This window comes from Paraburkholderia sp. J94, assembly GCF_905220285.1.
Classification (GTDB): Bacteria; Pseudomonadota; Gammaproteobacteria; order Burkholderiales; family Burkholderiaceae; genus Paraburkholderia; species Paraburkholderia tropica_A.
The window spans coordinates 286828-343270 of sequence record NZ_CAJMZH010000007.1 but is presented as its reverse complement, the minus strand read 5'-3'; the positions used below and the strand labels follow the sequence as shown (position 1 = coordinate 343270).

Sequence of the window (56443 nt, the reverse complement as noted above, 5' to 3'; positions counted from 1 at the left end):
GGCGTCGATGCCGAAGCGTGGGCCGCCGAAGCGGCGCGCTGATCGAACGCAGATCGCACGTGATTCACGCCCGATTCACGCGTAAATCACTCACGCGGCGGCATCAACGCCAGCAGCAGACGGCGCAGCTCCATGCTTTCGCCCGGCGTGAGCCGCGCCGTGAGCACGCGCTCGACCTCCTCCACGCGCGGGCGCAGCGTGGTCAGCTGCTGCTTGCCCGCCGACGTGAGAAATAGCACATAGCTGCGCTTGTCGGCGGGATCGTCGGAGCGCTCGATCAGATCGTTGCGCACCATGCGCGCCACGAGGTCCGCGATGGTCGAGCGATCGACGTCGAGCTCGTCGCCGAGTTGCCGTTGATTGAGGCCAGGCGTCTGCTGGAGGATTTCGAGCGCCGCATACTGCACGCTCGTGATCTCCGCCGAGACTTCGCTCAGCCACACCGCCGCGTGGCGCTGCTGCGCGCGGCGCACGAGGCTGCCCGTGAATCGGGAAAGCGCGGGATCGTCGGGTTGTTTCGGCAATTTCGCTATCGATGGGTTTAGCGCGTGCGGAAGACCGGCGCGAAAAAGGCGTCGAGCTCCGCGTACGCGTCTAGTGGAAGAACATGGGCGACGTATTGATCCGGGCGGACCACGACGAGCGCGCCGCGTGCGCGGTCGATGCCGCGCTCGTCGAAGATATCAGTCGCGGCGTCGCTCGTAAATGCCTTCTCGTAATCGATCAGGCCATGGCGGCCCTTGCGCGGCAGCAGCAGCGCGGGCAGATCGTCGACGCGCGTCTCGCGATGCGGCTGCTGCAGAATCGCACGCAGATCGAGCACGCTGTCGATGTCGGCGTGGTCGGGCGTAGCACGGCGCAGCACCGACTCCGGCGCGTGGGCCAGATGCTCGCAGAGCGCACGCAGCGCGTGGCCTTGCGCATCGGCGAACGCATAGAGACGCCAGCGGCCGTCCGCGCGCGCGGCGTGGCCGAGATGCACGGGCTTCGCATCGGCGAGCCGCACGACCGGCGACGAATGAAAGCGCGCGCCAATCGGAAAGCCCGTGGCCAGCGCCTGATGCGTGGCCGCGCCCGTGAGCGCGCCCGGCCGGTAACGCGTGGCGACGCCCGCCGTGTAGCGGCCCGCGCGCACGAAATACGCCTGCAATTCCGCGGGATCGACGCCGCCCGCTTCGGGACGCTGCGGATCTTTCGGCGGCGCGGCCATCATCGCGGACCATTCCTTGTCGAAGTCGATCAGTTCCTGCGCGACCGGCTGGCGTTCGTCCGAATAGCTGCGCAGCAGGCTCGCGTCGCTGCGCCCTTCGAGCACCGCGCCGAGCTTCCAGCCCAGATTGAAACCGTCCTGCATCGACACGTTCATGCCCTGCCCCGCCTTCGCGCTATGCGTGTGGCAGGCGTCGCCCGCGATGAACACACGCGGCTCGCGCGCGCTGCCGTCGGCGGCGATGGCATCGTCGAAACGCTCGGTCAGGCGCTGGCCCACTTCGTACACCGAGAACCACGCGACCTCTTTCACGTCGAGCGTATACGGCTGCAGAATGCGCTGCGCCGTTTCGATCAGACGCTCGACCGTGGTCTGCTTGATGCTGTCGCGATTCTCGGGCGTGACGTCGCCGAGATCGACGTAGAAGCGCACCAGATATCCGCCTTCGCGCGGAATCAGCAGCAGATTGCCCTTGCTCGCCGACTGGATCGCCGCCTTCAGGCGAATGTCGGGGAAGTCGGTGACCGCGAGCGCATCCATCACGCCCCACGCGTGATTGGCGGCGTCGCCGCGCAGCGTCTGTCCGATCGACGCACGCACGCGGCTGCGCGCGCCATCGCAGCCCACCACGTAACGCGCGCGCACCGTGACCGTTTCGCCTTCACGCGCCGCGTCGGTGCGGCGCAGCGTGACGAGCACGGGATAGTCGGCGTCGGTGCCATCGCGCTGCACGTCGACCACTTCGAGACTGTAATCGGGCTCGACACGTTGCGCGGAACGGCGCATCACGTCGAGCAGATAGTCCTGCACGCGCGCCTGATTGACGATCACGTGCGGAAACTCGGACAAACCTGTTTCGGTATCCTGAACACGTCCGGTACGCCGAATCGCGCCGCGATCCTGTGCATCGGGCCGCCAGAACACGGTCTCGTTGACCCAATACGCTTCGCGCAGCAGACGGTCGCTCAGACCGAACGCCTCGAACATTTCGACCGTGCGGCAGGCCACGCCGTCCGCCTGCCCCATCTGCAACGGTCCCTCGCGGCGCTCGACGACGCAGGTCTTGACCGAAGGAAATTGCGAAAGCTGCGCGGCCAGCACGAGCCCGGCGGGACCGCTGCCGGCGATCAGCACATCGACTTTCTCGGGCAAACCAGCGCGCGGCGCGTCTGCGGCGGCGGGTTCGATGGTCGGGTCGCCAACGCGAAAACCGTTGAGATGGAACTGCATGGTGTCTGCCTCCATGGCTATATGTATCGTGATGGAGGAAATATACTCCGTACACCAACTATTTTAAAGTTTTTCCGACAGGACTGATGTTTACCCTGGGATGAGGAGAGGCGGCACGCGCGCCGTGAAGATTAGGGGCGGACCTGCCCTGCCGGTTCCGGCCGATGCGAGGCATCGGTCGAGTCAGCGGGTCCGCCCGTTTTGCGCATTCTGGTTTGCTAACAAATAGTCAGCATCCCGAATCAATCCAGCTCAATACGCTAGGCTGCCTTGCGCGCTTCGGCGATACGCTGCGGCGCTTCGGGGCGCGCATACAGCCGCTCCAGATACGACTGCAAACGCGGAAAGCCGTCGAGCAATTGCACTTCGCCGGCCCAGTCGATCAGATAAGCCGTCACGCAATCGGCAACAGTTAGCCGGTCGCCGACGATAAACTCCCGCCCTTCCAGATGTTTCTCCAGAATCGCCGCCATCGTCGTGAAGTCGCCGCGCGCGAGTTCGATATCGGCGGGCGAACGTTTATCGGGCGGATAGATAAAGCTGTGCCGCGTGATGCGCCAGAGCGGTTGTTCGAGTTCGGTCACCGCGAACATCGTCCAGCGATACACCTGGGCGCGCGCGTCGAGATCGTCCGGCAGCAGCCCTTTCTCGGGATATTTGTCGGCCAGATACAGCACGATCGCGGCGGACTCGGGAATCACGCGGTCGCCGTCCACGAGCACGGGCACCTTGCCCGCCGGATTCAGGCGCAGATAGTCGGGCCGTTTGTGCTCGCCGTCGAGCAGATTGACCGAAATGAATTCGAAGTCGGCGTCGACTTCCTTGAGACCCCACAACGCGCGCTGCGAGCGGGTTCCCGCAAATCCATAGAGTTTCATGGCGATCCTCACTCAACCGGCCGGAATAGGCAGCACCGGCATCACCTCGACGGTTTCGCCCGGAAAAATCGTGAAATGCGGATGGGCTTCGAACATTTTGGCCGCGTCCGCGTGCGAGGCGCTGCGTACCACCGTGAAGCCCGTCAGCCGATTGGAGGCATCCGCCACGCCCTCCACGCCGATGGTCTTGGTCTTGCCGAGCGGGCCGCCAATATCGACGATCGACGCCTTGTGTTTTTCCACCCACGCCTTCCACGCCGCGATGCCCTCGTGCTCTTTGGCGTGCCGTTCGGCTTCGGGCATCGCCATCCAGGCTTTCATGCGCGGCGTGTCCTTGCCGCCGAGAAAAACCGCGAGAAACAGTTGATGATCGCTCATGCTTCCTCCAGCTATCGTCCAGCTATTGAAAGGAACAACGGGACTGCTCAACCGGCCTTGACAATATAGGTTGATATCAACACAATTGCAACATGGCCCACCCGAAAAAACTTCCCTTCGACGCCACGCTCATGGTGCGCGATTGCTGCCTGTGTCTGCATATGCAGCGCGCGGCGCGCAATCTCGCGCGCATTTTCGACGAAGCCCTGCGTCCGCTCGATCTCACGAACGGGCAATTCTCGCTGCTGATGTCGCTGAATCGGCCGCATCCGCCCACGATGAAAGAGGTGTCGTCGCTGCTGGCGATGGACCGCACCACGCTCACGGCCGCGCTCAAGCCGCTCGAGCGGCGCGAACTGGTGGTGATCGAACAGGACGAAGACGACAAGCGCAGCCGCCGACTGAGCCTCACGCCCGCCGGCGATCGTTTGCTTGCGCAAGCCTTTCCAATCTGGCAGCGCACGCACGAAGCAATCGAAGCGCCGTTTCCGGCGGGCGAGATGGATCGCTTGCGCACCCATTTACGCGCGCTTTCGTAGACAATGTGGCGATGCAACGTAGCAGGAGTTCATCGCCATGAGGCGTCTTTATTTCGCCGCAGTTTTTTCCGTTTTGTTCAGCGCGCTAGTTTCAGGCTGCGCGTCGAACTCGCCGCCTGCCAGCGGCCCGGCAGGCTCGCAACCGCCGAGGCTCACGGTCGGCACGAGCTATCCCGACACGCAATTGATCCTGCCGTGGTTTCTCAACGACGTGATCAATTTCGTGAATTACCGGTAATAAAAAACCGGTCGGTTCACACGTTGAATTGTTTGCCCACGTAATCGATGTGCACGAACATCGCCTGCTGCGCCGCATCGGGATTGCGGTCGCGAATCGCGTGATAAATCGATTCGTGCTGATCGAGACGATTGCGCGCCTGCGTCGCCGCGTTGGCGTTATTGACCGTCGCATCGTAGGTATTGCTCGCGATGTGATCGCGCAACATCGTAATCACGCTCGCGTAAAACTGATCGAGCAGACGATTATGCGAGGCGGCGGTGAGCGCCGTGTGGAATTCACCGTCCGTAGCCGCTTCGGCGTCCACGTCGGCGTGCGTGACGGCGTCGCGCATGCGTTCGAGTATGGTTTCGAAGCGTTCGAGTTCATGCGTCGACGAACGCAGCGCCGCGAAACGCGCCGCCGCACATTCGAATACCAGCCGGAATTCGAGCGTTTCCGAGCGTAACGGCGGCGTATCCGCGATCAATTGCAGCCAGGGCGCCGCGAGGCCCGCGGGTTTCGCGCGCAGCAGATACACGCCGCTGCCGCGCCGCGTTTCGAGCACGCCCTTGCTCGCCAGCCGGCCAATCGCCTCGCGCACCGTCGCGCGCGACACGCCATACGATTCGGCGAGCGCGCGCTCGGACGGCAGACGCTCGTCCGCTTGCCAGCGTCCCTCCTGAATTCCTGTCTCGATGCGCCGGACTGTCTGGGCCAGCGCGCCCGTGTTTTTCGAACGACTTTCCACCTTCGACTCTCTGTTCGCTATGCCTGTCTGGCGCGGAAAAATGCCGCGTCACCCAGTGGACCACCAGGTGGACCACCCAGCGGTCCACCAAGTGGCCTGACCAATTTGCGCCTGTCTCCTGGCCGCCCGATCATGTGCTCACGCCGGACATCAACGCTCGCACGCCACTACGACGAGCCGTGCCCGGCACCCCGACCCCACAATCAGGAGGCACCATGAGCCAGGCTACGCTCGCCATCAAACTGCACGACCTCGACGACGTGCTGATCGCACGCGGCGCACTCGCCGCCGGTACGATTCTCGCCGATTTCGACGATATTGTTTGCGCCGCCGACATTCCCGCCGCCCACAAGGTCGCCTGCCGCGACGTCGAGCAGGGCGCGCCGGTGCGCCGCTACGGCCAGATCATCGGCTTCGCCACGCAGCCGATCCGCGTGGGCGATCACGTGCACGTGCACAATCTTTCGATCGGCGAATTCGACCGCGATTATGCCTTCGGCGAAGACCTCAAGACCGTCGAGCCCGCGAGCGCACCGCTGACTTTCAAGGGCTTTCGCCGCGCCGACGGCCGCGTGGCCACGCGCAACTATATCGGCGTGATCAGCACGGTCAACTGCTCGGCGACCGTGACGAAACTCGTTTCGCAGCACTTCAGCGCACCGGGCGCGCTCGATGCCTACCCGAACGTCGACGGCATCGTGCCGATCACGCACAGCTTCGGCTGCTGCATCGACCATCACGGCGAAGGCATCGCGCAACTGCGCCGCACGATCGGCGGCTATGTGAAGCATCCGAATTTCGCGGGCGTGGTCATCATCGGCCTCGGTTGCGAGGCGAACCAGATGGGCGCGATGTTTATCGCCGAGGGCGTCGAGCCCGGCCCGCTGCTCGTGCCGCTCGTGATGCAGGAAGAAGGCGGCACGCAGAAGACCGTGGACGCCGCCATCGCCGCCGTGAACACCATGCTGCCGATCGCGAATCAATCGGTGCGCGAGCCGCTGCCGGTTTCGCACATCAATATCGCGCTGCAATGCGGCGGCTCCGATGGCTATTCGGGCATCACCGCCAATCCCGCGCTCGGCGCGGCCGTCGATCTGCTTGTGCGTCATGGCGGCACCGCGATTCTTTCGGAAACGCCCGAGATTTACGGCGCCGAACATCTGTTGACGCGCCGCGCGATCAGCCAGGAAGTCGGCGAAAAAATCGTCGAGCGCATTCACTGGTGGGAAGCCTACGCGGAGCGCGAGAAAGGCAGCATCGACAATAATCCGACGCCCGGCAACAAGGCCGGCGGCCTCACGACGATCCTCGAAAAGTCGCTGGGCGCCGTGGCGAAAAGCGGTTCCTCGCCGCTGATGGGCGTGTATCGCTACGCCGAACCGGTCGATACGCACGGCCTCGTATTCATGGACGCGCCGGGCTACGACCCGATGGGCGCAACCGGTCAGATCGCCAGCGGCGCGAACCTCGTGGTGTTCACGACGGGACGCGGCTCGTGCTTCGGCGCCAAGCCCGCGCCGTCGATCAAGCTCGCGACCAATTCGTCGATGTATCGCCGCATGGCCGACGACATGGACATCAATTGCGGCGACATCATGGATGGCACCGCGAGCGTCGAACAAAAGGGCGAGGAGATTTTCCGCATGATCGTCGAGGTGGCGTCGGGCGGCAAGAGCAAGAGCGAAGCGCTCGGCGTCGGCAACGAGGAATTCGTGCCGTGGATGATCGGCGCGCAGATGTAACGCCGGGCGCGGCCTGTACATGCCGATTCACGTCGATTCACGTCGATTCAGGCCGCGCCCTCGCCTCGCATGAACTTTGAAGAATGAAAACCGGCCGGACGCCCGCGTACATGCGTGCGTCCGCGCCAGAATAAAGCAGGAGACTCAAGGTGAAAATCAAACAGGCCATCGAACGCTTTCCTGGAGGGATGATGGTCATCCCTCTGCTCTGGGGCAGCGTGCTCAATACGTTCGCGCCGCGCGTGCTCGGCATCGGCAGTTTCTCGACGCAGCTCGCGCATGGCGCATTGCCGATTCTCGCGGTGTTCTTCGTCTGCATGGGCGCCGAAATTCAAATTCGCACCGCGCCGCGCGCCTTGCGCAACGGCGCGGCGATCACGATTGCGAAACTCGTGAGCGGCGTGCTGATCGGACTCGTGGTCAGCAAGCTTTTCGGCGCGCAAGGCTTTCTCGGTTTGTCCGGCATGGCGATCATCGCGGCCGTCACCAATGCGAACATGGGACTTTACGCGGCGCTGACGCGGCAATTCGGCGATGAAATGGATCGCGGCGCGCTTGCGGTGCTATCGATTCTCGAAGGCCCGTTCGTGACGATGGTCGCGCTCGGTCTCTCGGGTCTCGCGAAGATTCCCGTGCTCGATCTCGTGGCGACCATCTTGCCGATCGTGATCGGCATGGTGCTCGGCAATCTCGACGCCGATATGCGCAAATTCCTCAAATCGGGCGGCGATCTGCTGATTCCGTTTTTCGCTTTCGGACTCGGCGCGCAAATCAATCTGCACGCGATTCTCGGCGCAGGTCTTTCGGGCATCGTGCTCGGCCTGATTACGCTCGCGGCAGGCGCGGTATTCAACGTGCTGGCTTCGCGGCTGATGGGCGGCTCGGGCGTGGGCGGCATGGCCGCCGCGACGACGGCGGGCAACGCGGTCGCCACGCCGACGGCGATTGCAGCGATCGATCCGCGTCTGGGCGCGCTCGTTTCGGTGGCGACGCCGCAAATCGCGGCCTCGACGATCGTCACGTCGCTACTCGCGCCGTTGATGACCGCCGCTTATGCGCGCTGGCGCGCGAAGCGTGCGCCGCGTGTGGATGCGAATGCGAACGCCAACGCGGTGCCGACTGCGAATGTGCACGCACACGCGGATAGCACGCATTGAATCCAGCCTTGAATTGAAATGAAATGAAGCACGCGCGGCGAACGCGCGTGCCATTCCCTTGCTGACGCATTCGGCCAATTCGAATTAGCCACTCAATTAGCAAGTTAATGTAAGGTGCGCGCGCACCGAGTGCTGATAAACTCCCGTTCACACCGGTTCACAGAACGCAATAAAGCGCACAGCCGGTTGTCGATTACCACGCGGGGTTTATATGTACATTCGCATTCTGGCGATTCTTCTGGTCGCCGCCACGACGCTGGGCCTCTCGGCCTGCAACACGATCGCCGGCTTCGGCCAGGACATCACCGACTCGGCGCGCACGGTCCAGCGCGCACTTTAATACCGGTTTCAGCAATTCCACCACGCAAGCCGCGCGGCGAACGTTCCAGACGTTGCCGCCGGCTTTGTTTTTTGGCGCGCGCGAAAATCGCACGGCCGCTCCGCGACGGCTGAGTTTGTTCGACTCGCTGCGCGCAAGACTTTCACCCGATACCCGAAGATCGACACGCAAAAAAAGCCGGCCCGAAGGCCGGCACGGATCGGTTCCGAGGCTTTGTCGTCGGCACCCGGAACCAGAGAGAAACGTTGTTATGTGCTTATGTGCTACAGGGGGTTCTTTGTCGCGCGCAACTGATCCACGCTGCGCGCTTTCATGACGTTCACGCTGTTCACACCATTCACGCTGCCAGCGCCTTGCGAATCGCCGCCGACAACTCAGCCGGCGCGAACTTCGTGATGTAACCATTCGCGCCCGCGTTGCGCGCGTGCGCTTCGTTCGCGGCGCCCGTGAGCGACGAATGAATGATCACGGGAATATGTTTGAGGCGATCGTCGGCCTTGATCTTGCGCGTGAGCATGAAGCCGTCCATCTCGGGCATTTCCAGATCGGTAATCACGAGCGACACCTTCTCGCGCACCGGCACCTTCTCCTGCGCCGCTTCGTCCGCGATCTTCAGCAGCATTTGCCACGCCATTTCGCCATTCGACGCGATCACGTGCGGCGCTTCGAGCGCCGTGAGCGCCTGACCGATCAGCGCGCGCGCGAAGCCCGAATCGTCGGCGGCAAGAATGCGTCCGCCTGCCGTGCGCAGCGCGTCGCCGACCGCTTCGGGCTTGACGTCCTCGTGCTGTTCCGGGAACACGTCGCGCATCACCTGCTCGACGTCGAGCACCTGCGCGAGACGCGTCTGGCCTCCGCCCGCGTCGATACGCGCGATCCCCGTCACATAGCCCGAGGTGCCGCTCGATTCGGCGCTCAGCACTTCCTTCCATTCGAGGCGGATGATGTCCTCGACCTCCTCCACCGCGAACGCCTGGGTGCCGCGCGAGAATTCGGTGATCAGCAGGATCGCAGGCGGCTTGTCCGACGCCGAACCGATCAGCGAGGCCACGTCGATCACCGGAATGATCTGCCCGCGAATATCCACCGCGCCCACCAGATGCGCGGGCGCACCGGCGATCGGCGTGACTTCCGGCATCGTCACGATCTCGCGGATCTTGAACACGTTGATGCCGTAGAGTCCGCGTCCGGCGCCCGGACGCGCCTCGCCCAGACGGAAAAGCAGGAGTTCTAAACGGTTGTTGCTGGTGAGCGTGGTGCGTTCGTCGACGCCTGGCTGGATCGTCTTCATGGAGTTTGTCTAAGGATTTGCGTCGTATCGGCTGGCGCTCGCCGGGTTGCCCTGCTCATCTGTCCCTGCTCTGCACGACCCTCTATCCGGGATATCGGCAGCGCACGGCGAAGCTTGAATGCGACAAGCTTTCTAGCCACTAACCACGGCTTTCAAAACAAAAACGCCACTCTGTCGAGTGGCGTTTTCCTTCAAACGGCGATCAGGCGATATTCAGCCGAACTTCAGCCCAAATTCACGCGAGTTTCGCGCGCCCCGCTTCCACGAGACGGCGATAACGCGCGAGCGCCCAGAGCGGGAAATACGCGGTATAGCCGTGATACTTCAGGTAGTAAATGCGCGGGAAACCCGGCGCGTTATGCGAGCGATGCCACCAGAAACCGTCGCCGTCCTGCACCGAAAGCAGATACGCAATGCCGCGCTGCACCGACTCCGATTCGTAATCGCCGAACGCCATTTGCGCGAGCAAGGCCCACGCCGTGAAATTCGAGGCGCTTTCGCCGCCGTTGGTACCCGCGAGTTGCGGATCGATATAGCTGTCGTTGGTTTCGCCCCAGCCGCCGTCCGCGTGCTGACGCGCCTTGAGCCACGCAAGCGCGCGCGCGATATACGGCTGCGTCGGATCTTCGCCCGCGAGCGCGAGGCCCGCGAGCACGCTCCACGTGCCGTAGATGTAGTTCGTGCCCCAGCGGCCCCACCAGCTGCCGTCCTCACGCTGCGTCGTCTTGATGTAGTCGATGCAGCGCGCAAGCGACCCACGTTCCTGTTCGCGGCCCGTCACGCCGAAGCACAGCAGCACGCGGCCCGAGACGTCTTCGGTCGGCGGATCGAGCAGCGCGCCGTGATCGGCGAACGGAATCGCGTTCAGATAGAGGCGGTCGCAATCGGCGTCGAAGGCCGCGAAGCCGCCGTTGCGCGATTGCAGCCCGCGCATCCAGTCGAGCGCCAGCGAGACGCGCGCCGCGTAAGGATCGTGGCCCGTCTTGCGCGCTTCGGCGCGGCCCCGGCGATGCAGCATGGCCGCCACCACCGCGCTGTCATCGATGTCGGGGTAGTACGGATTCGCGTACTGAAACGCCCAGCCGCCCGGCGGCACATCGGGCTGCACGTTCTCGATCCAGTCGCCCTTGAGGTCGTCGACCTGACGCGTGGCGAGCCAGTCGTAGGCGCGCGCGATCTGCTCGTCGAGTTGCGCGACCGGCGTGGACGCCCCACGCACTTCACCTGCCATGCCACCCGCGACTTCGCCCGCTTCTTCGGCAGGCACCGCGAGCGCCTGCTCCAGCGCCATCGTGCTCCACGCGGTGTCCCACACCGGCGAGAGGCACGGCTGGCAATACAGGCTGCCGTCCGCGCGCTCGACCAGCAATTTCTCCAGCGCGTTTTCGCAGTCGCGGCGCAGCGCGTGGTCCTCGGGATAGCCGAGCACGTCCATCATCTGGTAGCTGTAGACGATGGGCGGAAAGATGCCGCCCATGCCGTCCTCGCCGTTCATGCGCTCGGCGCACCAGGCTTCGGCGTGACGGATCGCGCGCTTGCGCAGCGCGCCCGGAATCAGCGGCTCGATATGGCGGATCGTGCGGTCGAGCGCGAGAAAGAGCTTGCGCACGCCCTTGCCGCGCGGGAAGTATTCGCGCTCCTGCTCGGGCGGCGTGACGAACAGTTCGGCGATCGAGACCTCGTGCGGATTGCGCGCGCGCGCCTTGAGCGAACAGAGCACGAGCAGCGGCACCATGGTCGTGCGCGCCCAGTACGCGACCTTGTACAGCGAAATGGGCACCCACTTCGGGAACAGCACGAATTCGATCGGCATGAACGGCGTGGCGCGCCACGGCACCTGGCCGAACGTGGCGAGCAGGATGCGCGTGAAGACGTTCGATTTCGCCGCGCCGCCGAGCTTGAGAATGGCTTCGCGCGCGCGCTTCATGTGCGGCGCGTCGGGCGCGTCGCCCGCGGCTTTCAATGCGAAATAGGCCTTCACGCTGGCCGACACATCGGGCGCGCCGTCGACGTAAAGATCCCATGCGCCGTGCGTTTCGAGACGCTGGATCGCGCGCAGATAGCGCGCCATTTTCTCCTGGCGCACGGTGTCGATCTTGCCCATGAAATGCATCATGAGGATGTATTCGGCGGTGATCGTGGCGTCGGATTCCAGCTCGAAGCACCAGCTTCCGTCGGGTGCCTGGCGGCGCGCGAGCGCGTCGCGTCCGCGCACGATGGCGGCGTCGAGCAGCGCCGCGAATGGCAGGTCGGATTTTTTCATGGCGCGAATAATACCATCCGTACGGAATGTTTTGCGCCGACGCCCGCAATGGTAAGATCGGACCATGAAGAATCTCAACGTCAACGCACCGGCGCGCGCTGCCGGACGCGCCGAAGGCGCCACGAAGCCGCGCGCGACCCGCAAGACGCCGGCGCGGAAATCTCCCGAAAACGCCACCGTTATCCCCGCTGCGAAATCCGCTGCGAAAGCTGTTTTGAAGCCCGCCCCGAAATCCGCTTCGAAACCGGCTTCGAAACCGGATTCAAAACCAGCTTCAAAACCCGCGCCCAGGTCCGACGCCCCCGCTTCCGGCACGCGCCGTAAAAAAGCCCCGGCGCAAGTGCGCGCGCAATTGCTGCAAGCGGCCTCCGATATCGCCACCGATCACGGCGTGCAGGCCGTCACGCTCGAAGCCGTCGCCGATCGCGCGGGCGTGACCAAGGGCGCGTTGCAATATCACTTCGTCAACAAGCAAGGACTCCTTGACGCCTTGTTCGAGCAGACGCTCGAACGTTTCGAGGATCAGATGGAAACGCGCCTCGCCGCCGACCGCAAGGACGCGCGCGGTGCCGCTTCGCGCGCCTATCTGCACACCACCATCGACGAAACGAGCCCCGCCGCGAGCACCAACGTGCTGCGCGTGCTGGTCGCGGCGATGATGACGGACCCCGAGATTCGCGAGCGCTATTCCACGCCGATGCGCAAGTGGACGCGCCCCGACCCGCTGCCGCTCGATCAGGCCGCGCGGCTCATGATCTGCCGTCTCGCGGCGGACGGCCTGTGGATCTCCGATCTGCTCGGCTATCAGGACATGTCGCCCGAACTGCGCGACGAAGTCGTGCGCCAGATCGAGCGGATGACGCTGCTCAAGCCGTAGGCGCGCGCGCCGTCGAGGCGCGCGGCACGAGCCTCGGCGCGGACGTCACGCACACCTTCGCCGCGCCCGCCGCCTTCGTGTCCTTCGCATCCTTCGCCACTCTCCCCGCCTGCGCGATCAACTCGCGCAACAGCTTCACCGCCAGCCCCGCCGCTTCCTCCGTCGGCACCGCCACGGTGCTCAGCGCGGGACGCGTTTCGCGCGCCAGTTGAATGTCGGTGATGCCGACCACCGACAACTGGCGCGGCACGTCGAAGCCGAGATCGGCTGCGGCCTGCATCGCGCCCAGCGCGGGCAGATCGTTGGTCGTGAACAGCGCCGTGAGATCGGGATGACGTCCGAGCAACTCGCGCGCGGCCGCGTAGCCGCCCTGCGTGGTGTCGGGCGTGAAAACGGTGGGCGCGGCCGCGCCGTCGAGCCCGGCCGCGCGCATCGCGTCGAGAAAGCCTTCGTAGCGCGCCGCATGAATGCCGGTCGCCTTGCTGCCGACGATCGCGCCCACGCGCCGGTGCCCGAGATCGAGCAGATGGCGCGCCGCCAGCTCGCCCGCAAGCCGGAAATCGACGGCCACGCACGGCAAACCCGGCGGATCGAGCGGCCGCTCCCACATGCAGAGCACAACCGGCGCGCCGCGCGATTCGGTGCGGCGCAGATCGTCGATATCGAGGTTCGCGTTGGCCACGAGCACGCCGCCCGAGAGCGTGCCCGCGATCTGCTCCAGATACGCGCGGCCCGTGTGCGGATCGCCGTCGGTATTGCAGATGATGAGGAATTGCCCGCTGTTGCGCAGCGCGTTTTCGACCGCGAGCGCGAACTCGGGATAGAACGGATTGGCGATGCTCGGCACCATCAGCGCCATGGTGGGCGCGCGGCCCTCCGCCAGCGCACGCGCGGGCAGATGCGGCCGGTAGCCGAGCGCCGCGATCGCCGCCAGCACGCGCTCGCGCGTGGCCTCGCCCACGCGGCCGCGTCCGCGCAGCACGTTGGACACGGTCGCGGGCGTGACGCCGGCATGGCGCGCGACTTCGGCAAGAGTGGGCGTGGGCATGAAAGCTCAATATATGGGAATGCGTTTCAACATTTGCCTGATCGCATCCTGCGACGGCACCATAGACCTCGCATTCAAAACGAATCGGAGACAAGCAACCCGCGATCGCGCCCACGATCGATTTTTTTCGGTTGCCTGATTAAGCGCTTAATCTCCGCTTCGTGTCGATTAAAACATGGAGACGGGACGCATGGCGAGCATTTCCTTGAGAGGTGTGCAGAAGGCGTACGGCGACAACGCGCCAGTGATCCGCGATGTCGATCTGGAGATCGGCAAGAACGAATTCTGCGTGTTTCTCGGACCTTCGGGCTGCGGTAAATCCACCTTGCTGCGCATGATCGCGGGACTCGAAGACGTCACCGACGGCGACGTCTCGATCGGCGGCAAGCTCGTGAACGACGTGCCCGCCGCGCAGCGCGGCGTGGCGATGGTGTTCCAGAGCTACGCCCTCTTTCCGCACATGACGGTCTACGAGAACATGGCCTTCGGCCTGAAGCTCGCGAAAACCCCCAAAACCGATATCGACCGCAAGGTGCGTGAAGCCGCGCGCATTCTGCAGCTCGAAGCGCTGCTCGAACGCCATCCGAAGGCGCTTTCGGGCGGCCAGCGCCAGCGCGTCGCCATCGGCCGCGCGATCGTGCGCGAGCCGGGCGTGTTCCTGTTCGACGAACCGCTCTCGAATCTCGACGCCACCTTGCGCGGACAGACCCGCATCGAAATCGCGCGCCTGCACAAGCAGTTCGCCGAAGCGAGCGTGGTCTACGTCACGCACGACCAGATCGAGGCGATGACGCTCGCCGACAAGATCGTTCTGCTGCACAGCGGTAAGGATACCGAACGATATGGCAGCATCGCCCAGGTCGGCGCGCCGCTCGATCTGTATCACCGCCCTGCAAGCCGCTTCGTGGCGGGCTTTATCGGCTCGCCGCGCATGAATTTCCTGCCCGCGACGGTGACCGGCATCGACACGAACGGCGTGAGCATCCAGCTTGACGGCAGCGGCGAAACACTCACGCTGCCGCGTCAGGGCGCGGCGCTTGCGGTAGGCGCGCCGGTCACGCTCGGCGTGCGGCCCGAGCATCTCGAACCCGTGCAAGAAGGCGCGGCACAGAGCGCGCCTGGCACGCTCGCGCTCACGCGCAAGGTCACGCTCGTGGAAGCGCTCGGCGAGCACAGCTACGTGCATCTGGACCAGCCCGGCGGCACGGTGCTGATCGCCAAGGCGCCGGGCGACGCGCTGCTCGGCTCCGGCGACAGCGCGCATTTCCGTGCGAACGCCGCGCTCTGCCATCTGTTCGCGGAGGACGGCTTCGCCGTCGCGCCGCTCGACACCGTCGAAACCCACGCCTGAATCCCCGCGCGCGTCCACGTTCGCGCGCGCGAACCCAACGAAAGAGGACACCGCAATGCGTCTTGGAGTTTGCTACTACCCCGAGCACTGGCAGGAAGCGATGTGGAAGGACGACGCCGCGCGCATGAAGGCGCTCGGCATCGAGCAGGTGCGCATCGCCGAATTCGCGTGGAGCCGCATGGAGCCGTCGCCCGGCGAATACGACTGGGCCTGGCTCGATCGCGCCGTCGATACGCTCGGCAACGCGGGCCTGAAAGTGGTGATGTGCACGCCCACGGCCACGCCGCCGAAGTGGCTGATCGACCGCCATCCCGAGATTCTGCCCGTGGGCGCGGATGGCCGCGTGCGCGCGTTCGGCTCGCGCCGTCACTATGATTTTTCGTCGCCCGAGTATTACGAAGCGTCGAAGCGCATCTGCGAAGTGCTCGCGCAACGCTACGGCCAGCACCCCGCCGTTGCGTACTGGCAGACCGATAACGAATACGGCTGCCACAACACCGTCGTCAGCTATTCGCCCGCCGCCGTGAAGCGCTTCCGCGAATGGCTCAAGGCGCGTTACGGCAGCATCGGCGCGCTCAATACCGCGTGGGGCGCGGTGTTCTGGAGCATGGAGTACCGCAGCTTCGACGAAATCGACGCGCCCATCGGCACCGTCACGGAAGCGCATCCCTCGCACCGGCTCGACTATCGCCGCTTCGCCTCCGACGAAGTGCAGCGCTACAACCGCATGCAGGTCGATATCATCCGCGCGCATTCGCCGGGCCGTCCGATCGCGCACAACTTCATGCAGCTGTTCACGGAGTTCGATCACTACAAGGTCGCCGCCGATCTCGACGTGGCCGCGTGGGACAGCTATCCGCTCGGCGCGCTCGAAGAACAGTGGTACGCACCTGAAGTGAAGGCGCGTTATCTGCGCACGGGCCATCCCGACTTCGCGTCGTTCAATCACGATGTGTATCGCGGCATGTCGAAGCTGCCGTTCTGGGTCATGGAGCAGCAGCCCGGCCCCGTCAACTGGGCGCAATGGAATCCCGCGCCGCTGCCGGGCATGGTGCGTCTGTGGAGCTGGGAAGCGTTCGCGCATGGCGCGGGCTGCGTATCGTATTTCCGCTGGCGTCAGGCGCCGTTCGCGCAGGAACAGATGCACGCAGGCCTGAACACGCCGGACAATCGCCTCGATATCGGCGGCAGCGAAGCCGCGCAAGTGGCCGAGGAAATCCGCAAGGTGCTCGCCGATTCAGCAAGCGATGCGAATGCGCAGGTCAAAACGCCCGTCGCGCTCGTGTTCGACTACGAGGCGAAGTGGCTGTTCGAAGTGCATCCGCAAGGCGCGGACTTTCACTATCCGCGCTTCGCCGTGGAGTATTACTCGGCGCTGCGCTCGCTCGGTTTCGACGTCGATATCGTCTCCGTCCATGCGCCGCTCGACGGCTACAAACTCGTGGTCGTGCCGCCCTTGCCCGTCGTGCCCGACGACTTCGCGCAGCGGCTCGCGCAATCGGGCGCGCAGGCGATCATCGGTCCGCGCACCGGTTCGAAGACCGTCGATCTGCAGATTCCCGCCAACCTGCCGCCGGGCCCGCTCGCGTCGCTCTTGCCGGTGCGCGTCTGGCGCGTGGAATCGCTGCGTCCCAACGTGACCGAGCCGGTCGAATTCGGCACGCAGACCGGCCACGCGCGTCATTGGCGCGATCTGATCGAACTGAACGACGCCAGCAAGGACAGCGCGAGCGAAGTCCGCGCGCGTTTCGCCGACGGCCATCCCGCTTACGTGAAGCACGGCGCGGTGCACTATCTCGCGAGCCTGTTCGACGAAGCGGCCACGCAGGCGCTGTTCGCGCGCATCGCAGCGGAGGCGGGGCTCGATGCCGCACCGCTCGGCGACGCCGTGCGCGTGAGCCGTCGCGGCGGCCTCGCCTGGGTCTTCAACTACGGTCCCGGCACGCATACGATCGACGCATCGGTGCCCGACAATGCTTTCGTGATCGGCACGCGCGCGGTCGGCCCGCAAGGCGTATCCGCGTATCGCATCGCATCCTGAACGCAATATCAGTGCAACATAATCGACCTATAACCGGCAACACTGACAACGACGTAAAACCAAGGAGACAGGCCATGACCATGCAACCCCGCACCCTGTTCGTCGCCGTCGCGCTCGCGGCAGCGGCGTTCACGGGCGCGCTCGCGACCCCGGCGCACGCCGGCACGCTCGAAGTGAATATCGCGTTCAAGGGCGCGAGCCAGCGCGCCGTGTGGACCCAGGTGATCGACGCGTTCAAGAAGACGCACCCCGGCACGGACGTGAAGGTGTCGTTCGTCGACGAGGAAGCGTACAAGGTGCAGTTGCCGAACTGGCTCACGACCGCGCCGCCCGACATCGTGAACTGGCACAACGGCGAGCGCATGGCCTTCTACGCCAAGCGCGGCCTGTTCGAAGACCTGAGCGGCGACTGGCAGAAGAACGGCTGGGACACGATGTACGCATCGACGAAGGAATCGTCGACGTACAACGGCAAGCAGTACGCCGCGCCGACGGTCTATTACTCGTGGGGCATGTTCTATCGTAAGGACCTGTTCCAGAAGGTCGGCATCGCGAACGAGCCGAAGACCTGGAACGAGTTTCTCGACGACTGCAAGAAGCTCAAGGCCGCCGGCATCACGCCGATCGCCGTGGGCGGACGCGATGCCTGGACGCTCGCGGGCTGGTTCGATTATCTCGACCTGCGCCTGAACGGCAACAAGTTCCACCAGCAGCTCATGGCCGGCGAAGTGCCGTACACCGATCCGCGCGTGAAGAAGGTCTACACGACGTGGAAGCAGCTGATCGACGCGGGCTATTTCATCGATAATTCGCTGTCCTACGATCTCGACGCCGCGCAGCCGTTCCTGTTCCAGGGCAAGGCCGCGATGATGCTGATGGGCACCTTCATCACGGGCGGTTTCAGCCCGGCGGTGAAGCAGCAGATGGGCTATTTCCAGTTCCCGATCATCGACTCGAACGTGCCGACGGCCGAAGACGGTCCGGTCGAATCGCTGCATATTCCGGCCAAGGCGAAGAACAAGGCCGACGCGCACGCGTTCCTCGCCTTCGCGGAAACGCCTGAAGTGGGCGCGCAACTCGCCAAGGGTCTCGGTTCGTTGTCGGCCAACAGCAAGTCGCCGGAACCGGAAGACGCGATCTCGAAGATCGGCTTCCAGATTCTCGCGAACACGAAGGGCGGCATCGCGCAGTTCTACGACCGCGACATGACCAAGGAAATGGCCGACGAAGGCATGAAGGGCATGCAGCAGTTCATGGCCGATCCCACGAAGATCGATTCGGTCCTGGCGCAGCTCGAAGACGCGCGCAAGCGTATCTACAAGAAGTAAGCTTCAATGGCGGCGGCGCGCGCGACGGACATGCGATGGACGCATGACGCGCGCGCCGCCTCATGATTCGCTCTGGAGGTTTGAGGTGGTTCGCCCCGTGACTTCAACGATCCGTGCCTCGCACGACACGCCCAACGCGTCCGGCCCATCGGGCGCATCGAGCAACGGCCACGCGAACGCGCCGCGCGCCGCGCTGGCCAGCCGCCCGCCCCGCCGCATCTCGCCGACCGCGCGCCGCCAGCGCCGCGCCGCGTGCCTCTTTCTCGCGCCCGCCTGCATCATGGTCGCGATCTACGTGGTCTGGCCGATTCTCTCGACGATCCGCCTCTCGTTCTACAACTGGGACGGCATGAGCGACGCGAGTTTCGTCGGCCTCGCCAATTACATCGAACTCTTTCATGCGCCCACGTTTTATACCGCGCTGAGAAACAACGTCATCTGGCTCGCGTTCTTTCTGCTTGCGCCGCCGATGGGTCTCGCCATCGCGCTCTATCTGAACCAGGCGGTGCCCGGCATCCGCCTCGTCAAGTCGCTGTTCTTCGCGCCGTTCGTGCTCTCGGGCGTGGTGGTCGGCCTCGTGTATTCGTGGTTCTACGATCCCACCTTCGGCCTGCTCGCGCTGCTGCTCGGCCACGGCGTTCCCGTGCTGGGCGATCCGCATTACGCCACGCCGGGCATCATCTTCGCGGCGCTGTGGCCGCAGACGGCCTACTGCATGATTCTTTACCTCACGGGCCTCACGACGCTCAACAGCGAGCAGATCGAAGCCGCGCGCATGGAAGGCGCGAAGGGCTGGTCGCTGCTGTGGCACGTGATCCTGCCGCAACTGCGGCCGACGACCTTCATGGCCGTGGTGGTGACGATCATCGGCGCGCTGCGCAGCTTCGACCTGATCTCCGTGATGACGGGCGGTGGCCCGTTCGAAAGCTCCACGGTGCTCGCGTACTACATGTACGACCAGGCCATCAAGTATTACCGGCTCGGCTATTCCGCCGCGATCGCCGTCGTGCTGTTCGCGATCATGCTGCTCTATATCGTCTATCACCTGCGCCGTCTGCTGCGCAACGAGCACTGATCGAGCCAAACCGAGGACACGCTCATGTTTCCGATTCCCGTCGACAAATGGAAGCCCGCGCCGCGCCGGCTCTACAAGCTCTCGCTGCCGATCGCGCTCGTCATCTGGCTGCTGCCGATGCTCGCCGTGCTGATGACCTCCGTGCGTTCCACCGACGAACTCAACGAAGGCAATTACTGGGGCTGGCCCAGGCACTTCGCGATGTTCGACAACTATCGCGAGGCGCTCACCGCCTCGCCGATGCTGCATTACTTCTGGAACAGCGTGCTGATCACCGTGCCTTCGGTGGTCTGCGCGATCGCGCTCGCGGCGATGGCCGGTTTCGCGCTCGCGATCTATCGCTTTCCCGGCAATTCGGCGCTGTTCGCGACCTTCGTCGCGGGCAATTTCGTGCCGATTCAGGTGCTGATGATTCCGGTGCGCGACCTCACGCTCAAGCTCGGGCTCTATAACAGTGTGGGCGGGCTGATCCTGTTCCATCTGTCGTTTCAGACCGGCTTTTGCGCGCTATTTCTGCGCAACTTCATCAAGCAGTTGCCGTTCGAACTGGTGGAGGCGGCGCGCATCGAAGGCGCGAACGAATGGACCGTGTTCTTCCGCATCATCCTGCCGCTGATCCGCCCCGCGCTCGCCGCGCTCGGCATTCTGGTGTTCACGTTCGTCTGGAACGACTACTTCTGGGCGCTGTGCCTCACGCAAGGCGACGACGCCGCGCCGATCACCGTCGGCGTGGCCGCGCTCAAGGGGCAATGGACGACGGCGTGGAATCTGGTGTCGGCGGGCTCGATCCTCGCGGCGCTGCCTTCGGTGGCGATGTTCTTCGCGATGCAGAAGCACTTCGTGGCCGGGCTGACGTTTGGGGCGACGAAGGGGTGAGGGAGTGAGGGAGTGAAACGCGCGCGCGGCGCTCCTACTTCGCCGCGATCGTCACCGCCGCGCCCGCCATCGCAAGCGCGCTGCCGCGATTGGCGGCGCGCACCATGCGGCGGCTCGTGAGCAGGCCGCGTGCGCGCGTGGCGAACAGCGCCCAGCTCAGGTCGATGGCGATCAGCACCGCGAGCATCGTGAGCACCAGTTCCGACCAGGCGAGCACGCCGACGCGCGAGAGATCGACCATGGTCGGCAGCAGCGCCATATAGAAAATCATGATTTTCGGATTGCCCAGCGTGACCGCCATGCCCGCGAGGAACATGCGCAGCGGCGAACGCCTTTCCGGCAAGCTCTCAGCCTGAAGCTCGGCGGGCGCGCGCCACATCTTCACGGCGAGAAACAGCAGATAGCCCACGCCCGCGATCTTGAGCGCCAGAAAGCCCAGCGCGAAGGTCTGCGCGAGCGCCGCGAGCCCGGCCACCGCGCAGGTCAGCCAGATCGCCTCGCCGATCCACATCGCCGCCAGAAACGGCAGCACGTCGCGAAAACCGCTCGTCAGCACGCGCGCGACGAGCGCCGCCACGCTCGGCCCCGGCATGCCCGCGATCAAGGCCAGAGCCAGCGCAAACGCGCTCAGACTGGAAAACGCCACGAAAGTCTCCTGTTCGATGCCGCCCGACAGGGACGGATGCGCGTTGAATGGGGGGCCGAATGCGGGTCCACCGCGGCCCGCGCAAACCGGCCCAACCCGCGCTACGGACTTTACGGACTTGACAGCGCCGAAAGCCCGCAAAAACAGCAGTTTAGCGCGCAGAGGCGAAGCGCTCGCCACGCGCGCGCACGCAAAACCGCGAAGCCCGGCGCGCCGCCGTGTAAACTGCTGCCTTTTTTGCCTGTTGTGGTATGGTCCCTCCCCCGCAAGGACCGGCTAAGCGCACGTCGCTGAGCGGTCCGGCCCTCGTTCGCATTCTGGCGCGTCTCGGTGAAACCGAGGTGCTCGCGTCGGAGCAGCCGCTCGCGGACCGGCTGAGCCAATGGCTCGGCTGGACCGACGCGATCGCGCTCTCGACGGTGCTGTCCGCGCCCGCCGCCACAACGGCGGCGGCGGCGGCCGCGGGCGCTCGCACGAACGGCGCCGACGAGGCGCAGCGCGGTCTCGAACTGCGTTCCGCGCTCTCGAAGGCGATTGCCTGCGACGCCCTGCTCGCGCCCGCGAAGCGCGCGCTGCGCGGCGCCGCGCTCGCGCATTCGCGCACGCAGATCGCGCAAGCGCCGGACACGCCCGAAATGGACGCCGATTTCACGCTCTATCGCCAGTGCTACCTCACGCTGCAGCAGAAGATGGAGAGCGATATCGGCGACCTGCGCGCGCGGCTGCGCAGCCGCCTCGCCGCGCAATCGGCACCGATGGCGAAGCTCGCGACGCTCGACGCCGCCATGGAGCGCTCGCTCGCCGCGCGCGAACGCAGCCTGCTCGGCACGGTGCCGGGCCTGCTGGGCGCGCATTTCGAGCGTCTGCGCAAGGCCGCGAAGGCGGCACAGGCCGAAGCCGAGGCCGCGCAAGCCGCAGAAGCCGCAGAAGCCGCAGCAGTGAAGACTGCACCAGAAGCACAGGACGCCAAGGAAGCACAGGAAACCCAGGCGGCGCCGCAAACCGTGGCCCAGCCAGCACAATCAGCATCATCAGCGCAAGCCGCAGAAAACGCGGCGACCCCGGCGAAAGCCGCCGCTGAATCGCCCGCCAGGCCACCCGCCGCGCGCGCCGCGCCCGGCCCGCAAGCCTGGCTCGACGCGTTCCGCAAGGATATGCAGAGCGTATTGCTCGCCGAACTGGATGTTCGGTTTCAACCGGTCGAAGGACTCATCGCGGCCCTTCGCGCCCGCTAACCCAACCACTATGTCCAGACTTCGAATCGATCTCGTTGTTTTCCTCGCCGGTCTCGCCGCAGTGTGCTGGATCGCCGCCGGCTACGCCGCCACGAACACGCCCGCGCTCGCCGTCACCGTGCTGATCGGCGCCTTCTACGTGGGCGGCGCGCTCGAACTGCATCGCTACCGCAAGGCCACCGCGACGCTCGCCCAGGCCGTCAGCGGTCTCGCGAAGCCGCCCGCCTCGCTCGGCGGCTGGCTCGACACGCTGCATCCGAGCCTGCGCAGCGCCGTGCGCGCGCGCGTCGAAGGCGAGCGCGCCGCGCTGCCCGGCCCGTCGCTCACGCCCTATCTGGTCGGCATGCTGGTGCTGCTCGGCATGCTCGGCACGCTGCTCGGCATGGTGAACACGCTGCGCGGCACCGGTGCGGCGCTCGACGGCGCCACCGATCTCGACGCCATCCGCGCCGCGCTGTCCGCGCCGATCCGCGGCCTCGGCTTCGCGTTCGGCACCTCGATCGCGGGCGTGGCCAGTTCGGCGATGCTCGGCCTGCTCTCCGCATTGTGCCGACGCGAGCGCATCGAAACCGCCCAGCGCCTCGACGCGCAGGTCGCCACCGCGCTGCGCCCCTTCTCGCACGCGCATCAGCGCGAGGCCAATTTCGCGCTGATGCAGCGCCAGGCCGAAGCGATGCCCGCACTCGTCGAACGCCTCGACGCGATGATGCAGGCCATCGAACGCCAGGGCAGCGCGCAGGGCGAGCGTCAGCTCGCGAGCCAGCAGGCCTTCCTCGGCAGCGCCGAAGCGACCTACACGCGTCTCGCGGCGTCGGTTGGCGAAGCGCTGAAGTCGAGCGCGGCCGAAAGCGCGCGCGCCGCGGGCCAGGCGTTCGCGCCGGTCGTGGAAGCGACGATGGCCGGTCTCGCGCGCGAAAGCGCCGCGCTGCACGGCACGCTCACGCAAGCGGTCGAGCGCCAGCTCGACGGCCTCACGGCGGGCTTCGAAGCCAACACGGCGCGCGTCGCCGGCATCTGGACCGACGCGCTCGCGGATCAGCGACGCTCGGGCGAAACGCTCGCGCGCGATCTGCACGACGCGCTGGAGCGCTTCAACGCGAGCTTCGAGACGCGTTCGGCGAGCCTGCTGCAAGACGTGACGACGCGTCACGCGAGCGCGAACGCTGAAGTCTCGCAAGCCTGGCACGACGCGCTCGCGCGTCAGGAACGCGCGGGCGAAAAGCTCGCGGGCGACAACCAGCAGGCGCTCACGCAGGCGGCGGCGACCTTCGAACAGCACGCGGCGGCGCTGCTGCGCGCCGTCAACGACGCGCACGCCGAACTGCAAACCCAACTGGTCGCGCGCGACGAGACGCGTCTCGCGGCGTGGACCGACACGCTCGGCGCGATGGGCGCGACGCTGCGCGACGAATGGCAGACGGCCAGCGCGCAGGCGACGCAGCATCAGCAAGCGATCTGCGCGACGCTCGAACAGACCGCGAACGCCATCGCCGCGCAAACGGGCACGCACGCGAACAGCGCCATCGCCGAAATCGCGCGCGCGGCCGAGTCGGCTTCCGCTGCGTGGCAAGCGGCGAGCACGCAGGCGGCGGACAAGCAGCAGGCCGTGTACGACGCGCTCGCGAAGACCGCGGGCGACATCGCCGCGCACGCCGAGGCGCATACCAACAGCACGATCGCCGAAATCACGCGCACGGCGCAGGCCGCTTCGCAGGCGTGGCAGACGGCGAGCACGCAGGCGGCTGAGCGTCAGCAGTTCATTTGCGATGCGCTCGCGAAAACCGCGAACGATATCGCCACGCAAACCGAAGCGCATGCGAGCGGCACGATTGCCGAAATCGCGCGTGCCGCTGAAGCGAATGCGAACGCATGGCAAGCGGCGAGCACGCAAGCCGCTGAGCGTCAGCAATTCATTTGCGACGCTTTGGCGAAAACCGCGAACGAAATCGCTACGCAAACCGAAGCGCACGCAAGCGGAACGATTGCCGAAATCGCACGCGCCGCTGAAGCGAATGCGAACGCATGGCAAGCGGCGAGCACGCAAGCCGCTGAACGTCAGCAATTCATTTGCGACGCTTTGGCGAAAACCGCGAACGATATCGCCACGCAAACCGAATCGCACGCAAGCGGCACGATTGCCGAGATCGCACGCGCCGCTGAAGCGAACGCGAACGCGTGGCAAGCGGCGAGCACGCAAGCCGCCGAACGTCAGCAGTTCATTTGCGACGCACTCGCGAAAACTGCGAACGATATCGCTACGCAAACCGAATCGCACGCAAGCGGCACGATTGCCGAAATCGCACGCGCCGCTGAAGCGAACGCGAACGCATGGCAAGCGGCGAGCACGCAAGCCGCCGAACGCCAGCAGTTCATTTGCGACGCTTTGGCCAAAACCGCGAACGACATCGCCACGCAAACCGAATCGCACGCAAGCGGAACGATTGCCGAAATCGCACGTGCCGCTGAAGCGAACGCGAACGCGTGGCAAGCGGCGAGCACGCAAGCCGCCGAACGTCAGCAGTTCATTTGCGACGCGCTCGCGAAAACCGCGAACGATATCGCCACGCAAACCGAATCGCACGCCAACGGCACGCTCGCCGAAATCGCGCGTCTCGTCGATGCGAACGCCGCCGCCTGGGAGCGCGCGAGCACGCACGCCACGGAACGCCAGCAGGCGATCTGCGACGCGCTCGCGCAGACCGCCACCGACATCGCCACGCAAACCGAAGCGCATGCGAACGGCACCATCGCCGAAATCGCGCGCCTCGTCGCAGCCGCGTCGGAAGCGCCGCGCGTGGCCGCCGAAGTCGTCGCCGAACTGCGCCAGAAGCTCTCCGAGAGCATGGTGCAGGACACCGCGATGCTCGAGGAGCGCGGCCGCCTGCTCGCCACCGTCACCACGCTGCTCGACGCCGTGAACCACGCGAGCACCGAGCAGCGCACCGCCATCGACGCGCTCGTGCAAACCTCGTCGGGCCTCATGGAACGCGTGGGCGCGCGCTTCGACCAGCAGGTCGAAACCGGCGCGCAGACGCTCGAAGGCGCGGCGGCCCAGGTCACGGGCAGCGCCGTCGAAATGGCGAGCCTCGGCGACGCGTTCGGCCAGGCCGTGCAGCACTTCGGCGAATCGAACGACAAGCTGACGACGCAACTCCAGCGCATCGAAACCGCGCTCGACAAGTCGCTCGCGCGCAGCGACGACCAGCTCGCCTACTACGTCGCGCAGGCGAAGGAAGTGATCGATCTGAGCCTGCTCTCGCAGAAGCAGATCGTCGAGAACCTGCAGCGCCTGAGCCTTCAGGCAGGAGCTGAAGCCGCATGAACGACGAGATCGACGGCGGCGCGGAGCCGACCGCGCCGGTCTGGGCCGCGTTCGGCGACTTGATGGCGGCGCTGCTGGGCGCCTTCGTGCTGATCCTCGTGGGCGTGATCGGCATGCAGCTCGAAGCGTCGTCGAAGCTCGCCAGCGAGGTCAAGCAGCGGCAGATCGAAACGCAGCGCCGCAAGACGCTCGAACAGGCGCTCGCCGGGCCGCTCGCGGCCGGACGCGTGACGCTCGTGAACGGGCGCATCGGCATCAGCGGCAATGTGCTGTTCGCGCTGAACTCCGATCAATTGCAGCCCGAGGGCCGCGAACTGCTCAAGAGTCTCGCGGGGCCGCTCGCCGCGTATCTGCGCGACCGCGACCAGATCCTGATGGTCAGCGGTTTCGCCGACGACCAGCAGGTGCATGCGGGCAATCACCGCTTCGCCGATAACTGGGAACTGTCCGCCGAACGCGCCTTGACGGTGACGCGTGCGTTCATCGACGCGGGCGTGCCCGCGCGTTCGGTGTTCGCGGCGGCGTTCGGCTCCGAGCAGCCCGTCAGCTCGAACGCCGACGAAGCGGGCCGCGCGAAGAACCGGCGCGTGGAAATCGCCGCCGTGCCGCGTCCGGCCAGCTCGGCCGCGCCCGCGGCGAAAGCTCATGAGTGACGGCACGCCCATCGTCGCGTCCGCGCGCTCGACGCTCGACGTGTGGCGCGAGCAAGGCGCGGACCGGCTCGACACCGTGCGCTATGCGCTGATCGACGCGCTCGAAAAACGCGCGAGCGCCCATGAAGGCGCGGCTCGCACCGTGCTCGACGCGCGCATCGATACGCTGATCGCCGACTACGCGGCCAAGGTCGAACAGGCTGCCTCGCAGCACGCGCGCGCCGACGATGTGGCCACGCAGGATCCGCAGCGCGCGTTGGCGTCGCTCGCGGCCGACGCGTCTCGCGACGCGCGCAACGGCCCGCCCGCCGACCTGCTCGATTATTTCCGCGACGTCTGGTCGAAACTCAGCGCGGACCAGCAGGTGCAGCAGTCGCTCGACCAGGTGCCGAAGAACGCGGGCCCGCTGAATTCGAGCAGCCTCGTGCATCGCGCGCTGCTGCTGATGCGCGAACTGTCGCCCGGCTATCTGCGCCAGTTCCTCGCGTATGCCGACGCGCTGTCGTGGATCGAAGACCTCAACGGCGGCGCGGCGCCGGCCGCGAAGGAAGCGCCGCGCGCGAGCGCCGCGAAGAAAACCACGCGCAGCCGCGCGAAATAAGCACAAGAAAACACGAGGCGGGGCGTGTCTCACAACACGCCCCGCCTCGCTCATGCTTCATCAATCATCCGCGAAAATTAGTTCGGACTCTGAACCGAATGCCGCAAGGATTCCGCGCGCGCCTTACGTCCGAGCAGCAGCGTGACCGCTGCCGACACCGCCAGCGTGCCCGCCACCACGTAGAGCCCCGCGCCGTAACTGCCCGTGCTCTGCTTGAGCCAGCCAATCACCGAAGGCCCGACGAAACCGCCCAGATTGCCGAGTGAATTGATCATCGCGATACCCGCCGCCGCGCCCGCGCCGGAGAGGAACGCGCTCGGCATCGCCCAGAGCGGCGCCTTGGCCGCGCTGATGCCCACGTTCGCCAGCACCAGCGCCGCCACGATCGCGACCGTGCCGTTCGCGCCCGCCGCCAGCACGAAGCCCACGCAGGCGAGCAGACACGGCAGCACCACATGCCACGTGCGCTCCTGCTTGCGATCCGAATGGCGCGCCCACCACACCATCGCCACCACGGCGGCCACGCTCGGAATGCCCGTGAGCAGACCGGTTTCGAGCGGGCTGTAGCCGAACTGGCGCACGATCAGCGGCGCCCAGATGCCGAGCGTATAGAGCCCCGCCGAGGTGCCGAAGTAAATCAGCGCCAGCGCGAGCACGCGCGGATTCGCGAGCGCCGCCAGCGCGCCGGTGTGGCCGTGCTGCGCGTGGCGCGCGCTCGCCTCGTCGTCGAGCTTGCGGATGAGCCAGGCCTTTTCGTCGGCGTCGAGCCACGCGGCCTTCGCGGGCGCATCGGTCAGGAAACGCAGCACCGCGAAGCCGAGCACGACCGCCGGCAGCGCTTCGAGCACGTAGAGCATCTGCCAGTCCGCGAGACCGAACATCGGCTTGAGCTGCATGATCGCGCCCGAGAGCGGCGAACCGATCGCCGTCGAAATAGGCGCGGCGGCCATGAACCATGCGGCGGCCACGGCGCGCTGACGCGTCGGGAACCACTGGCTCAGATACAGGATGATGCCGGGAAAGAAGCCCGCTTCCGCCACGCCGAGCAGGAAGCGCAGCGTGTAAAAACTCGCAGGACCGCTAACGAGTGCCGAGGCGGCGCTCACGATGCCCCACGTCACCATCACGCGCGCGATCCAGATGCGCGCGCCCACGCGGTGCAGGATGAGATTGGACGGCACCTCGAACAGAAAGTAGCCGACGAAGAACAGACCGCCGCCCAGACCGAACGCCGCCGACGACAGGCCGATGGCCTTGTTCATCGACATCGCGGCAAAACCCACGTTGACGCGATCGAGAAAGCTCACGAAATACAGCAGCATCACGAACGGAATGATGCGCCACATGAGTTTGCTCGACACGCGTGCTTCGAGATCGCGTTGCATGTGTCTCCTCCTTGGAGGCGCGGCGCGTGTGATGCACCGCGTTTTTTGAATCGGCGCGCGCGTGTGATCTGTTTAATGGGCGCGCGCCGTCAGGCGCTGAATTTGAGCGCTGAATTCAAGCGCTGAATGGGCGTTATTTCACGCCGCCACCGCCACCTTTTCGATCAGTGCGCATACGGCGTCGGTCACCTGCTTCGTGGTGGCCTTGCCGCCCAAATCGCCGGTATGCAGCGCGGGATCGGCGGTCACCTGTTCGATCGCATGCATGACCTGTTGCGCGGCCGCCTGCTCGCCCAGATGTTCGAGCAGCATCACGACCGACCAGAATGTGCCGACCGGATTCGCGAGGCCCTTGCCCATGATGTCGAAGGCCGAACCGTGAATCGGCTCGAACATCGACGGATAGCGCCGCTCGGGATCGATATTGCCGGTCGGCGCGATGCCGAGGCTGCCCGCGAGCGCGGCGGCGAGGTCGCTCAGAATATCGGCGTGCAGATTGGTGGCGACGATGGTGTCGAGCGTCGCCGGGCGATTGACCATGCGCGCCGTGGCGGCATCGACGAGTTCCTTGTCCCACTTCACGTCCGGGAATTCGGCGGCGATCTGATGCGCGATCTCGTCCCACATCACCATCGCGTGGCGCTGCGCGTTGCTCTTGGTGATCACCGTGAGCAGCTTGCGCGGACGCGACTGCGCGAGCCGGAACGCGAAGCGCATGATGCGCTCGACGCCCGCGCGCGTGAGGATCGACACGTCGGTGGCCGCCTCGATCGGATGGCCCTGATGCACGCGTCCGCCCACGCCCGCGTATTCGCCCTCGGAGTTTTCGCGCACGATCACCCAGTTCAGATCGTCGGGGCCGCAGCGCTTGAGCGGCGCGTCGATGCCGGGCAGGATGCGCGTCGGGCGCACGTTCGCGTACTGGTCGAAGCCCTGGCAGATCTTCAGGCGCAGCCCCCAGAGCGTGATGTGATCGGGCACGTCGGGGTCGCCCGCCGAGCCGAACAGAATGGCGTCCTTGTCGCGGATGTGGTCGAGGCCGTCGGCGGGCATCATCACGCCGTGGGCGCGGTAATAATCGGCGCCCCAGTCGAAATCCTCGAACTCGAAGGCGAAGGCGCCTTCGCCTGCGTGGCCGCGATGCGTGCGCGCGAGCGCCTCCAGCACCTGCTTGCCCGCGGGCACGACCTCCTTGCCAATGCCGTCGCCGGGAATGGTTGCGATGCGATACGTCTTCATGGTGTGCGTCTCCGCGTGATTCGAATAGTGTGGAAACGACTCTACACACGCTGGCGCTTTGCAACCGCCTCCAAACTCAAAGCATCTTTAACTTCGATTCACAGATGCGGATCGGGTCGCGAATCGCGCTGCGGATCGGGCCGCGATGCGCGATCAATGCGCGATCAACGCGTAATCAATGCGCGATCGACGCCGATCAGCCGGGCAACGGTGCTCGCGCAACGGCATGACGCGCCTCGCGCCTGCGCACGCACGACGCGCGCGATGTCCTTTGCGTGGCATGATCCAGGCGTTTTCCCCAGCATCCGTACGGCTTTCGTGCTGCTTTCGTTCTGCTTCTGCCCGGGTACGTCACGCTTCTGGAGCGCGCCATCATGTCCCGTTTCACTTCACGCCTTATCGCTTCGCCTTCGTCCAGCGCCAGGCCGCGCCTCAAGCCTCGCGCCCTGCATCCCGTCGCCGCGCTCGCTGCCGCCGCCGCGCTCGCCTGCACGGCCTTCGCGCTCTCGCCGCTCGCCGAAGCCTGCACGCGCGCGCTCTACGTCGGCGACAGCGGGCTCGTCATCACGGGCCGCTCGATGGACTGGTCGGAGGACATGCGCTCGAATCTCTGGGTGTTTCCGGCGGGCATCGAGCGCACCGGCGAGGCAGGCCCGAAGTCGCCGCGCTGGCGTTCGAAATACGGCAGCGTGGTGGTATCGGGCTACGACATCGGCAGCGTGGACGGCATGAACGAGCGCGGCCTCGTCGCCAACGCGCTCTATCTCGCGGAAACCGATTACGGCAAGCCGGACTCGGGCCGCCCGCCGATGGCGATCAGCCTGTGGGCGCAATACGTGCTCGACCGCTACGCGAGCGTGAACGAAGCCGTCGAGGCGCTCGCCAAGGAGCCGTTCCAGATCATCGCGCCGCCGCTGCCCAACGGCAAACCGATCTCGATCCACCTCTCGCTCTCCGACGCAGGCGGCGACTCGGCGATCCTCGAATATCTCGACGGCAAGCTCGTGATCCATCACGGCAAGGCCTACAAGATCATGACGAATTCGCCGATCTACAGCGAACAGCTCGCGCTCGACACGTACTGGAAAGGCATTGGCGGACTGAGTTTCCTGCCGGGCACGAACCGCGCCGCCGACCGCTTCGTGCGCGCCTCGTTCCTGCTCGACGCGATTCCCAAGAGCCCCGATCCAAACTACATGGCGGGCGTGCCGCAGCAGAACGGCGCGTACCAGCAGGTCGCGAGCGTGATGAGCGTGATGCGTTCGGTGAGCGTGCCGCTCGGCATCCGCACGCCCGAAACGCCCAATCTTTCCTCGACGATCTGGCGCACGGTGGCCGATCAGACCGATCTCGTCTATTACTTCGATTCGGCCACGCGCCCCGACACGTTCTGGGTTTCGCTGCGCAAGCTCGACCTGAAACCCGGCGCGCCGGTGATGAAGCTCACGATCGATTCCGGGCAGATGTTCTCGGGCGAGACCGCCGATAAATTCGTCGCCACGCCGTCGTTCACGTTCATGCCTGCGCCCGCGCCTTAAGCTTGATTCAGGCGCACACGTGTGCGCCTTCGCTCGCGGCCTCGCGCGTTTTCGCGGCCTCGATGCGTATCGTCTCCGGCACGCGCACGCCGTTGTTCGCGGCGGTCACGGCGCTGCGCGCGTCGAGCACCATCGCCTCCACGGTATCGTCGGGCATGGTGCGCACGTGCGCGACGCCGTCACGAGCCACACCGCGCGGCCCGTTTCGAGTCAGCGCGCGCTCGCGCGCAATACTTCGTTATCCAGATTATCTATGCGAGCCGCCGTATCAGGTTCGCGACGCGACCGCCACAGCCGCCGCGTCCGCCGCATCGCGTTGATTGCGCTGATTGCGCGCGTACTGTTTGGGCGCCATTCCCGACCAGCGCCGGAACGCGCGGATAAAGGCCTTTTCCGACGCATAGCCCACGCTGGTCGCGATCTCGATGAGCCGCCGCCGCGAGTCGCGCAGCGCGCCGCTCGCCACGTACATGCGATACGCGGTCAGATGACCGATGGGCGTCTCCTCGACCAGTTCGACGAAGCGCGCGCTAAAGCGCGAGCGCGACATGCCCGCCGTCGCCGCGAGCGATTCGACGGTCCAGTCGCGCTCCGGGTGCCGATGCAATTGCGCAATCGCGCGGCCGATCTGCGGGTCCATCAGCCCGCGCAGCCAGCCGGTATGACTGATCGCCGACGCCAGATGCGCGCGCAGCAACTGCACGAACAGCACGTCCGCGAGACGCGCGGCCGCGACCGCCCAGCCGGGCTGGCACGCCATCGATTCGCGGATGAACGCCATCAGCGTGTCGGCGAGCCAGGAGCCGAGCGCCGCGTCGTGCTTGCGCACGTGTATCAGCGGCGGCAGCACCGAAATGAGCGGATTGCGCAGGGCCTCGCGATAAAACACGATGCCCGTGTAGAGATCGCAGACCGTGCCGCCGCCGCCCGCGTTCAGGCGCAACGGCGTGTCGAAGCTCGGCCGGATGCCGGCGCGCGCGACGAGATCGTCGAACGCCTCGGGCGCGACGCCGGGCGCCGACGCCAGCACGTGCTCGTGACCATGCGGCAGCAGCACGAAATCGCCGGGCTCCACGCGCAGCGGCTCCATGCCTTCCACGCTGATGGTGTACGGCTCGCCGAACCCGGTGCGGAACACCGCGCCCTCGACCGCGGGCTTGACGAACGCCCACGGCGCGGTGAGCGAGAAATGGCCCGTCACCACGGCGTCGGCGCGCAGATCCGCCAGCGCGGCGCTCAACAGGTCTGTCGCCATCTGTCTCTCCGATTTGATTATTTCCTTCGCGCGGCGCGGCCGCATTCTCGCCGCGCCGCGCGCCGCCTCGCCGCCTCGTCACCCCGAGCGGCGAATTAGAAGCGCTGCTGCACGCCCATCATCGCGCCGAACTGATTCGCGCCGGTCGTCACCGTGCCGGCGGCGGCCACTGCGTTCGCCGCGAGCGCGCTGTTCAGCATGTACCCCAGAGAAGCATAAAGCGTCGTGCGCTTCGAGATGAAATAATTCGCGCGCGCGACCAGCAGCGTCGAACTCGATTGCTCGCGCAGAATGTAGCGCAACGCCTGGGCGTCGAACGCGAGCGTGGGCCGCACGTAGTAAGTCGCGCCGAGGAAAAACAGGTCCGACTGCGCGTGCGCCGCCGCTGCCGTGTTGCGCCGGATCCAGCCGCCGCCGATCTTGCCCGAACCGAACTTCACGTAGCCGTCGACGATCACGCGCTTGTCGGTATCGTCGCTGCTCACGAGCGGCGACGTCGCGCCGGGGCCGCCGTACATCACGTCATACGAAGCCGCCGCGCCGCCCCACGCGTTGTCGTAGGCGAGCATCATCGTGTATTGGCGGCACGCCACGGCGTCGCCGGCCAGCTGCCCGCCGCAGTTCGTTGCCGACGGTCCCGCCGGACCCGCCGCGTCGCGCCCGAAGCTATAGGTGCCGCCCACCGTCACGCCGTGAAATTTGCCGAGGTAACCCACGGCGTTGTCGCTGCGTGCGTTCGGCAGATAGCTGTCGAAGCTCGCCATCGAATGGATCGACGGGCCGATCACGTCGGCGTTGAGCAGCACGTACATCGACATGTTCATCTGGCGGCCCAGCGTGATCGCGCCGTAGTCGCTGCTGATGCCGAGATTCGCCTGACGCCCGAACAGACGTCCGCCGTAATTGAGCGCGCCGCTATTGGCCGCGAAGCCGTTTTCGAGCACGAAGAACGCCTTGTAGCCGCCGCCGAGCTCTTCCTGCCCTCGCAGACCGAAGCGCGACGGCACCTCGCCCGTGAGCGTGGGCATGCCGACGAACGACCCGCCTTTCGCCGCGTTGTTATAAAACTCGATGCCCGTATCGACGATCCCGTACAGCGAGACGCTGCTTTGCCCCCACGCGAGCGCCGAGGCGCCCGCGAGACACACTGCCGCCACCACTTTTTTCATGACACTCTCCGAACCGTTTAATTAGCCATACTTATTTATTGCGGGGAACTCCGGGCCGCGTGAACGACCCGGCTTGCTGCGTGCGGGAAAATCAGTTCGACTTGCTGCCCGCCAGAATCCATTGCGCGACGATCTGCGCGTCGCCCGCGCTGATCGCATTGGGCGGCATCGGCACTGCACCCCAGTTGCCGGTGCTGCCGTTCTGGATATGCGCGACCAGCGTCGCCGCCGCGCCGGGCTTGCCCGAATAGCGCGCGGCCACGTCGCGATACGCGGGACCGACGAGCTTCTTGTCGACGGCATGGCAGCCGAAGCACGCGTGCTGCGTGGCGATCTGGCGTGCGTGCGCGACGTCGATGGCGGGATCGGCGTGAGCGGCCGTTACGACCAGCGCCGCCACGGCGGCAGCCATACATTCAGGAATACGGATCATTGTTTTTCGGGTTTGTGGGGAAATAAAAAGGGGATCAGACCAATTCCTGTTCGAGCGGCATCGTGCGCAAACGCGTGCCCGTCGCCTCGAACAGCGCGGCGGCCACGGCGGGCGCAACGGGCGGCAAGGCCACCTCGCCGCAGCCTTGCGGCGTGCGATCGCTATCGACGATCTCGACTTCGATCTTTGGCATCTGCGAGAGATAGAGCAGCGGGTAATCGGCGAAATTCTGCTGCACCACCGCGCCGTCCTTGAAGGTGATTTCGCTCTTGAACGTGTTGGTCAGCGCGAAGCCGATACCGCCTTCGACCATCTCGCGAATCAGCATCGGATTGATCGGCTGGCCGCAGTCGATGCCGCACACCATGCGTTCGAGCTTCGCCTTGCCGTCGACCATGCGCAATTCGGCCACGAGCGCCACGTAGGTCGTGAACGCGCCGCCGCGCCCCGTGTAGAGGCTATAGGCGAGCCCGCGATAGAGACCCGGCGCGGGCTTGCGCGACCAGTTCGCGCGCGCAGCCGTGCGATCGAGCACGCGCAGCGCAAGCGGATCGCCGCGCAACAGCGTGCGCCGATAAACGAGCGGATCGATGCGCGCCGCGTGCGCGAGTTCGTTCACGAAACTTTCGAGGAAGAAAATGCTCGACGTGCTGCCCACGCTGCGCATGAAGCTCACGGGAATCGCCTGATCGACGTTCACCGAATCGACGAGCAGATCCGGCACCGCATAGCCGAGATCGTAGAGACCGTCGAGCATGGTCTCGTCCCAGCCGCCGGCCTTTTCGAAGTAATCGCGCTTGATCGACCAGTAAAGCGATTGCCCCACCACGCGCAGATGCAGCGCGCGCGGATAGCCCTGCGCGTCGAGCACGGCACGCATGCGCGCCGACACGCCGGGGCGATAGAAACCGTGGCGGATATCGTCCTCGCGCGAGCGGATCACCTTGACCGGACGCCCCACGGCCTTCGACGCCACCGCCGCATGAATCACGAAATCGGGCACGTATTTGCGGCCGAAACTGCCGCCGAGAAACGTGGTGTTCACGATCACTTTTTCGGGCAGCAGCTTGAAGAGTCCGCCGAGCGCCCAGCGCACCTTGTCCTGCCCCTGGATCGGCCCCCACACTTCGATCTCGTGCTCGCGCACGTGCACGGTGGCGTTCACCGGCTCCATCGTCGCGTGGACGATATAGGGCGTGTGATAGTCGGCTTCGACGATACGTGACGCGCCGTGCATCTCGCCAGCGGCCGCGAATTGCGCGGGCGCGTCGCCGATGCGCGTGGCCGCCACCGCTTGCGTCGACATCAACGCGGCCTTGCGCTGCGCGAGTATCGTCGCGCTGTCTGCGGGCGCGAGGCTGCTTTTACCGCTGTTTTTACCGCTGTTTTCCGCGCTTTCATCCCATTGCACGTCGAGAGCATCGCTTGCCGTTTTGGCCTGCCAGTACGTGTCGGCGACCACGATCACCGCGTCCTTCGCCTGCACGATCTCGACCACGCCCGCCATCGCGCGCACCGCCTCGCGATTGCGCACGGCCAGCGGCTTGCCGTTCAGCGTGGGCGCCATTTTCACGGCGCCCGCGAGCATGCCGGGCACCTTCACGTCGATGCCGAACACCGCCGCGCCGCTCACTTTCGCGGGCACGTCGAGCTTGTGCAGCGACTGGCCGATCAGCGTGCGCGCCGACTCGGCCTTCAGGCGCGGCTGCGGATTCAGCGGCAATTTCGCGGCGTCCGCGAGCAGGTCGCCATAAGCGATCGAGCGCCCCGTCTGCGGATGAATCACGCGGCCCGTCTTCGTCACGCATTGCGTGGGCCGCACGTTCAGCCGCCGCGCGCCCGCCGCGAGAAACGCCTCGCGCGCCTGCGCGCCCGCGATGCGCAGACGCTGCTGGAACATCGTCACCGACATCGATGCGCCCACGAACTGCTGCGGATGTTCATTCGCCGCCGCGATGCGATAGGCGTCGCGGCCCGTGACGAACTCGACGCTGACTTGCCGCCAGTCGGCGTCCATTTCGTCGGCGAGCAGTTGCGGCAGGCCCGTATAGACGCCCTGCCCGACTTCCGCCTGCGAGAGCCCGATGATCGTGCGGCCGTCGGGATCGACGCGCACCCAGTCGTTGATCTCGCGAAAACGCGCGCCGTCTTCAGCGGCCTGCACCTGCTCGCCGAACGCGAGCGGCAGCACCAGCGAGCCCGCGATGGCGAGACCGGTCTTGAGAAACGCGCGGCGGCTGTCGCGTTGCGGCGCGCGTGCGTCGAGAGGCTCAGAGGTTGGCGGCAACATGCACGGCCTCGCGGATACGGTGATAGGTCGCGCAGCGGCACAGGTTGGTCACGCCCTGATCGATCTGCGCATCGCTCGGATGCGGATGCTGCTTGAGCAGCGCGGCCACGGCCATCACCATGCCCGACTGGCAGTAGCCGCATTGCGGCACGTCCTGCTTGATCCACGCCTGCTGCACGGGATGCGAGACGCCCGGCGCGAGTCCTTCGATGGTGGTGATGCTTCGGCCTTCGACGGCGGAAACGGGCAGCACGCACGAGCGCGTCGCCTCGCCTTCGAGATGCACCGTGCACGCACCGCACGCGCCGATGCCGCAACCGTATTTGGTGCCCGTGAGCGCCGCGTTTTCGCGGATCACCCAGAGCAAGGGCGTTTGCGGATCGCCGTCGAAATCGAAGGGCTGTCCGTTCAAGATGAATTGCATGCGCTGTCTCCCCAGAAGTCGCCTGTGATCCGGCTTTCAAAAGCCTTCGGCGACGTGTGAAATTCTTGGGGTGGACAAAATCACCGGCAATGGCGCGACGGCTCAAAAAAGTTGCCGATCGTCTCTTTTGATTGGGTGTGATTTCTATCGGCGGCGATCTACAGGTTTTCCCGTAAAGCCTTTATCGGTGCGGAATTCCGCCTTTCAGTGCAGACCCGTGCACTCGAATTGTGATTCACATTCGATTGTGCGTTTCATATATGGAATGCGATTGGGATTTTTGAATCCCGAACACGCTTTCCGACCGGCAATCGAACGCGCAAAAAAAAGCCCGCCGGCTCCTTGCGAAAGCGGCGGGTAAATCGGAAAGGCGGGGGACCTTCCCGGGACCAATCGTGCTGAACGCACGCTTCAGCTCAAACGTTCATCACGAAACTTCAATGCGCGTGGCGCAGCGCCGCGCGCAATTGCAAGCCAAAGGTGCGCATCAGCCGTTCATGCGCGATGCGATCGAGTTCGCTGCGCATCACCGCCATGCCGACACCGGAAATCGATAACAGGTCGTCGACGCTGTCGACGAGCCAACGCATCACGTCGCGGTCAAACGCGGCGCCCAGCGACTCGGCGCGCACACGCCGCGCGATGCTCGCATGCGCGATGTTGGTTGCGCCGTTGCTTGAATCGTTGCTTGAATCGTTGCTTGAATCGTTGCTTGAATCGTTGCGTGCATCGATACGCGAGCGGTTGCGCCCATCGCGCCGCCGGCTCAGCAGCAAATCCGTCGCGGCGATGAGCTTCGCGTTATGCTCCGCGTCGCGCACCATGCCCGCATAGACGAGCCGATCGCCGAGCCGCGCGATCAATTCGCGCAGCGGCGAATTGCGCAGCGCCCACACGTTGCCCTGCAAGGCGAAACGCACGCCCGGCAACTCCATCAGCCGCGCGACGAGCGGCGCCCACGACAGGTCACCCATATCGAGCAGCACGTCGACATCGACGGTCACGAGCAAGCCGTCCTCGCCCACCTTGAACGCGTCGCGCGCGAGCTTGCGCTGCGCGGGCGCGAACTGGCCATGCCACGGATCGGGCAGCACCTTCACCGCGCGCCGGCCGATGCGCTCGCCGCGCAGCCGCTCGTTGAACGAGAGCAGCGTGGCGTCCATCGCGTCGATCGCCTCGATGGCGTCCTGGCCGAGTTGCGGCGATGCGGTGCCGTTCAACTCGCCCGCCACGAAATCGTCGCTGTTGTAGAGGAACACGAAGCGCCGCGTGTGGGCGAAACGCCCGCCGCTTTCGTCGAGGCGGATGGCGAGCGCGTCGAGATAATCGTCGGCGCCGAGCAGGACGAGATCGCCCTGCTGCTCCGACCATGCGGGCGGCAACACGTCTTCGGCCGCATCGAGCAAGGCTTGCGCGGCGTCCTCGCCGAGCACGCTCGTGTTCGCGCCATCGAAATTCAGGCGCGACGCCACGAAGCGCACGTCGGTCCAGCTCGGCGCGATGCGACGCGCGAGTTCGCTGCAGGCGAAGTCCTCGCGCGTCACGATGAAAATGGGCCGGCGCGAGCGCTCGCGCACCGCGGAGATCGCGCTGGCGAGCACGTTGAGCCGGAAGCCACGCGCGACGGGTTCAACAAAAAGAATAGGCGTGGTCTCGGACATCGAGTCGTGATTCATGATTGAGCGGCGTGGGCTGCGCCGTGCGGCTGCCTCGTTTTTTATGGCTTCTCGCGCGCTTCAGGCCGCCTGCGCGATGCCGGGCAGCGTCGCGAGGTACTGACCGAATTCGCCCGCCACTTCCGGGTGACGCAGCGCGAATTCGACCGTCGCCTTCAGATAGCCGATCTTGCTGCCGCAATCGAAACGCGTGCCGCGATACTTGTAGGCCAGCACCTGCTCGTCGGCGAGCAGCGCCTCGATCGCATCGGTGAGCTGCAATTCGCCGCCCGCGCCCGGCTTGAGCGCACGCAGATGCGCGAACACGCGCGGCTTCAGCACGTAGCGTCCCACCACGCCGAGATTCGTCGGCGCGACTTCGGGCGCGGGCTTTTCGACGATGCCCGAGATCTTGATGATCGACTCGCCCCATTCGCGGCCATCGACGATGCCGTACGACTTCGTGTCCTCCGGCGGAATCTCCTCCACGCCGATCACCGAGCTGTGATAGTGATCGAACACGTCGATCATCTGACGCATCACGGGCGGCTGGCCGTAGAGCAGATCGTCGGCGAGCATCACGGCGAACGGGTTGTCGCCCACGAGTTTTTCCGCGCACAGCACCGCGTGGCCGAGGCCGAGCGCTTCGGGCTGGCGCACGTAGAAGCAGTCCACGTGACTCGGCTTGATGCTGCGAACGAGTTCGAGCAGCTTGGCTTTGCCGCGCGCTTCGAGTTCGGCCTCGACTTCATACGATTTGTCGAAGTGATCCTCGATCGCGCGCTTGCTGCGCCCCGTCACGAAGATCATCTCCGTGATGCCCGCGGCCATCGCCTCTTCCACGGCGTACTGGATCAGCGGCTTGTCGACGACGGGCAGCATTTCCTTCGGGCTGGCCTTCGTCGCGGGAAGAAAGCGGGTTCCGAGACCTGCAACGGGAAACACTGCCTTGGTGACCTTCAGCATGGGTAAGTTCGCGTTCGTAAGGTGATTAGGCGCGAGCACGTCGCTCACGTTCCTGGTGGCTGTGCATACAGACTAGGCGAGCACGCGGCCCTGCATGGGCGCGCGGCGGAAAACGCCCCGGTTTTGGCTACTCAATCCACAAAGGCGGGGGGTTAGGGGTGTGGGAGAAGCGACGAGTGCTTGATAAACCGCGTGCGATCACTCCTACGAAACCATAAAAAGCATTCAGGCAAAGCAACCAGACGAAACATGCGGGCGATGTCGAAAACGGAAAACATCCTGGCCGATCACGCCAGCTTGCGCCGATGACACGCTCGCGCGCCAAAGATGCAATCGGCCCATGGCGAAGCTACGTCGCAACGCATCGCCATCGTTTCCCGAACCACCTCGCTTGAATCAATCATCCAGAGCCATGAAAGTCACTATCGTTGGAACCGGGTATGTCGGGCTCGTCACTGGCGCCTGCCTTGCCGAACTCGGCAACCAGGTCCTCTGCCTCGATGTCGACGCCGGCAAGATCGACCTGCTGAACGGCGGCGCCGTCCCCATCTACGAGCCGGGTCTCGCGGAGATCATCGCGCGCAATCGCGAAGCAGGACGCCTGCGTTTCTCGACCGATATCGCCGCGTCGGTCGCACACGGCGACATCCAGTTCATCGCCGTCGGCACGCCGCCCGACGAAGACGGTTCCGCCGATCTGCAATACGTGCTCGAAGCCGCGCGCAACATCGGCCGCCACATGACGGCGTTCAAGGTCATCATCGACAAGTCGACCGTGCCGGTCGGCACCGCCGACAAGGTGCGCGCGGTCGTGGCCGAGGAACTCGCGGGGCGCGGCGCGCAAGCCGAATTCGCGGTGGTTTCGAATCCCGAGTTCCTCAAGGAAGGCGCGGCGGTCGAGGACTTCATGCGCCCCGACCGCATCGTGATCGGCTATGAGCCGGACGTTGAGGGCCTGCGCGCAAAGAGCCTCGTCGAGCAGCTTTACGCGCCCTTCAACCGCAACCATCAGCGCACGCTGCATATGGACGTGCGTTCCGCCGAGTTCACCAAGTACGCCGCCAACGCCATGCTCGCCACGCGCATTTCGTTCGTGAACGAACTGGCGAATCTCGCCGATCGCGTCGGCGCCGATATCGAGCAGGTGCGTCGCGGCATCGGTTCGGACCCGCGTATCGGCTATAGCTTCCTTTATGCCGGCTGCGGTTATGGCGGCTCGTGCTTTCCGAAGGACGTCCACGCCTTGATGCGGACTGCCAACGAATACGACATGCAGCTCGATGTGCTCGCCGCCGTCGAACGCGTGAACGAGCGTCAGAAAAGCGTGCTGTTCGACAAGATTCATCGTCACTTCGACGGCCAGCTCGCGCAGCGCCGCTTCGCGATCTGGGGCCTCGCGTTCAAGCCGAACACCGACGACATGCGCGCCGCGACGAGCCGCGTGCTGATCGCCGATCTGATTCGTGCGGGCGCGTCGGTGAACGTCTACGACCCGGTGGCGCTCGACGAAGCGCGCCGCACGCTCGCGGAGGATCTCACGCCCGACGAGTTCGAGCACGTGCGTTTCTGCCGCGAGCGCGACGCCGCGCTCCAGCATGCCGAGGCGCTCGTGATCCTGACCGAGTGGAAGGAGTTCCGCAGCCCCGATTTCGAGCAGATGAAGGCCGCGCTGAGCCAGCCCGTGGTGTTCGACGGCCGCAATCTCTACGAGCCGCCGGTCATGCGCGCGCACGGCTGGACCTACTACACGATCGGACGCGATACGGCCAGCGCCGCGACTTGAGCGTGCGGCTTTGAGGCGGCGTGGCCGGCTGGCCGCGCCGCCTCTTTTTTTGCGCGGTGTTTATCGACGCCGATATCGCGCAGATAGCTGTCCAGCGAACTCTGCTCGACCAGCGCCATATACGGATCGCTCGAAAGTTGCGCGCGGCTCTGCTTGCGCTGCGCGGCCGTTTGCAGTCGCGATTTCGCGAGCGGCGACGCGAAGGCAGCGCCGATCATCTGCGCGTGCGCACGTGGCGCGGCGGCCAGCGAGGACTCGACGAGCGTGAACGACGCACCCGCACGCCCGCGCAATTCGCAGATCTCGATGAAGCCGGGCTCGGGAGCAATGTCGGTCGGCACCGTCACGCGCTGATTCACCACGCCGTGCGCGAGCGTGTGCCGTCGCGGTCTTCAAGCGGCCAGCGCCCGCCGCCTTGCGCGCGCACGCGGAACTTCCTGCCGTAGAGCACGCGCGGCGCGTCGAACGCGGTCAGCACGAGACGATCGCTGCCCCACGCGAAACCGTATCCACGCCATAGAGGCGCAACCGTTCGTCGAAGGGCTGCGGCCCGCGTCGCGCGAGCAGCGGGCGAGTCATGCACAGGCCGCTCATCATCGCAGCGAAGTTGCGCGGCAGCCGTGCGTTGTCGGTCACGCCATTGTGTCGATCAAGTCGCGGCAGCCACGACCTGGGGCAGCGCGACGCCGTCGAGACAGCAGCGCAGCGCGGCGTCCCATTCCGGCGCGCGCAGACCGAAGGTGCGCCAGAGCTTGCTGCAATCGAGCGCGGAATTCGCGGGACGTTGCACGGCCGTCGGCCATGCGCCGCTGTCGATCGGCCGCACGTCCGCCGCACTGCCCACCGCCTCGACGATGGTCGAGGCGAAGTCGTGCCACGATGCGCAGCCCGACGCCGTCAGGTGATAGAGGCCCGAGCGCTCGTCCCACCACGCGCCGCGATCGTCGGCCGCGAGACTTTGCGCGACGATATGCGCGGTCTGCGCGGCAATCGTCGCGCTCCATGTCGGCGCGCCGAACTGGTCTGCCACAACGTCGAACGACTCGCGCTCCTGCGCCAGCCGCAGAATCGTGCGCAGGAAGTTTTTGCCGCGCAGGCCATAAACCCAGCTCGTACGCAGAATCAGATGGCGGCCGCCCACGTTCGCAATCGCGCGCTCGCCCGCCAGCTTCGAAAAGCCGTAGACGCTCAGCGGACGCGCGGTGTCGTTCTCGACATAGGGCGCGGTCTTGGTGCCGTCGAACACGTAATCGGTCGAATAATGAATCAGCAACGCGCCCGCGCGTTTCGCTTCGATCGCCATCACATGCGGCGCTTCAGCGTTGATGCGATAAGCGAATTCGCGCTCGGTTTCCGCGCGCTCCACAGCCGTATACGCGGCTGCGTTGATCACCACTTGCGGACGCAGATCGCGCATGACCTGCACGATCGAATCGGGATCGGCGAGATCGAGGCCGAGGCGCTCCGGCGCGACCACGCGGCCCAGCCCCTGGAGCGCGCGCATCAGTTCGTGGCCGACCTGACCGTTGCGGCCGGTCAGCAAAATCAGCGGAGTCGCGCGTCCGTGTTGCGCACCGAGACTGCTGCTCATCTGTTCATCTCCCGATCGGTTTTCGATTGAGCGCATTCAAATCGCGTTCAAGCGCGTTCACTATGCGTTCAATACGCGTTGCTATTGACGAGCCCTTTCACCACGGTCGCCATCACGATGCGCATGTCGAGCGCGAACGACCAGTTGCGCAGGTAATAAAGATCGTGCTCCACGCGCTTTTCCATCTTCTCGATGCGATCGGTTTCGCCGCGATAACCATTCACCTGGGCCCAGCCGGTAATGCCCGGCTTGATGCGATAGCGATGGATATAGTCGGTCACCACGTCCTGATAGAACTCGTCGTGTTCGAGCGCATGCGGGCGCGGTCCGACCACCGACATTTCGCCGCGCAGCACGTTGATGAATTGCGGCAGTTCGTCGAGACTCGTGCGCCGCAGGAAAGCGCCGACGCGCGTGATGCGCGGATCGCCGCGCGTCGCCTGCGTGACGACGCCCGTCTGCTCTGCATGCACGCGCATGGTGCGGAACTTGTAGATGCGGAACGCGTGACCGTCGGCGCCCTTGCGGAATTGGCGGAAGAACACCGGCCCGCGCGACGAGAGCTTCACCGCAACGGCAATTGCCAGCAACAGCGGCGAGAGCGCGAGCAGCGCGGCGGCCGCGAACAAGCGGTCGAAAATGTCCTTCTTCACCATCGCATGCGGCGGCAGCGGCGACGCAATCAGATTGATCGCCGGTTCGCCGATCAGATCGGTCATGCCGCCGTCGAACAGCGCGACGCTCTGCATATCGGGAATGAAACGGATGTTGATCAGCTCATTGCGGAATTCGCGCACGAAACGCTGAATCGTCTGACTCTCCGACAACGCCAACGCCAGCCAGATCTCGCGCACCTTATTGCCGCGCACGCGCGCGACGAAGCGCTCGAATTCGCTCTCGCCGTTCGCATCGCGCCGCTCCATGGCGGCGGGATCGAACATCGCGGTCACGCGAAAGCCGCTTGCGGGCGACACCTGAACCTTGTTCACGAGTTCGCGGCCGCGTTCGCCGTGTCCGACGATCGCCACATCGCGCAGATTCATGCCCGCATGGCGCACGCGGCGCATCACGCCATGCACGACGAGACGCGCGGCGATCAGCGCGCCGCCCGAGATGGCCGTCCAGTAGACGAACCACAGGCGCGACACCAGATCGGTCCGATGCAGCGAGAACATCAGCACGAGCCCGCACACCTGCACCACGATCCAGGCGAGCGAGGTCTTGCCGACCAGCACGGGCAGCGAACGGCCGCGCCACGATTCATAGAGTCCGAACACCGGAAACGCGGCGAGCGCGAATGCGATCGCAAAGGCGATGAACCCGCTGTTCATCGGATTGTCGACGGCGTCCTGATAGCGGATCTGCGAAGCCAGCAGCGCGCCCAACCCGATGAGCGCGGCGTCGAGCAGCCGCGCAAGCAGTCCTTGTATTCCTGGCATTGTCCGACTCCCGTGCGTGAGCTGAGCGGCGATGGCACGCGGCCCATCGATTCGCTGGCGTGCCTGAATGGCGAGCGGCGCGCCCATGGTCTGGCGCATCGCATCATCGCGGACGTCGCCCGGCGTGGCCGGCTTGGCCGCCCTGGCCTCGGTAGCGCCGCGATGTACGAGCACCCGCTCGTTGCAACGCATCATAGGCACGCGTCCCGCAGCGTCCTTGCGCGCTGACTGATCCGGCCAGGATGTTGGCGGTATCGGGTCATGCGGTCTGTCGAAGCGGCGAATCGAAACGATCGGACGGCGCGCCGCGCGAGCGCGAATCGCCGAGCCGTCAAAATGGCGTCATGCGGTATGGAATTGGCGGACGCGGAATGGCGCGATAGACAGGCGCTGACACAGGCCCATACACAGGCCAATACACAGGCCCATACACAGCCGCTGCACAAGGCAGGGAAAATGGCGGAAACGGAAGGAACGGAATGCTGCGAATGGCTTGATTGAACTGCACGTTCGTGCGGGAATCGCCGAGAATATAAAAGAAAGCGTGCAATACGCCATTCCCGATGGCGAATCGGTAATTTGACGTCGATAAAAAAGAATGGCGCGAGATGATCTGGCGATTTTTACCGAATCGCCGAAAGATCACATCATTCTGCTGCTGGAAACGTAAGAAGGAATAAAGCTGTTTGTTTCCCAGGAGCACAGCGTAGCGAGTGAGTCGATCGCGCGAAACGGTTTTTCGATGCTGCTGCTCGCACCGTGTTTCAGCCCCGAATCGATCACGCTGTACGGGGTGCCGGGCGCCACGCAAAGCACCACGGGCATGCCCGGCTCGGACCGCGCGAGCCGCGCCAGAGTCTCGTAGCGGCAGCAGTCCGGGTCGACCCAATCGATCAGGCAGACGTCCACCGAAACCTCGGCCAGCAGGCTTCGGAACGCCTCGTCGTTCGATGCACCGAAACAGACATGCCCGGACAACGCGCAACTTTCGAGGACGCGGTCGAGCTCTGCGAGATCGGGTTCCAGAAGGGCAAATTTCATGTAAGTTGGCACACGTGCGGACACGTCTATAACCAGGGTTTGTGCACCACCCGATTCCAGCGTCCGCATAACGATGCGCAACGAGCAAAAAGGTGGCGTTTCAAAAAGTCTACGCGAACTTTTCAGAAAAAGTGTCAGAAAAGGTTAATACCTGGTGGATATCCTGGCATCGCACCAAACGATTAAACTTTCCCTCGCGTCTGCCGATAATGCAGAGGATGAACCCACGCGAATGTTTCATTGATTCACGCAAGGCGGCTCATCCTCGATGTTATGCAATACGCACCATTTCAATCACCGCCTTCGTCATTGAAAGTGGCGTCGCGCCGCCGAACGGCATGCACATTCAATCGCGCCTGATAGCAGATGGCGTGCCTGAATACGATGTACCGCGCGATGCACCGCGCAATGCACCATTGAGACGCACGGTATAGCGGCGCGGCAAGCGCGTTGTATCGTTGTGCGACTCGTCATCACGCACACCGCCACCGTACGCCCCGGATCGTCAGCGGGCATGCAGCAGCACGCGCATCGCCGCGCGTCAAGCGGGCTTGCCTCACTCCAGGGAAACACCATCGTGCCTTTTTTCGCGCACCTGTCGTGCCGTGGCAGCGGCGCCGTCGCTCTCGCTTCGCGCGCCGAACGAAAGTCGATTGGCGTCGTCGTGTTCAACGGCTTTTCGTTGCCCGAAATGGCGCAGCTCGTGGAAGCGTTCCAGTTGGCGAACACGATGCGCGGCCAAGGTGGCGACGACAGCGATAACGACGACGCGACGCCCTGGCGCGTCACCCTGCTCTCGCCTTCGGGCGGCCGCATCGCCAGCGATTCGTCGGTGTTCGTCTGGACCGAGGGGCTCGACCTGCATGCGCCCTCGTCGGCGTTCGACACGCTTTTTCTCATCGAGGGCTCGGGCCTGTGCGCCGAGTTGCGCGACCGGCGCGTCGCGCAGTGGTTCATGCGTGCGGAGTCGAACGGCGAGCGGCTGATCGCGTCGGCGCGCGGTCTGCGATGGCTGCGCGCCGCGAGACGGCGCATGCCCGCGCACGATGATGCGCGCGCGGTCCGTCACGATGAATCGGCTAACGCGAAACGCGCGAGCCGCCCGCACAACGCGCGCTTTGCCGTCGCCCTGCAATTGATCGAAACGGACCAGGGCACGGCCATCGCGCGGCGCGTCGAAAAACAGATCGCGCATCGCATCGAATCGCCTTTACCCTGCACGCCCGATTCGATCGCCAGGCGCGGCCCGAGCGAGCAGATTCAAGCCGCGCTGCGATGGCTCGATACGCATTGGGACGAATCGGTGGCAATGCATGACGCCGCCGAAGCGGCCGCGATGAGCGAACGCAATTTTCTGCGCCGCTTCAAGATTGAAACCGGGCAAACACCGAACGCTTATTTGCAGCGTCTGCGCGTCGACGCAATCTGCCGCCTGCTCGTGCAAACCGATTGGCCCGTCGAGCACATCGCGCGTCGCTGCGGCATGGGGAATGGCGCGCGGCTCACGCGTCTGCTGCGTAGTCAGCTCGGCGTCACGCCGGCCGCTTATCGGCGCATGCCCGCGCTTTAAAAAGCCGCGTTAAAACCCGAAACGCCGATACGGCCACGCATCGCATCACGCGCATGCATGGCGTCAACGCGCACGCTCAGGCGCGTGCGTTCGTGCGTTCGAGCGAGCGAATATGACAAACGCGATATTTGTGATTCGCATTCAAGCATTCAAGCGTTCAGGCAGCCGAGCGGCGCATGTTGGTGCGATATTCCGTCGGCGTGGTCGAGAGATGCTTGCGGAACAGCTTCGCGAGCCAGCCGCCGCTGCCGAGACCGCAGCGCCGCGCGACCTTGTCGACGGGCAGATCGGTATCGACGAGCAAACGGCAGCACATATCGATGCGCACGTAGAGCAGATAGTCGGACGGCGTCACGCCCATTTCGATCTTGAAGCGGCGCAGAAAATTGCGTTCGCTCATCGCGGCGATCTGCGCCGCGTCGTCGATCGTGATGGGCCGGTCGCCATTCGCCTCGAGCCATTTCGCCGACGCCTGAATGCGCTCGCTCACGAAGCCCGACACGTTCTCGCGAATCGTCGCGGTAAACGAGGTCTGCTGCTGCGTCATCACGCGCCCCACGGCTTCGCGTGCGAAGTCGCCGCCGAAGTCCTGCTCGATCAGCGCGAGCGCCTTGCGCACCGGCGCGGTGGCCACGGCCGCAAAGCCGCCTTCCGCCGAACGATGCGGTTCGCTCGCGCCGCGCAAGAACGCGTCCCAGCCATGCGTCGATCGCTCGACACCGGCCGCATCGAGCAACAGGCGCCCGTCGCCGATCGGCACCACGGCCTCGCTGCGCGAGCCCTCGCGCTGCAGCCAGCGAATCAGCCGCTCGTCGCGCAGGGCATGGCGCGCGCCGGCGCCGCCCGCGACAAAGAGCGTATGGAAGCCGTCCGAGAAGCGGCGGTTTTCGACACTCTCGGTCCACACGAACACCGACGAGGAACTGTCGATGCGGCCGCCCGCGATCGATAGCAGGGTGACGTCGTAGCGCACCTTGCTACCCATGGCCGACTCCGATTGCGACAAGGCATTCGCCGACTGGAACATCTCCAGAACCGTTGCCGCTTCGGGCAGCGCGAATCCGCTAAAAAGCAGGAGTCCAATGCGCCTTGCTGCATCCAGATGCGGCAAGGCATGCAACTCCGCGACGTTGTTTCGTTGACTACGTGTCCCACACTCCATCTGTTACCCCCTAATCAATTGTCCAATCAGCTTGCGTCGAGCTGACTTAATCGACTGGATCTGATCCTACAGTATGTGAGTGCACGTTTAAACCGTGACTGGCGGAAATCGCCAACATCTTGGCGGCAAATGGCATTCGACAAAAATCTGGAAAACGTTTGCCGGTCTTTTCAATAACACGCTTAAGCAGAGGGTTAAGCGAATTGGTTCAAACCGGCCAGACACCAGCACCAGAAAGGCTCGAATCCTATCATCAACATCACTCGGAAAGCATTGTTTTCATTGATGATTCATCACCTTACCAATTCTTTCATTAACCCTGCCATCTTCACTCATGTTTCATTTCTGAATCATTTTCGTACGAATAGCGATGCAATACGGGCTTCTACTTATGCTCCATGAATTCGCAATTCACACCGATGCAACTTTGCACCAAATTCGCGCAACCGTTTGCCAAAAAAGACATTGATGGCGAATAAAGCCATTCATTGAAAATGGCGGAAAAGGACACGGATTCAGCTCGCACTTTGCACCGGCGGATGGCATTCGCCGGCATTCTTCACGCGCGCCCGCGCGTGCGCGCGGTACTCGGCGGGCGTGCATGCAAAACGCTTCACGAAGAGACGCGCCATGGTTTCTCCGCCTCGCCAGCCGCAGCGTTTGGCGATGCCGTCGAGCGACAAATCCGTCGACACGAGCAAGGCCGAGGTCAGTTCCAGACGCGCGCGCAACAGGAACTTCAAGGGCGTGAGGCCGGTTTCGAGCTTGAAGCAGCGCAGGAAATTCCGCTCGCTCATGGCCGCCATGCGCGCGACGTCCGCCACCTGCACCGCGTGCGTGCAGTTGGCCTCGAACCACTGCACGGCGGCGCGCACACGCTCGCTCGACGAGGCCGGGTTGCCCTTCGCGAACGCCGAGTTCAACGCGCTCGCTCCCGCCGACGACAAGCGGCTCGCAACCTCGTGCGCGGCCCGCACGCCCAGATCGCGCTTGACGCGCGCGAGCGCCGTGGTGGTCGGCGTGGCCCAGCCGGACGCATCGGCCGATGCCCGCACGGTCGCTTGTCCGCATCCGCCGCCGCGCCAGCCGGCGGCGCGCGCGGCGTCGAGCACCTCGCACCCTTCGCCGAACGCGTCGACCACGCCGCACGCGGGCAGCGCGCCCATGAGCCAGCGCAGCAGGCGCGCTTGCGCCGCCGCGCGGCTCGCGCCCGCGCCGTCGCCGATAAACAGCACGTCGAAGCGCGTGGCGCGCTGCGTCTCGCACGCATGCGTCCACACGTCGAGCGACGACGACGAACGGACCTGCCCGCCGTCGAGCGACAAAAAGCGCACGTCGTAGTACATCGCGCCATGCGCGCGCGCCGCCGACGTCTCGTTGGCGAAACGGAACAGATCGGAGATCACGCTCATCATCAGAAAGCTGAAGCCCTCAAAGAGCAGCACGCCGATCGTGTGGCGGCTGTCGTTCTGGCGGCGGCTTGCGTCGTCGTGGATCGTTGCAGGCGTGGCGGTGGTGGTGGTCGTGGCGGTCGTTGCAATCGTGATGGCAGATGTCATTGGCGTCGGCTTGCCCGGTTATACCGGCGCGGATGTCGCCAGCAGCGCCGCATCATAGGCGCGCCACTTTTTTCGCCATCGGCCCTGACCGATTCCAACAGCAGCTCGGCGGAATTCATCCCACCCGCCGCCGCTCGCGCTCGCAGCGCCTTTGTGCGCGAATCCGCCCAGGATGGGTCGCAATCGGCCACGCCCGCGCCCTTTCGATACGCGCTGACTAAGATGCACCGACAAGTGCCGCTCAGGCACGCAAACCAACATCACGCGGGGATGGCGGCAATGGCGGGTGCGCGGCTGCAACAACTTCCGCCCGATGCAACGCTCGGGGCGAATGCCGGGCGTCATCGCGCGAAAAAAATCGGCGTCGTGGTCTGCGACGGCTTTGCGCTGCTGCCGGTCGGCGCCGTCGTGGAGATTCTGCATCTCGCGAATCGGGTCCATGCGGGCACGTCGAGCGACGGCTCGCCCTACGATGTGCGCCTGCTCTCGGCGAGCGGCGGCGTCGTGCGCAGCGCGTCGTCGATCGGGCTACAGACGGCGCGCGCGGAGCCCCCGTCTCACGCCGATGCCTTTCATGCCGTGTTCGTCGCGACCGGCGATCCTGTGGGCAACCACGCCGACGCCACGCACGAACCGCCCCACGCGGCGCTGAGCCGTTTCGTCGGCTTCGCCGCCAAGGTCTTCGCGATCGCCGACGGCGAGTCGCACGACGACGCGGCGCGTCCCGCGTGGCTGAGCGCACACGTGGCCCGCACGCTGGCCGAACACGACGGACTCGAACGCACCGGACATGCGACGAGCCCGGTCGAACTCGCGCTCGCGCTGGTCGAATCCGATCTCGGCGCGGCGGTGGCGCAGGACATCGGCCGCCGCGCGAGCCAGCCGCTGCGCTGGCACTTCTGCTCGCTCGCGGGCAAGCGCTCCGTGGCCGCGCTCAGTCAGCAGATCCAGCGCGCGGCGCACTGGCTCGAAACGAATGCCACGCGCGCCATCAGCACGGACGACGCGGCGAAATTCGCCTCGATGAGCAACCGCAATTTCCAGCGCCGTTTCAAGGCGGAAACCGGCGTGACGCCCTCTGAGTATTTGCAGCAGACCCGCATCGAACTCTGCTGCAAGATGCTCGCCGACACGCGGCTGCCCGTGGACAAGATCGCGCGCCGCTGCGGTTTGCGCGGCGGCGCGCAGTTGTCCAAACTACTGCGCCGCCGCTTGAATACGACGCCTACCGATTACCGCGCGCAAATGCAGGCTTCGCTCAAGCGTTAGCCGCGCGTGAATCAATTGTCGTGATCGGCCAAACCGGGTGCGATTTGGCCAATCGGGCGCGGACGTTAGCGGGCATTGCTACATTGACTCGCGATCGCTGCCCATCGCGATGGGCGATTGACCACCTGGACTGCGCATTCGCGCGCCTTCTCTGCGTTGAGCCTATGCCGGAACGTGAACCTGTCATGCGCGCGTCCATCGTCGATTCGCGATTACCTGAAGCGCGCGAATCGCAACAATCGCGCGAATCGCACGCATCGCGCGAAACGCTGATCGACGATCTCGAACGCTGCTGCGCGCGTCTGTTCGAGCGCTGGTGCGAAAGCCGCCGTGTCGTGCCGCTCGCCTATCTGATGCACGCGTGGCCGCTTGCCGATGCCAGCATGCATCCCGCGAAGCGCCTGGCGGGCGCGTTGCGCGATCTGCTGCACTTTCACGCCGACGCGCTCGATTCGAGCGACCGCCGCCTGATTCGTTATGCACTTGCGGCAGCCGAAATGGCGACGCTGCTGTAACACACGCCGGCAGTGGGGATGAACCGGACACAGCGTGTCCAGAACGATCGCGTTTTCACCGAACGCGTGATTGTTCATTTGCGTGCGAAACCGGACACGCGTTGTCCAAATTGCGCCGCAAACTGTCCACTCCAAGGCAATGGGGAGTTTCCAACACCATGATGAAGCCCAGTCACACGGGCGGACGCCGCGCGAATCAGCGTGAGGCCGCGCGGCCCGATCCCGCGCGCCCGATTGCGCATTCGCCGCTGCACATCGCCATCCGGTTGTGGGGCTACGACAGCGCACTCGCGCAAACGTGGCTCGAATCGCTGCCCACGCTCAACGGCCTGCTAACGTGGTCGATCGCACTTGCACCGGACAGTCCCGGCGCGCAGATGGTCGTGCACATGATCAAACCCTCGCGGATGCCCGGCGCGACGTTTTGCTGGAACTGCATGGGCGCCAATCGCGCGATCGCGCGCATGGACCCGGCCGACGGCCTCGCGATCGCGCTGTTCGCCGGTCATGCGCAGACCTTGCCGATCGGGCGCGACGGTTTGTGGATGACGTCCGGCGCGTTGCCGCCGCGCGCCGCGCTGTTCCGGCTCGCGCATCTGATCGGCGCGGCCGCGATGCCGACGTCGACGGGCGCCTTTGCGCTGCGCTATCACGTGCTCGAAATGATCGGCGGCGAAATCGACGCTGCATGAGCCCGCTTTCGCCTCGCCTCACTCTTTCGGAAAGTCAGAACGTGTCTTGTCCCGCGCATCAGTTCGCCTCGCCGGATGCCCTTCATCGAACACCGATCGGCATCGTGCTGTTCAACGGCTTCGCGCTGTCCGAGCTTTCGAGACTCGTCGATGCGCTTCAGCCCGCCGACGCGGATAACGAGGCCGCCGATACCGCCGATACCGCCGATACCGCCGATGCCGCCGATGCCGACCTCACGCCGCGCGACATCGTGCTGTTCTCGGCGGCGGGCGGACGGATCGCGAGCGCGACGTCGGTGTTCGTCTGGACCGAACGCATCGATGCCACGCGATCGAAAAGCGATTACCGCGCGTTCTTCATCATGAGCGGAACGGGGCTTCAGCGCGCGCTCAAGGATACGCGGCTCGTCCAGTGGTTCCAGCGCGCGCAGTCGCGCGGCGAACGGCTTGTCGCCACCGCGAAAACGCGCGAGCAATTGTGCGCGGCGGGCGTTATCGAGCGCTCGTCCGCTGAATCGGCCGCCGACGCTGCGGGTCATACGTCGGTGGGTCCGCGAGATCTGGCCGACGCCGCGCGTGCGCTGATCGACGAAGAATGCGGCGCGACCTCGCCGACCCTCGCCGATAGTTCGGATACCTACGCAGATAAAGCACGCCCATCGCCGCCCGATCTTCCCGCACTCGCCTCCATCGCGAACGACAAGATCACCGCCGCCATCCGCTGGCTCGAAGCGCATTTCGACAAGCCGATGAGCATTCGCGACGCCGCCCAGGCCGCCGCGATGAGCGAGCGTAATTTCCTGCGCCGCTTCAAGGCCGCGACGAATCTCACGCCTTCGGAATACGTGCTGAATCTGCGCATCGAGGCGATTTGCCGACTACTGGCGGAAACCGATTTGCCCGTCGAAAAGATCGCGCGCCGCTGCGGTATCGCCAACGGCGCGGGCCTGTCCAAACTGTTCCGCCAACATTTTCAACTCACGCCGACCGAGTATCGCCGCCAGTTTGCCGTCACGCGCGACACCGGTGAGTTCGGCGATGCGTCTGCGCCGCGCGCGCAAAGCGCGATGCCCGCACGCCAGCGCCGCTCCGGTCATCTCGCCTTGTAAATCCGCAGAGTCCGCGGAACGAAAACTTCAGCGTCCCTGAAACAGATCGACGTTAGCGTCGTAAGCGGCTTGCTGGCGCACGAACGCATCGTCGAGATGATCGCGCAGCGCGCGCTCGGCCGCGTCGGGATCGTGGCGTTCGAGCGCTTCGAGAATCGCCTGATGCTGCTTGAGCGTGACGTCGGCGACCACGGGATCGCGCACGGTCACGTGGCGCACGCGGTCGATCGGCGCGCGCGCGAATTCCACCAGCTGCTGCACGCGCGGCAGCCGCGCGGCCGCGCAGACGGTCGCGTGAAACGCGTTGTCGCAACTGATCGCGGCCACCGCGTTGTCGCGCGCGATCGCGCGCCGGTGCGCCTCCTGAATATCGTGCAGCTGTTCAAGCTCGCGCGTCGTGATGATCTCGGCCGCGCGGCGGATGCTCGCCGTCTCCAGCACCTTGCGGATCAGCGCGCTCTCCGCGAACTGCTCGCGCTTCACCGGCGCGACGAAGGTGCCCGACTGCGCCGCGATGCGCACCAGTTCCTCGCGCGACAGTTGCAGCAGCGCCTCGCGCACGGGCGTGCGCGAGATGCCGAGCGCGTCGGCCAGCGCTCGCTCGAAGATCACATCGTCGGGTTGCAGCGTCATCGTCACGATGGCGTCGCGCAGCAACTGGTAAAGCTGCGTGGAGAGCGCGTTCGCGCGGTCCAGCTGAAAGTCGGCCTGAAGCAGCCGGGCGACGAACGCCTCGGGTTCGTTGCGGTTTTCTGTCATATCTCGGATGGGTTGCTGAGCGTTCCGCCACGCGGGCCGGAACCATGCCGTCAGTATATTAGTGTCCCAATTCTTTAGGCCCCGCCGGACGGGCGCTCCAGGGATTTCCCTCGGTCGCGCCCGCTTTCGTTGTGATCGCGGCCAGGTTCTTCTATCATCGAAGAACTAATATATTAATTCACTAGTGCACTAAGCGCGGCCTCGATCGAGCGTCGATGCCGCGCCGATCCCCACAGGAGACATCCATGCAACTGGAAGACACCGCCACGGCCCGGGCAGACGCGCGCGCCGACAGCCGCGCCGCCGCGCCCACCGCCGTCCGCTGGCGCATTTTCTGGATCTTGCTGCTGCTCTCGTCGATCAACTACATCGACCGCGCGTCGCTCTCGGTGGCGCTGCCGCTCATCTCGACCGAATTCAATCTCACGCCCGCGCTCGAAGGCGTGCTGCTGAGCGCGTTCTTCTGGACCTATGCGCTGATGCAGATCCCGAGCGGCCTGCTGGTCGACCGCTTCAAGGCGCGCAATCTCGTCGGCATGGCGACGGTCGCGTGGGGCGCGTGCCAGGCCTTCGCCGCCGGCTGCTTCCACTGGATTCCGCTGCTGCTCACGCGCCTCGGCCTCGGCGTGGCGGAATCGCCGATCATGCCCGCGGGCGCCAAGCTCGCCGGTTCGTGGCTCACGCCTTCGGAGCGCGGCCGCGGCGCGGCGCTGCTCGACGGCGGCGCGCCGCTCGGCTCGGCCTTCGGCGCGATCATCATCACCGGGCTGATCGCGTGGCTCGGTTCGTGGCGGCTCGCCTTCGTGGTGGCGGGCGTGGGCACGGTGGTCGTCGGCGTGATCGCGTGGTGGTACATCCGCAATCATCCGTCCGAGCATCCGGGCGTGAACGCCGCGGAACTCGCGCACGTCGAAGGCGCGCGCCGCCAACGCAGCGCCCGCGCGCCGCGCGAGCGCCTGCCGCTGCGCGCCGTGCTCGCCGACCGCTCGGTGCTCTGCATGTTCGCGAGCTGGGCCTGCTACAACAGCGTGTTCTACGGCCTGATGACGTGGATGCCCAGCTATCTGCACAAGGCGCACGGCTTCGACCTCAAGCAGATGGGCGGCGCGACCTTCGTGATCTTCCTGTGCGGTTTCTTCGGCGAACTGTTCGGCGGCTGGCTGGCCGACACCTGGCGCGCGAAGGGCGGCGAGCCGAACCGCGTGATGAAGTCGATGTTCGGCTTCGCGGGCCTCGCCTCGGCCGCCGCGATTCTCGCCGTGAGCTACGCCACCGGCCTCGTCAGCGTGGTCGTGCTGCTCTCCATCGCGCTGTTCTTCATCCGCTGGTGCGGCATGTTCTGGGGCGTGCCCGCCACGCTCGGCGGCCAGTCGCGCGCCGGCCTGCTCGCGGGCGCGATGAACTTCTCCGGCAACATCGTCGGCGTGATCGTGCCGATCCTGATCGGCGTCATCGTGCAAACGACGGGCACCTATTTCCTCGCGCTGATGTTCTTCGTCGCCGCTGCGTTCGGCCTCGCCGTCTGCGCGAGTCTCATCGACTATCGCGACCGCGGCCTCGACTGAGCACGCGGCGCCGCTTATTTCGCGTCCTAATTCACTTGCGATCATGTCCACACTCACTTCCGCCATGCCGCACACGCCATCGTCCCAACCCGCGCCCGCGCCCGCGCGCGTGATCCGCCTGCATCCCGCCGACGATGTCGTCGTCGCGCTCGAACAGCTGATCGGCGGCATGCCCGTCGAAGGCGACGGCGTGCGCGTCAGCGGCCTGATTCCGCCGGGCCACAAGGTCGCCACACGCGCGATCGCGGCGGGCGCGCCCGTGCATCGTTACGGCCAGATCATCGGCTTCGCGCGTCAGGCGATCTCGCCCGGCGATCATGTGCATACGCACAATCTCGACATGGGCGAGTTCGCGCGCGACTACGCGTTCAGCGAGGGCGCACGCGCCACGGCATTCGTGGCCGACAACGAACGCGCGAGCTTCGACGGCATCGTGCGCGCCGACGGCCGCGTGGCCACACGCAATTACATCGGTATCCTGACTTCCGTGAATTGCTCGGCGACGGTCGCGCGCGCCATCGCCGATCACTTCCGCCGCGACATTCATCCCGAAGCGCTCGCCGCGTTCCCGAACGTCGACGGCGTGGTCGCGCTCACGCACGGCGTGGGCTGCGCGGTGGACACCGAAGGCGAAGCGCTCGCGCTGCTGCAACGCACGCTGGGCGGCTACATGTGCCACCCGAATTTCGCGAGCGTGCTGGTGATCGGGCTTGGCTGCGAGACCAACCAGATTCCGCGCCTGCTCGAAACGCAGGGCCTCAAGGAGCACGCGGGCTTGCGCACCTTTACGATTCAGGACAGCGGCGGCACGGCCAAAACCATCGCGAAAGGCATCGAGATCGTCAAGGAGATGCTGGGCGCGGCGAATGACGTGCGGCGCGAGCGCGTAAGCGCGAGCCATCTGACCGTGGGCCTGCAATGCGGCGGCTCGGACGGCTATTCGGGCATCACCGCGAACCCGGTGCTCGGCGCGGCCGTCGACCGGC

At 65.4% G+C, this 56443-nt stretch carries 56 protein-coding genes (2 of these 56 running past the window's edge); 27 read left to right on the top strand and 29 right to left on the bottom strand.

Annotated features, from left to right (window positions below):
• Positions 1-42, top strand: partial view of an SDR family NAD(P)-dependent oxidoreductase gene (locus U4Y88_RS17450; protein ID WP_321785332.1) — the 3' portion only. It extends 711 nt beyond the left edge of the window; the window shows 42 of its 753 coding nt (coding positions 712-753); the start codon falls outside the window, past its left edge; it ends in the stop codon at positions 40-42.
• A gap of 44 nt (positions 43-86) precedes the next feature.
• Here U4Y88_RS17450 and U4Y88_RS17445 read toward each other — a convergent pair whose 3' ends face one another.
• From U4Y88_RS17445 to U4Y88_RS17430, 4 genes are all read right to left on the bottom strand, one after another.
• Positions 87-524 (bottom strand): MarR family winged helix-turn-helix transcriptional regulator, encoded by a 438-nt coding sequence (locus U4Y88_RS17445; protein WP_224011385.1) that lies wholly within the window; start codon positions 522-524, stop codon positions 87-89.
• A gap of 17 nt (positions 525-541) precedes the next feature.
• Complete coding sequence (locus U4Y88_RS17440; RefSeq protein ID WP_321785331.1) at positions 542-2440, bottom strand: FAD-binding monooxygenase; 1899 nt, start codon at positions 2438-2440, stop codon at positions 542-544.
• A gap of 260 nt (positions 2441-2700) precedes the next feature.
• On the bottom strand, positions 2701-3318 hold the full coding sequence (locus U4Y88_RS17435) for a glutathione S-transferase family protein (RefSeq protein WP_321785329.1): 618 nt from the start codon (positions 3316-3318) through the stop codon (positions 2701-2703).
• Between the two features lie 12 nt (positions 3319-3330).
• Entirely contained in the window at positions 3331-3696 is a 366-nt protein-coding gene (locus U4Y88_RS17430) for a hypothetical protein (RefSeq protein WP_321785327.1), read from the bottom strand.
• 92 nt (positions 3697-3788) lie between these two features.
• Between U4Y88_RS17430 and U4Y88_RS17425 the strand changes: the two genes are divergently transcribed.
• Together U4Y88_RS17425 and U4Y88_RS17420 are read left to right on the top strand one after the other, a co-directional pair.
• Positions 3789-4235: a MarR family transcriptional regulator gene (locus tag U4Y88_RS17425; RefSeq protein WP_321785325.1), complete on the top strand. Its 447-nt coding sequence runs from the start codon at positions 3789-3791 to the stop codon at positions 4233-4235.
• A 37-nt stretch (positions 4236-4272) separates the two neighbouring features.
• Positions 4273-4473: a hypothetical protein gene (locus U4Y88_RS17420; protein WP_224011390.1), complete on the top strand. Its 201-nt coding sequence runs from the start codon at positions 4273-4275 to the stop codon at positions 4471-4473.
• Positions 4474-4489: 16 nt separating this feature from the next.
• Here the strand turns inward: U4Y88_RS17420 and U4Y88_RS17415 are convergent, their stop codons facing one another.
• Positions 4490-5203, bottom strand: a complete 714-nt coding sequence (locus U4Y88_RS17415) for a FadR/GntR family transcriptional regulator (protein ID WP_224011391.1) — start codon at positions 5201-5203, stop codon at positions 4490-4492.
• Between the two features lie 215 nt (positions 5204-5418).
• On the opposite strand from U4Y88_RS17415, the gene U4Y88_RS17410 reads away from it, so the two are divergent.
• The 3 genes from U4Y88_RS17410 (at position 5419) to U4Y88_RS17400 (ending at position 8442) form a co-directional block, all read left to right on the top strand.
• Positions 5419-6945 carry a UxaA family hydrolase gene (locus U4Y88_RS17410; protein ID WP_224011392.1) on the top strand — a complete coding sequence of 509 codons (1527 nt, stop codon included), beginning with the start codon at positions 5419-5421 and terminating at the stop codon, positions 6943-6945.
• Between the two features lie 149 nt (positions 6946-7094).
• Entirely contained in the window at positions 7095-8102 is a 1008-nt protein-coding gene (locus U4Y88_RS17405; RefSeq protein WP_321785323.1) for a 2-keto-3-deoxygluconate permease, read from the top strand.
• A gap of 211 nt (positions 8103-8313) precedes the next feature.
• On the top strand, positions 8314-8442 hold the full coding sequence (locus U4Y88_RS17400; protein ID WP_290371081.1) for a hypothetical protein: 129 nt from the start codon (positions 8314-8316) through the stop codon (positions 8440-8442).
• Between the two features lie 337 nt (positions 8443-8779).
• Here the strand turns inward: U4Y88_RS17400 and U4Y88_RS17395 are convergent, their stop codons facing one another.
• Positions 8780-9733, bottom strand: a complete 954-nt coding sequence (locus U4Y88_RS17395; RefSeq protein ID WP_224011394.1) for a chemotaxis protein CheV — start codon at positions 9731-9733, stop codon at positions 8780-8782.
• Between the two features lie 235 nt (positions 9734-9968).
• Positions 9969-12008 carry a squalene--hopene cyclase gene (gene shc / locus U4Y88_RS17390; RefSeq protein WP_415774456.1) on the bottom strand — a complete coding sequence of 680 codons (2040 nt, stop codon included), beginning with the start codon at positions 12006-12008 and terminating at the stop codon, positions 9969-9971.
• 36 nt (positions 12009-12044) lie between these two features.
• Here shc and U4Y88_RS17385 point away from each other — a divergent pair, with 36 nt between their 5' ends.
• On the top strand, positions 12045-12320 hold the full coding sequence (locus U4Y88_RS17385) for a hypothetical protein (RefSeq protein WP_321785319.1): 276 nt from the start codon (positions 12045-12047) through the stop codon (positions 12318-12320).
• Complete coding sequence (locus tag U4Y88_RS17380) at positions 12211-12873, top strand: TetR family transcriptional regulator (protein ID WP_415774455.1); 663 nt, start codon at positions 12211-12213, stop codon at positions 12871-12873. Before U4Y88_RS17385 ends, U4Y88_RS17380 begins: the two co-directional genes overlap by 110 nt.
• Here U4Y88_RS17380 and U4Y88_RS17375 read toward each other — a convergent pair.
• On the bottom strand, positions 12863-13921 hold the full coding sequence (locus tag U4Y88_RS17375) for a LacI family DNA-binding transcriptional regulator (RefSeq protein ID WP_310632017.1): 1059 nt from the start codon (positions 13919-13921) through the stop codon (positions 12863-12865). The two genes, U4Y88_RS17380 and U4Y88_RS17375, sit on opposite strands and share 11 nt — an antisense overlap.
• Before the next feature lie 190 nt (positions 13922-14111).
• Here U4Y88_RS17375 and U4Y88_RS17370 point away from each other — a divergent pair, with 190 nt between their 5' ends.
• The 5 genes from U4Y88_RS17370 to U4Y88_RS17350 all read left to right on the top strand — a co-directional run bounded on the left by U4Y88_RS17370 (position 14112) and on the right by U4Y88_RS17350 (position 20592).
• Positions 14112-15272: a sn-glycerol-3-phosphate ABC transporter ATP-binding protein UgpC gene (locus U4Y88_RS17370; protein ID WP_321785315.1), complete on the top strand. Its 1161-nt coding sequence runs from the start codon at positions 14112-14114 to the stop codon at positions 15270-15272.
• 55 nt (positions 15273-15327) lie between these two features.
• A complete protein-coding gene (locus U4Y88_RS17365) occupies positions 15328-17313 on the top strand; it encodes a beta-galactosidase (protein ID WP_321785313.1) in 1986 nt (661 codons plus the stop codon).
• A 74-nt stretch (positions 17314-17387) separates the two neighbouring features.
• A complete protein-coding gene (locus U4Y88_RS17360; protein ID WP_415774452.1) occupies positions 17388-18641 on the top strand; it encodes an ABC transporter substrate-binding protein in 1254 nt (417 codons plus the stop codon).
• Positions 18642-18684: 43 nt separating this feature from the next.
• Positions 18685-19716 (top strand): carbohydrate ABC transporter permease, encoded by a 1032-nt coding sequence (locus U4Y88_RS17355; protein WP_415774451.1) that lies wholly within the window; start codon positions 18685-18687, stop codon positions 19714-19716.
• Between the two features lie 24 nt (positions 19717-19740).
• On the top strand, positions 19741-20592 hold the full coding sequence (locus U4Y88_RS17350; RefSeq protein WP_065057895.1) for a carbohydrate ABC transporter permease: 852 nt from the start codon (positions 19741-19743) through the stop codon (positions 20590-20592).
• Between the two features lie 34 nt (positions 20593-20626).
• Here U4Y88_RS17350 and U4Y88_RS17345 read toward each other — a convergent pair whose 3' ends face one another.
• On the bottom strand, positions 20627-21238 hold the full coding sequence (locus U4Y88_RS17345; RefSeq protein WP_321785309.1) for a LysE family translocator: 612 nt from the start codon (positions 21236-21238) through the stop codon (positions 20627-20629).
• 251 nt (positions 21239-21489) lie between these two features.
• Between U4Y88_RS17345 and U4Y88_RS17340 the strand changes: the two genes are divergently transcribed.
• Genes U4Y88_RS17340 through U4Y88_RS17325 form a run of 4 tightly spaced genes read left to right on the top strand, consistent with a single transcriptional unit; the run spans position 21490 to position 27049 of the window.
• Entirely contained in the window at positions 21490-22473 is a 984-nt protein-coding gene (locus tag U4Y88_RS17340) for a DUF3348 domain-containing protein (protein WP_321785307.1), read from the top strand.
• A gap of 10 nt (positions 22474-22483) precedes the next feature.
• A complete protein-coding gene (locus U4Y88_RS17335) occupies positions 22484-25795 on the top strand; it encodes a DUF802 domain-containing protein (RefSeq protein ID WP_321785305.1) in 3312 nt (1103 codons plus the stop codon).
• Positions 25792-26448, top strand: coding sequence for an OmpA family protein (locus tag U4Y88_RS17330; RefSeq protein WP_310630849.1), 657 nt, complete (start codon positions 25792-25794; stop codon positions 26446-26448). Before U4Y88_RS17335 ends, U4Y88_RS17330 begins: the two co-directional genes overlap by 4 nt.
• A complete protein-coding gene (locus U4Y88_RS17325) occupies positions 26441-27049 on the top strand; it encodes a DUF2894 domain-containing protein (protein ID WP_321785303.1) in 609 nt (202 codons plus the stop codon). Before U4Y88_RS17330 ends, U4Y88_RS17325 begins: the two co-directional genes overlap by 8 nt.
• A 77-nt stretch (positions 27050-27126) precedes the next feature.
• Here the strand turns inward: U4Y88_RS17325 and U4Y88_RS17320 are convergent, their stop codons facing one another.
• Both U4Y88_RS17320 and U4Y88_RS17315 read right to left on the bottom strand, forming a co-directional pair.
• A complete protein-coding gene (locus U4Y88_RS17320) occupies positions 27127-28434 on the bottom strand; it encodes an MFS transporter (RefSeq protein ID WP_321785301.1) in 1308 nt (435 codons plus the stop codon).
• 138 nt (positions 28435-28572) lie between these two features.
• Positions 28573-29673: a tartrate dehydrogenase gene (locus U4Y88_RS17315; RefSeq protein WP_321785299.1), complete on the bottom strand. Its 1101-nt coding sequence runs from the start codon at positions 29671-29673 to the stop codon at positions 28573-28575.
• A 374-nt stretch (positions 29674-30047) separates the two neighbouring features.
• Between U4Y88_RS17315 and U4Y88_RS17310 the strand changes: the two genes are divergently transcribed.
• Complete coding sequence (locus tag U4Y88_RS17310; RefSeq protein ID WP_321785297.1) at positions 30048-31211, top strand: linear amide C-N hydrolase; 1164 nt, start codon at positions 30048-30050, stop codon at positions 31209-31211.
• A gap of 7 nt (positions 31212-31218) precedes the next feature.
• Here the strand turns inward: U4Y88_RS17310 and U4Y88_RS17305 are convergent, their stop codons facing one another.
• From U4Y88_RS17305 to galU, 8 genes are all read right to left on the bottom strand, one after another.
• On the bottom strand, positions 31219-31368 hold the full coding sequence (locus tag U4Y88_RS17305) for a hypothetical protein (protein WP_321785295.1): 150 nt from the start codon (positions 31366-31368) through the stop codon (positions 31219-31221).
• A gap of 111 nt (positions 31369-31479) precedes the next feature.
• Positions 31480-32466, bottom strand: a complete 987-nt coding sequence (locus tag U4Y88_RS17300; protein ID WP_224011408.1) for an AraC family transcriptional regulator — start codon at positions 32464-32466, stop codon at positions 31480-31482.
• Between the two features lie 95 nt (positions 32467-32561).
• Positions 32562-33635, bottom strand: a complete 1074-nt coding sequence (locus tag U4Y88_RS17295) for a porin (RefSeq protein ID WP_321785294.1) — start codon at positions 33633-33635, stop codon at positions 32562-32564.
• A gap of 91 nt (positions 33636-33726) precedes the next feature.
• Positions 33727-34068, bottom strand: coding sequence for a c-type cytochrome (locus U4Y88_RS17290; RefSeq protein WP_321785292.1), 342 nt, complete (start codon positions 34066-34068; stop codon positions 33727-33729).
• 34 nt (positions 34069-34102) lie between these two features.
• Positions 34103-36358, bottom strand: a complete 2256-nt coding sequence (locus tag U4Y88_RS17285) for a xanthine dehydrogenase family protein molybdopterin-binding subunit (RefSeq protein WP_321785290.1) — start codon at positions 36356-36358, stop codon at positions 34103-34105.
• A complete protein-coding gene (locus U4Y88_RS17280; protein WP_224011412.1) occupies positions 36339-36782 on the bottom strand; it encodes a (2Fe-2S)-binding protein in 444 nt (147 codons plus the stop codon). The genes U4Y88_RS17285 and U4Y88_RS17280 overlap by 20 nt, the downstream gene beginning before the upstream one ends.
• A gap of 437 nt (positions 36783-37219) precedes the next feature.
• A complete protein-coding gene (locus tag U4Y88_RS17275) occupies positions 37220-38458 on the bottom strand; it encodes a hypothetical protein (protein ID WP_321785288.1) in 1239 nt (412 codons plus the stop codon).
• A 60-nt stretch (positions 38459-38518) separates the two neighbouring features.
• Positions 38519-39403 carry a UTP--glucose-1-phosphate uridylyltransferase GalU gene (gene galU / locus U4Y88_RS17270; protein ID WP_321785286.1) on the bottom strand — a complete coding sequence of 295 codons (885 nt, stop codon included), beginning with the start codon at positions 39401-39403 and terminating at the stop codon, positions 38519-38521.
• 412 nt (positions 39404-39815) lie between these two features.
• Here galU and U4Y88_RS17265 point away from each other — a divergent pair, with 412 nt between their 5' ends.
• Positions 39816-41186 carry a UDP-glucose/GDP-mannose dehydrogenase family protein gene (locus U4Y88_RS17265; RefSeq protein ID WP_321785284.1) on the top strand — a complete coding sequence of 457 codons (1371 nt, stop codon included), beginning with the start codon at positions 39816-39818 and terminating at the stop codon, positions 41184-41186.
• Here U4Y88_RS17265 and U4Y88_RS17260 read toward each other — a convergent pair.
• From U4Y88_RS17260 to U4Y88_RS17235, 6 genes are all read right to left on the bottom strand, one after another.
• The gene (locus U4Y88_RS17260; RefSeq protein ID WP_321785283.1) at positions 41147-41548 is read right to left on the bottom strand and encodes a hypothetical protein; all 402 of its coding nucleotides are present in this window, start codon (positions 41546-41548) and stop codon (positions 41147-41149) included. The genes U4Y88_RS17265 and U4Y88_RS17260 overlap by 40 nt on opposite strands.
• Positions 41542-41664: a hypothetical protein gene (locus U4Y88_RS17255; RefSeq protein WP_321785281.1), complete on the bottom strand. Its 123-nt coding sequence runs from the start codon at positions 41662-41664 to the stop codon at positions 41542-41544. Before U4Y88_RS17255 ends, U4Y88_RS17260 begins: the two co-directional genes overlap by 7 nt.
• Positions 41658-41822, bottom strand: a complete 165-nt coding sequence (locus U4Y88_RS17250; protein ID WP_321785279.1) for a hypothetical protein — start codon at positions 41820-41822, stop codon at positions 41658-41660. The genes U4Y88_RS17255 and U4Y88_RS17250 overlap by 7 nt, the downstream gene beginning before the upstream one ends.
• A gap of 13 nt (positions 41823-41835) precedes the next feature.
• Positions 41836-42777: a dTDP-4-dehydrorhamnose reductase gene (gene rfbD / locus U4Y88_RS17245; RefSeq protein WP_321785278.1), complete on the bottom strand. Its 942-nt coding sequence runs from the start codon at positions 42775-42777 to the stop codon at positions 41836-41838.
• A 68-nt stretch (positions 42778-42845) separates the two neighbouring features.
• Positions 42846-44216 (bottom strand): undecaprenyl-phosphate glucose phosphotransferase, encoded by a 1371-nt coding sequence (locus tag U4Y88_RS17240; RefSeq protein ID WP_224011417.1) that lies wholly within the window; start codon positions 44214-44216, stop codon positions 42846-42848.
• A 642-nt stretch (positions 44217-44858) separates the two neighbouring features.
• On the bottom strand, positions 44859-45257 hold the full coding sequence (locus U4Y88_RS17235; RefSeq protein WP_224011418.1) for a response regulator: 399 nt from the start codon (positions 45255-45257) through the stop codon (positions 44859-44861).
• Between the two features lie 92 nt (positions 45258-45349).
• On the opposite strand from U4Y88_RS17235, the gene U4Y88_RS17230 reads away from it, so the two are divergent.
• Positions 45350-45691, top strand: coding sequence for a hypothetical protein (locus tag U4Y88_RS17230; RefSeq protein WP_321785276.1), 342 nt, complete (start codon positions 45350-45352; stop codon positions 45689-45691).
• Positions 45692-45834: 143 nt separating this feature from the next.
• A complete protein-coding gene (locus U4Y88_RS17225; protein WP_321785274.1) occupies positions 45835-46827 on the top strand; it encodes a helix-turn-helix domain-containing protein in 993 nt (330 codons plus the stop codon).
• Between the two features lie 157 nt (positions 46828-46984).
• On the opposite strand, the gene U4Y88_RS17220 is transcribed toward U4Y88_RS17225, so the two are convergent.
• The 3 genes from U4Y88_RS17220 to U4Y88_RS17210 all read right to left on the bottom strand — a co-directional run bounded on the left by U4Y88_RS17220 (position 46985) and on the right by U4Y88_RS17210 (position 49971).
• Positions 46985-47812, bottom strand: coding sequence for a helix-turn-helix domain-containing protein (locus U4Y88_RS17220; protein WP_310634495.1), 828 nt, complete (start codon positions 47810-47812; stop codon positions 46985-46987).
• Between the two features lie 692 nt (positions 47813-48504).
• A complete protein-coding gene (locus U4Y88_RS17215; RefSeq protein ID WP_321785272.1) occupies positions 48505-49548 on the bottom strand; it encodes a helix-turn-helix domain-containing protein in 1044 nt (347 codons plus the stop codon).
• An 18-nt stretch (positions 49549-49566) separates the two neighbouring features.
• Positions 49567-49971: a hypothetical protein gene (locus tag U4Y88_RS17210; protein ID WP_321785270.1), complete on the bottom strand. Its 405-nt coding sequence runs from the start codon at positions 49969-49971 to the stop codon at positions 49567-49569.
• Here U4Y88_RS17210 and U4Y88_RS17205 point away from each other — a divergent pair.
• From U4Y88_RS17205 to U4Y88_RS17190, 4 genes are all read left to right on the top strand, one after another.
• Positions 49957-50817: a helix-turn-helix domain-containing protein gene (locus U4Y88_RS17205; RefSeq protein ID WP_321785268.1), complete on the top strand. Its 861-nt coding sequence runs from the start codon at positions 49957-49959 to the stop codon at positions 50815-50817. The genes U4Y88_RS17210 and U4Y88_RS17205 overlap by 15 nt on opposite strands.
• Positions 50818-51002: 185 nt before the next feature.
• Positions 51003-51332 (top strand): hypothetical protein, encoded by a 330-nt coding sequence (locus tag U4Y88_RS17200; protein ID WP_321785266.1) that lies wholly within the window; start codon positions 51003-51005, stop codon positions 51330-51332.
• A 158-nt stretch (positions 51333-51490) separates the two neighbouring features.
• Entirely contained in the window at positions 51491-52024 is a 534-nt protein-coding gene (locus U4Y88_RS17195; RefSeq protein WP_310629955.1) for a hypothetical protein, read from the top strand.
• Positions 52025-52065: 41 nt separating this feature from the next.
• Positions 52066-53133 carry a helix-turn-helix domain-containing protein gene (locus U4Y88_RS17190; protein WP_321785264.1) on the top strand — a complete coding sequence of 356 codons (1068 nt, stop codon included), beginning with the start codon at positions 52066-52068 and terminating at the stop codon, positions 53131-53133.
• A gap of 27 nt (positions 53134-53160) precedes the next feature.
• Here U4Y88_RS17190 and U4Y88_RS17185 read toward each other — a convergent pair whose 3' ends face one another.
• A complete protein-coding gene (locus U4Y88_RS17185) occupies positions 53161-53892 on the bottom strand; it encodes a GntR family transcriptional regulator (protein ID WP_224008641.1) in 732 nt (243 codons plus the stop codon).
• 245 nt (positions 53893-54137) lie between these two features.
• Here U4Y88_RS17185 and U4Y88_RS17180 point away from each other — a divergent pair, with 245 nt between their 5' ends.
• Together U4Y88_RS17180 and U4Y88_RS17175 are read left to right on the top strand one after the other, a co-directional pair.
• Complete coding sequence (locus U4Y88_RS17180; protein WP_310629957.1) at positions 54138-55457, top strand: MFS transporter; 1320 nt, start codon at positions 54138-54140, stop codon at positions 55455-55457.
• A gap of 64 nt (positions 55458-55521) precedes the next feature.
• Positions 55522-56443 carry the 5' portion of an altronate dehydratase family protein gene (locus U4Y88_RS17175; RefSeq protein WP_321785489.1) on the top strand. The gene runs 644 nt beyond the window's last position, so only the first 922 of its 1566 coding nucleotides appear in the window; the start codon lies at positions 55522-55524; its stop codon lies beyond the right edge, outside the window.

Excerpts from the sequence above, each read along its gene's own strand:
- U4Y88_RS17440 (WP_321785331.1), bottom strand. The coding sequence starts at position 2,440 with ATGCAGTTCCATCTCAACGGTTTTCGCGTTGGCGACCCGACCATCGAA.
- U4Y88_RS17435 (WP_321785329.1), bottom strand. The coding sequence starts at position 3,318 with ATGAAACTCTATGGATTTGCGGGAACCCGCTCGCAGCGCGCGTTGTGG.
- U4Y88_RS17430 (WP_321785327.1), bottom strand. The coding sequence starts at position 3,696 with ATGAGCGATCATCAACTGTTTCTCGCGGTTTTTCTCGGCGGCAAGGAC.
- U4Y88_RS17425 (WP_321785325.1), top strand. The coding sequence starts at position 3,789 with ATGGCCCACCCGAAAAAACTTCCCTTCGACGCCACGCTCATGGTGCGC.
- U4Y88_RS17420 (WP_224011390.1), top strand. The coding sequence starts at position 4,273 with ATGAGGCGTCTTTATTTCGCCGCAGTTTTTTCCGTTTTGTTCAGCGCG.
- U4Y88_RS17410 (WP_224011392.1), top strand. The coding sequence starts at position 5,419 with ATGAGCCAGGCTACGCTCGCCATCAAACTGCACGACCTCGACGACGTG.
- U4Y88_RS17400 (WP_290371081.1), top strand. The coding sequence starts at position 8,314 with ATGTACATTCGCATTCTGGCGATTCTTCTGGTCGCCGCCACGACGCTG.
- U4Y88_RS17395 (WP_224011394.1), bottom strand. The coding sequence starts at position 9,733 with ATGAAGACGATCCAGCCAGGCGTCGACGAACGCACCACGCTCACCAGC.
- U4Y88_RS17385 (WP_321785319.1), top strand. The coding sequence starts at position 12,045 with ATGGTAAGATCGGACCATGAAGAATCTCAACGTCAACGCACCGGCGCG.
- U4Y88_RS17375 (WP_310632017.1), bottom strand. The coding sequence starts at position 13,921 with ATGCCCACGCCCACTCTTGCCGAAGTCGCGCGCCATGCCGGCGTCACG.
- U4Y88_RS17370 (WP_321785315.1), top strand. The coding sequence starts at position 14,112 with ATGGCGAGCATTTCCTTGAGAGGTGTGCAGAAGGCGTACGGCGACAAC.
- U4Y88_RS17365 (WP_321785313.1), top strand. The coding sequence starts at position 15,328 with ATGCGTCTTGGAGTTTGCTACTACCCCGAGCACTGGCAGGAAGCGATG.
- U4Y88_RS17360 (WP_415774452.1), top strand. The coding sequence starts at position 17,388 with ATGACCATGCAACCCCGCACCCTGTTCGTCGCCGTCGCGCTCGCGGCA.
- U4Y88_RS17355 (WP_415774451.1), top strand. The coding sequence starts at position 18,685 with ATGACGCGCGCGCCGCCTCATGATTCGCTCTGGAGGTTTGAGGTGGTT.
- U4Y88_RS17350 (WP_065057895.1), top strand. The coding sequence starts at position 19,741 with ATGTTTCCGATTCCCGTCGACAAATGGAAGCCCGCGCCGCGCCGGCTC.
- U4Y88_RS17340 (WP_321785307.1), top strand. The coding sequence starts at position 21,490 with ATGGTCCCTCCCCCGCAAGGACCGGCTAAGCGCACGTCGCTGAGCGGT.
- U4Y88_RS17335 (WP_321785305.1), top strand. The coding sequence starts at position 22,484 with ATGTCCAGACTTCGAATCGATCTCGTTGTTTTCCTCGCCGGTCTCGCC.
- U4Y88_RS17330 (WP_310630849.1), top strand. The coding sequence starts at position 25,792 with ATGAACGACGAGATCGACGGCGGCGCGGAGCCGACCGCGCCGGTCTGG.
- U4Y88_RS17325 (WP_321785303.1), top strand. The coding sequence starts at position 26,441 with ATGAGTGACGGCACGCCCATCGTCGCGTCCGCGCGCTCGACGCTCGAC.
- U4Y88_RS17320 (WP_321785301.1), bottom strand. The coding sequence starts at position 28,434 with ATGCAACGCGATCTCGAAGCACGCGTGTCGAGCAAACTCATGTGGCGC.
- U4Y88_RS17315 (WP_321785299.1), bottom strand. The coding sequence starts at position 29,673 with ATGAAGACGTATCGCATCGCAACCATTCCCGGCGACGGCATTGGCAAG.
- U4Y88_RS17310 (WP_321785297.1), top strand. The coding sequence starts at position 30,048 with ATGTCCCGTTTCACTTCACGCCTTATCGCTTCGCCTTCGTCCAGCGCC.
- U4Y88_RS17305 (WP_321785295.1), bottom strand. The coding sequence starts at position 31,368 with ATGCCCGACGATACCGTGGAGGCGATGGTGCTCGACGCGCGCAGCGCC.
- U4Y88_RS17300 (WP_224011408.1), bottom strand. The coding sequence starts at position 32,466 with ATGGCGACAGACCTGTTGAGCGCCGCGCTGGCGGATCTGCGCGCCGAC.
- U4Y88_RS17295 (WP_321785294.1), bottom strand. The coding sequence starts at position 33,635 with ATGAAAAAAGTGGTGGCGGCAGTGTGTCTCGCGGGCGCCTCGGCGCTC.
- U4Y88_RS17290 (WP_321785292.1), bottom strand. The coding sequence starts at position 34,068 with ATGATCCGTATTCCTGAATGTATGGCTGCCGCCGTGGCGGCGCTGGTC.
- U4Y88_RS17285 (WP_321785290.1), bottom strand. The coding sequence starts at position 36,358 with ATGTTGCCGCCAACCTCTGAGCCTCTCGACGCACGCGCGCCGCAACGC.
- U4Y88_RS17280 (WP_224011412.1), bottom strand. The coding sequence starts at position 36,782 with ATGCAATTCATCTTGAACGGACAGCCCTTCGATTTCGACGGCGATCCG.
- U4Y88_RS17275 (WP_321785288.1), bottom strand. The coding sequence starts at position 38,458 with ATGAATCACGACTCGATGTCCGAGACCACGCCTATTCTTTTTGTTGAA.
- galU (WP_321785286.1), bottom strand. The coding sequence starts at position 39,403 with ATGCTGAAGGTCACCAAGGCAGTGTTTCCCGTTGCAGGTCTCGGAACC.
- U4Y88_RS17265 (WP_321785284.1), top strand. The coding sequence starts at position 39,816 with ATGAAAGTCACTATCGTTGGAACCGGGTATGTCGGGCTCGTCACTGGC.
- rfbD (WP_321785278.1), bottom strand. The coding sequence starts at position 42,777 with ATGAGCAGCAGTCTCGGTGCGCAACACGGACGCGCGACTCCGCTGATT.
- U4Y88_RS17240 (WP_224011417.1), bottom strand. The coding sequence starts at position 44,216 with ATGCCAGGAATACAAGGACTGCTTGCGCGGCTGCTCGACGCCGCGCTC.
- U4Y88_RS17235 (WP_224011418.1), bottom strand. The coding sequence starts at position 45,257 with ATGAAATTTGCCCTTCTGGAACCCGATCTCGCAGAGCTCGACCGCGTC.
- U4Y88_RS17220 (WP_310634495.1), bottom strand. The coding sequence starts at position 47,812 with ATGGGTAGCAAGGTGCGCTACGACGTCACCCTGCTATCGATCGCGGGC.
- U4Y88_RS17215 (WP_321785272.1), bottom strand. The coding sequence starts at position 49,548 with ATGACATCTGCCATCACGATTGCAACGACCGCCACGACCACCACCACC.
- U4Y88_RS17210 (WP_321785270.1), bottom strand. The coding sequence starts at position 49,971 with ATGCAGAATCTCCACGACGGCGCCGACCGGCAGCAGCGCAAAGCCGTC.
- U4Y88_RS17200 (WP_321785266.1), top strand. The coding sequence starts at position 51,003 with ATGCGCGCGTCCATCGTCGATTCGCGATTACCTGAAGCGCGCGAATCG.
- U4Y88_RS17195 (WP_310629955.1), top strand. The coding sequence starts at position 51,491 with ATGATGAAGCCCAGTCACACGGGCGGACGCCGCGCGAATCAGCGTGAG.
- U4Y88_RS17185 (WP_224008641.1), bottom strand. The coding sequence starts at position 53,892 with ATGACAGAAAACCGCAACGAACCCGAGGCGTTCGTCGCCCGGCTGCTT.
- U4Y88_RS17180 (WP_310629957.1), top strand. The coding sequence starts at position 54,138 with ATGCAACTGGAAGACACCGCCACGGCCCGGGCAGACGCGCGCGCCGAC.